This window comes from Nocardioides flavescens (assembly GCF_009823805.1).
Classification (GTDB): Bacteria; Actinomycetota; Actinomycetes; order Propionibacteriales; family Nocardioidaceae; genus Nocardioides; species Nocardioides flavescens.
Genome location: NZ_WUEK01000005.1, coordinates 170,659 through 227,709, shown reverse-complemented (window position 1 = coordinate 227,709; position 57,051 = coordinate 170,659). Strand labels below are relative to the sequence as shown.

General features: G+C 72.8%; 54 protein-coding genes and 1 tRNA gene (2 of these 55 cut by a window edge). 19 read left to right on the top strand and 36 right to left on the bottom strand.

Annotated elements, in window-relative coordinates:
• A protein-coding gene (locus GRQ65_RS09930; RefSeq protein ID WP_160877729.1) for an NUDIX hydrolase crosses the window boundary here: on the bottom strand, nt 1-176 show its 5' portion. The gene continues 724 nt to the left of window position 1, outside the view; only the first 176 of its 900 coding nucleotides appear in the window; the start codon lies at nt 174-176; its stop codon lies off the left edge, out of view.
• A gap of 10 nt (nt 177-186) precedes the next feature.
• On the opposite strand from GRQ65_RS09930, the gene GRQ65_RS09925 reads away from it, so the two are divergent.
• Nucleotides 187-1,308, top strand: a complete 1,122-nt coding sequence (locus GRQ65_RS09925; protein WP_160877727.1) for a hypothetical protein — start codon at nt 187-189, stop codon at nt 1,306-1,308.
• A gap of 179 nt (nt 1,309-1,487) precedes the next feature.
• On the opposite strand, the gene GRQ65_RS09920 is transcribed toward GRQ65_RS09925, so the two are convergent.
• The 5 genes from GRQ65_RS09920 to GRQ65_RS09905 all read right to left on the bottom strand — a co-directional run bounded on the left by GRQ65_RS09920 (nt 1,488) and on the right by GRQ65_RS09905 (nt 4,864).
• Nucleotides 1,488-3,701, bottom strand: coding sequence for a heavy metal translocating P-type ATPase (locus tag GRQ65_RS09920; protein ID WP_160877725.1), 2,214 nt, complete (start codon nt 3,699-3,701; stop codon nt 1,488-1,490).
• A 1-nt stretch (nt 3,702) separates the two neighbouring features.
• Nucleotides 3,703-3,915 carry a heavy-metal-associated domain-containing protein gene (locus GRQ65_RS09915; RefSeq protein WP_337191609.1) on the bottom strand — a complete coding sequence of 71 codons (213 nt, stop codon included), beginning with the start codon at nt 3,913-3,915 and terminating at the stop codon, nt 3,703-3,705.
• Nucleotides 3,912-4,205: a metal-sensitive transcriptional regulator gene (locus GRQ65_RS09910; protein ID WP_160877723.1), complete on the bottom strand. Its 294-nt coding sequence runs from the start codon at nt 4,203-4,205 to the stop codon at nt 3,912-3,914. The genes GRQ65_RS09915 and GRQ65_RS09910 overlap by 4 nt, the downstream gene beginning before the upstream one ends.
• 75 nt (nt 4,206-4,280) lie before the next feature.
• On the bottom strand, nt 4,281-4,433 hold the full coding sequence (locus GRQ65_RS22145) for a hypothetical protein (RefSeq protein ID WP_202387953.1): 153 nt from the start codon (nt 4,431-4,433) through the stop codon (nt 4,281-4,283).
• Nucleotides 4,434-4,660: 227 nt separating this feature from the next.
• Complete coding sequence (locus GRQ65_RS09905; RefSeq protein WP_056863399.1) at nt 4,661-4,864, bottom strand: cold-shock protein; 204 nt, start codon at nt 4,862-4,864, stop codon at nt 4,661-4,663.
• Nucleotides 4,865-5,478: 614 nt separating this feature from the next.
• On the opposite strand from GRQ65_RS09905, the gene GRQ65_RS09900 reads away from it, so the two are divergent.
• Complete coding sequence (locus GRQ65_RS09900; RefSeq protein ID WP_160877721.1) at nt 5,479-6,909, top strand: right-handed parallel beta-helix repeat-containing protein; 1,431 nt, start codon at nt 5,479-5,481, stop codon at nt 6,907-6,909.
• A 351-nt stretch (nt 6,910-7,260) separates the two neighbouring features.
• A tRNA-Lys gene (locus tag GRQ65_RS09895) sits at nt 7,261-7,333 on the top strand.
• A 4-nt stretch (nt 7,334-7,337) separates the two neighbouring features.
• Here the strand turns inward: GRQ65_RS09895 and GRQ65_RS09890 are convergent.
• The 4 genes from GRQ65_RS09890 to GRQ65_RS23965 form a co-directional block, all read right to left on the bottom strand.
• On the bottom strand, nt 7,338-8,396 hold the full coding sequence (locus GRQ65_RS09890; protein WP_160877719.1) for a pyridoxal-phosphate dependent enzyme: 1,059 nt from the start codon (nt 8,394-8,396) through the stop codon (nt 7,338-7,340).
• Nucleotides 8,397-8,440: 44 nt separating this feature from the next.
• The gene (locus GRQ65_RS09885) at nt 8,441-8,854 is read right to left on the bottom strand and encodes a hypothetical protein (RefSeq protein WP_160877717.1); all 414 of its coding nucleotides are present in this window, start codon (nt 8,852-8,854) and stop codon (nt 8,441-8,443) included.
• Between the two features lie 105 nt (nt 8,855-8,959).
• Nucleotides 8,960-9,364, bottom strand: a complete 405-nt coding sequence (locus tag GRQ65_RS09880) for a hypothetical protein (protein ID WP_160877715.1) — start codon at nt 9,362-9,364, stop codon at nt 8,960-8,962.
• A 131-nt stretch (nt 9,365-9,495) separates the two neighbouring features.
• The gene (locus GRQ65_RS23965; RefSeq protein WP_160877713.1) at nt 9,496-11,742 is read right to left on the bottom strand and encodes a SpoIIE family protein phosphatase; all 2,247 of its coding nucleotides are present in this window, start codon (nt 11,740-11,742) and stop codon (nt 9,496-9,498) included.
• Nucleotides 11,743-11,859: 117 nt separating this feature from the next.
• Here GRQ65_RS23965 and GRQ65_RS09870 point away from each other — a divergent pair, with 117 nt between their 5' ends.
• Nucleotides 11,860-13,413, top strand: coding sequence for a DHA2 family efflux MFS transporter permease subunit (locus tag GRQ65_RS09870; RefSeq protein ID WP_337191608.1), 1,554 nt, complete (start codon nt 11,860-11,862; stop codon nt 13,411-13,413).
• Between the two features lie 70 nt (nt 13,414-13,483).
• Nucleotides 13,484-14,365, top strand: coding sequence for an alpha/beta hydrolase (locus GRQ65_RS09865; RefSeq protein ID WP_160877711.1), 882 nt, complete (start codon nt 13,484-13,486; stop codon nt 14,363-14,365).
• A 171-nt stretch (nt 14,366-14,536) separates the two neighbouring features.
• Here GRQ65_RS09865 and GRQ65_RS09860 read toward each other — a convergent pair whose 3' ends face one another.
• The 3 genes from GRQ65_RS09860 to GRQ65_RS09850 form a co-directional block, all read right to left on the bottom strand.
• Nucleotides 14,537-15,709, bottom strand: a complete 1,173-nt coding sequence (locus GRQ65_RS09860) for a PQQ-dependent sugar dehydrogenase (protein WP_160877709.1) — start codon at nt 15,707-15,709, stop codon at nt 14,537-14,539.
• 191 nt (nt 15,710-15,900) lie between these two features.
• A complete protein-coding gene (locus tag GRQ65_RS09855) occupies nt 15,901-17,712 on the bottom strand; it encodes an acyl-CoA dehydrogenase family protein (RefSeq protein WP_160877707.1) in 1,812 nt (603 codons plus the stop codon).
• 35 nt (nt 17,713-17,747) lie between these two features.
• Nucleotides 17,748-18,542, bottom strand: coding sequence for an IclR family transcriptional regulator (locus GRQ65_RS09850; RefSeq protein WP_160877705.1), 795 nt, complete (start codon nt 18,540-18,542; stop codon nt 17,748-17,750).
• A gap of 102 nt (nt 18,543-18,644) precedes the next feature.
• On the opposite strand from GRQ65_RS09850, the gene GRQ65_RS09845 reads away from it, so the two are divergent.
• The 8 genes from GRQ65_RS09845 to GRQ65_RS09810 all read left to right on the top strand — a co-directional run bounded on the left by GRQ65_RS09845 (nt 18,645) and on the right by GRQ65_RS09810 (nt 27,349).
• The gene (locus GRQ65_RS09845; RefSeq protein WP_202387871.1) at nt 18,645-20,243 is read left to right on the top strand and encodes an ABC transporter substrate-binding protein; all 1,599 of its coding nucleotides are present in this window, start codon (nt 18,645-18,647) and stop codon (nt 20,241-20,243) included.
• A gap of 34 nt (nt 20,244-20,277) precedes the next feature.
• Entirely contained in the window at nt 20,278-21,279 is a 1,002-nt protein-coding gene (locus GRQ65_RS23960; protein WP_202387870.1) for an ABC transporter permease subunit, read from the top strand.
• Complete coding sequence (locus GRQ65_RS09835) at nt 21,276-22,151, top strand: ABC transporter permease (protein ID WP_160877701.1); 876 nt, start codon at nt 21,276-21,278, stop codon at nt 22,149-22,151. The genes GRQ65_RS23960 and GRQ65_RS09835 overlap by 4 nt, the downstream gene beginning before the upstream one ends.
• A gap of 1 nt (nt 22,152) precedes the next feature.
• Nucleotides 22,153-23,958 (top strand): ABC transporter ATP-binding protein, encoded by a 1,806-nt coding sequence (locus GRQ65_RS09830; RefSeq protein WP_160877699.1) that lies wholly within the window; start codon nt 22,153-22,155, stop codon nt 23,956-23,958.
• Between the two features lie 7 nt (nt 23,959-23,965).
• Complete coding sequence (locus GRQ65_RS09825) at nt 23,966-25,003, top strand: serine hydrolase domain-containing protein (RefSeq protein WP_160877697.1); 1,038 nt, start codon at nt 23,966-23,968, stop codon at nt 25,001-25,003.
• Between the two features lie 64 nt (nt 25,004-25,067).
• Nucleotides 25,068-25,952 (top strand): 3-keto-5-aminohexanoate cleavage protein, encoded by an 885-nt coding sequence (locus tag GRQ65_RS09820; protein WP_160877695.1) that lies wholly within the window; start codon nt 25,068-25,070, stop codon nt 25,950-25,952.
• On the top strand, nt 25,949-26,890 hold the full coding sequence (locus tag GRQ65_RS09815; protein ID WP_160877693.1) for a 3-hydroxyacyl-CoA dehydrogenase NAD-binding domain-containing protein: 942 nt from the start codon (nt 25,949-25,951) through the stop codon (nt 26,888-26,890). Before GRQ65_RS09820 ends, GRQ65_RS09815 begins: the two co-directional genes overlap by 4 nt.
• Nucleotides 26,891-27,349 (top strand): thioesterase family protein, encoded by a 459-nt coding sequence (locus GRQ65_RS09810; RefSeq protein ID WP_160877691.1) that lies wholly within the window; start codon nt 26,891-26,893, stop codon nt 27,347-27,349. It begins immediately after the preceding gene.
• Between the two features lie 155 nt (nt 27,350-27,504).
• Here GRQ65_RS09810 and ccsB read toward each other — a convergent pair whose 3' ends face one another.
• Genes ccsB through hemL form a run of 6 tightly spaced genes read right to left on the bottom strand, consistent with a single transcriptional unit; the run spans nt 27,505 to nt 33,468 of the window.
• On the bottom strand, nt 27,505-28,527 hold the full coding sequence (gene ccsB / locus GRQ65_RS09805; RefSeq protein ID WP_160877689.1) for a c-type cytochrome biogenesis protein CcsB: 1,023 nt from the start codon (nt 28,525-28,527) through the stop codon (nt 27,505-27,507).
• Nucleotides 28,524-30,119, bottom strand: a complete 1,596-nt coding sequence (gene resB / locus GRQ65_RS09800; RefSeq protein WP_337191607.1) for a cytochrome c biogenesis protein ResB — start codon at nt 30,117-30,119, stop codon at nt 28,524-28,526. The genes ccsB and resB overlap by 4 nt, the downstream gene beginning before the upstream one ends.
• Before the next feature lie 16 nt (nt 30,120-30,135).
• On the bottom strand, nt 30,136-30,894 hold the full coding sequence (locus GRQ65_RS09795; protein ID WP_160877687.1) for a cytochrome c biogenesis CcdA family protein: 759 nt from the start codon (nt 30,892-30,894) through the stop codon (nt 30,136-30,138).
• Nucleotides 30,895-30,896: 2 nt separating this feature from the next.
• Nucleotides 30,897-31,475: a TlpA family protein disulfide reductase gene (locus GRQ65_RS09790; protein ID WP_160877685.1), complete on the bottom strand. Its 579-nt coding sequence runs from the start codon at nt 31,473-31,475 to the stop codon at nt 30,897-30,899.
• A gap of 2 nt (nt 31,476-31,477) precedes the next feature.
• Nucleotides 31,478-32,161 (bottom strand): histidine phosphatase family protein, encoded by a 684-nt coding sequence (locus tag GRQ65_RS09785; RefSeq protein WP_160877683.1) that lies wholly within the window; start codon nt 32,159-32,161, stop codon nt 31,478-31,480.
• The gene (hemL, locus tag GRQ65_RS09780) at nt 32,158-33,468 is read right to left on the bottom strand and encodes a glutamate-1-semialdehyde 2,1-aminomutase (RefSeq protein WP_337191606.1); all 1,311 of its coding nucleotides are present in this window, start codon (nt 33,466-33,468) and stop codon (nt 32,158-32,160) included. Before hemL ends, GRQ65_RS09785 begins: the two co-directional genes overlap by 4 nt.
• A 266-nt stretch (nt 33,469-33,734) precedes the next feature.
• Between hemL and GRQ65_RS09775 the strand changes: the two genes are divergently transcribed.
• Nucleotides 33,735-34,961, top strand: coding sequence for a lytic transglycosylase domain-containing protein (locus tag GRQ65_RS09775; RefSeq protein ID WP_160877679.1), 1,227 nt, complete (start codon nt 33,735-33,737; stop codon nt 34,959-34,961).
• A gap of 131 nt (nt 34,962-35,092) precedes the next feature.
• Here GRQ65_RS09775 and hemB read toward each other — a convergent pair whose 3' ends face one another.
• From hemB to GRQ65_RS09740, 7 genes are all read right to left on the bottom strand, one after another.
• The gene (gene hemB, locus GRQ65_RS09770; RefSeq protein WP_160877951.1) at nt 35,093-36,094 is read right to left on the bottom strand and encodes a porphobilinogen synthase; all 1,002 of its coding nucleotides are present in this window, start codon (nt 36,092-36,094) and stop codon (nt 35,093-35,095) included.
• Nucleotides 36,094-37,764 carry a bifunctional uroporphyrinogen-III C-methyltransferase/uroporphyrinogen-III synthase gene (locus GRQ65_RS09765; protein WP_160877677.1) on the bottom strand — a complete coding sequence of 557 codons (1,671 nt, stop codon included), beginning with the start codon at nt 37,762-37,764 and terminating at the stop codon, nt 36,094-36,096. Before GRQ65_RS09765 ends, hemB begins: the two co-directional genes overlap by 1 nt.
• Nucleotides 37,761-38,813 (bottom strand): hydroxymethylbilane synthase, encoded by a 1,053-nt coding sequence (gene hemC / locus GRQ65_RS09760; RefSeq protein ID WP_160877675.1) that lies wholly within the window; start codon nt 38,811-38,813, stop codon nt 37,761-37,763. Before hemC ends, GRQ65_RS09765 begins: the two co-directional genes overlap by 4 nt.
• On the bottom strand, nt 38,810-40,102 hold the full coding sequence (locus tag GRQ65_RS09755; RefSeq protein WP_160877673.1) for a glutamyl-tRNA reductase: 1,293 nt from the start codon (nt 40,100-40,102) through the stop codon (nt 38,810-38,812). The genes hemC and GRQ65_RS09755 overlap by 4 nt, the downstream gene beginning before the upstream one ends.
• The gene (locus GRQ65_RS09750) at nt 40,099-40,809 is read right to left on the bottom strand and encodes a redox-sensing transcriptional repressor Rex (RefSeq protein WP_160877671.1); all 711 of its coding nucleotides are present in this window, start codon (nt 40,807-40,809) and stop codon (nt 40,099-40,101) included. Before GRQ65_RS09750 ends, GRQ65_RS09755 begins: the two co-directional genes overlap by 4 nt.
• 229 nt (nt 40,810-41,038) lie before the next feature.
• Nucleotides 41,039-41,347: a glutaredoxin family protein gene (locus GRQ65_RS09745; RefSeq protein ID WP_160877669.1), complete on the bottom strand. Its 309-nt coding sequence runs from the start codon at nt 41,345-41,347 to the stop codon at nt 41,039-41,041.
• The gene (locus GRQ65_RS09740) at nt 41,344-42,999 is read right to left on the bottom strand and encodes a class I adenylate-forming enzyme family protein (RefSeq protein ID WP_160877667.1); all 1,656 of its coding nucleotides are present in this window, start codon (nt 42,997-42,999) and stop codon (nt 41,344-41,346) included. The genes GRQ65_RS09745 and GRQ65_RS09740 overlap by 4 nt, the downstream gene beginning before the upstream one ends.
• A 339-nt stretch (nt 43,000-43,338) precedes the next feature.
• Here GRQ65_RS09740 and GRQ65_RS09735 point away from each other — a divergent pair, with 339 nt between their 5' ends.
• The 3 genes from GRQ65_RS09735 (at nt 43,339) to GRQ65_RS09725 (ending at nt 46,598) form a co-directional block, all read left to right on the top strand.
• Nucleotides 43,339-44,226, top strand: coding sequence for an HAD-IB family hydrolase (locus GRQ65_RS09735; protein WP_160877665.1), 888 nt, complete (start codon nt 43,339-43,341; stop codon nt 44,224-44,226).
• A gap of 115 nt (nt 44,227-44,341) precedes the next feature.
• Nucleotides 44,342-45,154, top strand: coding sequence for a sigma-70 family RNA polymerase sigma factor (locus GRQ65_RS09730; RefSeq protein ID WP_337191605.1), 813 nt, complete (start codon nt 44,342-44,344; stop codon nt 45,152-45,154).
• A 175-nt stretch (nt 45,155-45,329) separates the two neighbouring features.
• Nucleotides 45,330-46,598, top strand: coding sequence for a DUF5667 domain-containing protein (locus GRQ65_RS09725; RefSeq protein WP_160877663.1), 1,269 nt, complete (start codon nt 45,330-45,332; stop codon nt 46,596-46,598).
• A gap of 24 nt (nt 46,599-46,622) precedes the next feature.
• Here GRQ65_RS09725 and GRQ65_RS09720 read toward each other — a convergent pair whose 3' ends face one another.
• From GRQ65_RS09720 to GRQ65_RS09700, 5 genes are all read right to left on the bottom strand, one after another.
• A complete protein-coding gene (locus GRQ65_RS09720; RefSeq protein WP_160877661.1) occupies nt 46,623-47,822 on the bottom strand; it encodes a 1-acyl-sn-glycerol-3-phosphate acyltransferase in 1,200 nt (399 codons plus the stop codon).
• Nucleotides 47,815-48,918: an NAD-dependent epimerase/dehydratase family protein gene (locus tag GRQ65_RS09715; RefSeq protein ID WP_160877659.1), complete on the bottom strand. Its 1,104-nt coding sequence runs from the start codon at nt 48,916-48,918 to the stop codon at nt 47,815-47,817. Before GRQ65_RS09715 ends, GRQ65_RS09720 begins: the two co-directional genes overlap by 8 nt.
• Before the next feature lie 38 nt (nt 48,919-48,956).
• Nucleotides 48,957-49,058 carry a 30S ribosomal protein bS22 gene (locus GRQ65_RS09710; protein WP_008356322.1) on the bottom strand — a complete coding sequence of 34 codons (102 nt, stop codon included), beginning with the start codon at nt 49,056-49,058 and terminating at the stop codon, nt 48,957-48,959.
• A gap of 173 nt (nt 49,059-49,231) precedes the next feature.
• Complete coding sequence (locus tag GRQ65_RS09705; protein WP_202387869.1) at nt 49,232-49,414, bottom strand: helix-turn-helix domain-containing protein; 183 nt, start codon at nt 49,412-49,414, stop codon at nt 49,232-49,234.
• Nucleotides 49,415-49,617: 203 nt separating this feature from the next.
• On the bottom strand, nt 49,618-50,820 hold the full coding sequence (locus tag GRQ65_RS09700; protein ID WP_160877655.1) for an acetoin utilization protein AcuC: 1,203 nt from the start codon (nt 50,818-50,820) through the stop codon (nt 49,618-49,620).
• A gap of 154 nt (nt 50,821-50,974) precedes the next feature.
• On the opposite strand from GRQ65_RS09700, the gene trpS reads away from it, so the two are divergent.
• Nucleotides 50,975-51,916 (top strand): tryptophan--tRNA ligase, encoded by a 942-nt coding sequence (trpS, locus tag GRQ65_RS09695; RefSeq protein WP_160877653.1) that lies wholly within the window; start codon nt 50,975-50,977, stop codon nt 51,914-51,916.
• Nucleotides 51,917-52,029: 113 nt separating this feature from the next.
• Here the strand turns inward: trpS and proC are convergent, their stop codons facing one another.
• From proC to GRQ65_RS09670, 5 genes are all read right to left on the bottom strand, one after another.
• Nucleotides 52,030-52,833: a pyrroline-5-carboxylate reductase gene (proC, locus tag GRQ65_RS09690; protein ID WP_160877651.1), complete on the bottom strand. Its 804-nt coding sequence runs from the start codon at nt 52,831-52,833 to the stop codon at nt 52,030-52,032.
• 28 nt (nt 52,834-52,861) lie between these two features.
• Nucleotides 52,862-53,797, bottom strand: a complete 936-nt coding sequence (locus GRQ65_RS09685) for a proline dehydrogenase family protein (RefSeq protein WP_237448028.1) — start codon at nt 53,795-53,797, stop codon at nt 52,862-52,864.
• A gap of 10 nt (nt 53,798-53,807) precedes the next feature.
• Complete coding sequence (locus tag GRQ65_RS09680; RefSeq protein ID WP_160877649.1) at nt 53,808-54,857, bottom strand: acyltransferase family protein; 1,050 nt, start codon at nt 54,855-54,857, stop codon at nt 53,808-53,810.
• Between the two features lie 76 nt (nt 54,858-54,933).
• Nucleotides 54,934-55,707, bottom strand: a complete 774-nt coding sequence (locus GRQ65_RS09675; RefSeq protein ID WP_160877647.1) for a TIM barrel protein — start codon at nt 55,705-55,707, stop codon at nt 54,934-54,936.
• The gene (locus GRQ65_RS09670) at nt 55,704-56,648 is read right to left on the bottom strand and encodes a Ppx/GppA family phosphatase (protein WP_160877645.1); all 945 of its coding nucleotides are present in this window, start codon (nt 56,646-56,648) and stop codon (nt 55,704-55,706) included. Before GRQ65_RS09670 ends, GRQ65_RS09675 begins: the two co-directional genes overlap by 4 nt.
• A gap of 45 nt (nt 56,649-56,693) precedes the next feature.
• On the opposite strand from GRQ65_RS09670, the gene GRQ65_RS09665 reads away from it, so the two are divergent.
• Nucleotides 56,694-57,051, top strand: partial view of a DUF3109 family protein gene (locus GRQ65_RS09665; protein ID WP_160877643.1) — the 5' portion only. 422 nt of this gene lie beyond the right edge of the window; the window shows 358 of its 780 coding nt (coding positions 1-358); it begins with the start codon at nt 56,694-56,696; its stop codon lies beyond the right edge, outside the window.

The window sequence follows — 57,051 nt, the reverse complement described above, 5'->3', positions numbered from 1 at the left end:
GTCTCCTCCTCGACCTCGCGCACGGCGGTCGCGGTGACGTGCTCGCCGCGCTCCTGCTTGCCCTTGGGGAACGACCAGTCGTCGTACTTGGGTCGGTGCACGAGCAGGACGGTGCGGCCGGGTCCGAGGACCACGGCGCCGGCGGCGACGATCTCGCGCTGGTGGCCCGACGGCATGATGACGAGTGTGGCAGTCGAGGCAGCCGAGGAGGAGACCCGGTCCGCGGGCCGTCGCGGGCCCTCGCGGACGACCGTGATCGGGGTCGGCGCGCTCGCGGTGCTCCTCGTCGCCGCGGCCGCGGTGGTCGGGGTGCGGTGGTGGCGCGAGACGCACCGCTCCGAGCTCGACCGGGCGGTCGCCCTCGCACCGGCGTCGACGCAGCGCTTCTCCTGGACCGACTGGGCGGCGGTGCGCGAGGAGCTCGGCGCGCGGGTCGCCGCGGACTCCTCGGCCGACGACGTCGAGGAGTTCCTCTCCGACGCCTACGACGCCGACCTGTCCTCGGCGAGCGCGATGGGCGAGTCGGCCGCGACCCTGCAGAGCGAGTTCGGCTTCTCCCCCGCCGACGTCGAGTGGGAGCTGCTGGCCCAGAGCGAGACCGGGTCGGTGCTCGTCCTGCGCCTGCCCGACAGCGCCGACCTCGACGCGCTCGGCGACACCCTCGAGGCGCTGGGCTACCCCAGGCCGAGCGAGGCCGACGGCGTGTGGGACGGCGGCGTCGACGTCGTGCCGCGGATCGCCGAGCGCGCCGGCACCTCGCTGTCGCCGCAGTTCAACGCGATCGCGATCGACGCCGACGAGCACCTCGTGCTGGCGAGCGACAGCGCGCCGTACGTCCGGGACGCGGCGCGCGACCTGCCCTCGCGGATCGACGACGAGGGCGTGCGCGACGTCGTCGACGCGGTCGGCGACCCGCTCTCGGCCTCGATCTACACCGGTGACTTCGCGTGCCGCTCGTTGGCCATGGCGCAGGCCGACGACGTCGACCAGGCCGACGCCGACCAGCTGCTGGCCGCGGCGGGACGGGTCGACCCGCTCACCGGCTTCGCCATCGCGACCGAGGCCGGTGGTGGCGTACGGGTCGCGATGGCCTTCGAGGACGACGGCAAGGCGCGTCGCAACGCCGACAGCCGCAGTGCGCTCGCCTCCGGTCCTGCCCCGGGCCAGGGCGGCGACTTCGGCGACCGGTTCGACCTCGGCCAGGTGCGGGCGGAGGGTCGTGTCGTGACCCTGGACCTGGACCCGGTCGACGACAGCCCGGTGCTCTCGGACCTGGCGACGGGGCCGGTGCTGTTCGCGACCTGCTGAGCGGCGCGAGAAAGCGTCAGACGGCCGGCGTACGCCGGGCGAGAAGCGCACGGCCGAGCCCGAGGCGCACGCGCTGGACCCACCTCATCTTGTGCATGAGGAATTGGTAGCCGCCTCTCCAGACCCGGACACTCGTCCCTAGGGGTGAATGTCCGGGACCGGGAGTAACCCGTCCGCGGTCAGCGGAAGGACCGCAGGCGCAGGCTGTTGGCGACCACGAACACCGACGACAGCGCCATCGCCCCGCCGGCGATCATCGGGGTGAGCAGCCCGGCGGCCGCGACGGGCAGGGCCGCGACGTTGTAGGCGAACGCCCAGAACAGGTTGCCCCGGATCGTGCCGAGGGTGCGCCGCGACAGCCGTACGGCGTCGGCCGCGACCCGCAGGTCGCCGCGCACCAGCGTCAGGTTGGCCGCGGCGATCGCGGCATCGGTGCCGGTGCCCATCGCGATGCCGAGGTCGGCGGTGGCCAGCGCCGCGGCGTCGTTGACCCCGTCGCCGACCATCGCGACCACGCGGCCCTGCGCCTGCAGGTCGCGGACGACCTCGACCTTGCCCTCCGGCAGCACGCCGGCGACGACGCGGTCGATGCCCACCTCGCGCGCGACCGACTCGGCGACGCGCTCGTGGTCGCCGGTCAGCAGCACCGGCTCGAGCCCGAGGTCGCGCAGGCGGCGCACCGCCTCGGCGGAGGTCGGCTTGACGGTGTCGGCGACGGCGAGCACGCCGCGGGCGCGCCCGTCCCAGCCGACGACCACGGCGGTGCGTCCGCGGCCGCGTGCGGCGTCGAGGGCGTCGGCGACGGCGGTCGGCACCTCGAGCCCCTCGTCGGTGAGCAGCTCCGGGCGGCCCACGACGACGTCGTGACCCTCGACCCGGCCGCGCACGCCGAGCCCCTCGCGGTTGCGGAAGCCCTCGACCTCGGGGTGGGGTCCGGGACCTGCGACCGCTCGGGCGATCGGGTGCTCCGATCCGGCCTCGAGCGCCGCCGCGAGCCGGCGCACGTCGGCCGGGGACTCGCCCTCGACCACCACGACGTCGACGAGCGCGAGCTCGCCGGTGGTGACGGTGCCGGTCTTGTCGAGCACCACCGTGTCGACGCGACGGGTGGACTCGAGCACCTCGGGACCCCGGATGAGGACGCCGAGCTGGGCCCCGCGACCCGTGCCGACCATGAGCGCCGTCGGCGTGGCCAGACCGAGCGCGCAGGGGCAGGCGATGATCAGCACCGCGACGGCCGCGGTGAACGCCGTGGCGGCGCCGGCGCCCGCGAGCAGCCAGCCGACCAGGGTCAGCGCGGCGAGCGCGATGACGGTGGGCACGAAGACACCGGAGACCCGGTCGGCGAGGCGCTGGGCGCGGGTCTTGCCCTGCTGTGCCTCCTCGACGAGCCGGGCCATCCGCGACAGCTGGGTGTCGGCGCCGACCCGGTCGGCGCGCACGACGAGCCGTCCCGAGGTGTTGACCGTGCCGCCGACGACCGCGGCGCCGGGACCGACCTCGACCGGCACGGTCTCGCCCGAGACCAGCGATGCGTCCAGCGCCGACGCCCCCGACTCGACGGTCCCGTCGGTCGCGACCGTCTCGCCCGGTCGCACCACGAAGCGGTCGTCGACACCGAGCGACCCGACGGGCACCCGGGTCTCGACCCCGTCGCGCAGGACGGCGACGTCCTTGGCGCCGAGGGTCATCAGCGCGCGCAGCGCCTCACCCGCGCGGCGCTTCGAGCGCCGCTCGAACCACCGCCCGGCCAGCAGGAACGTCGTCACCGCGGTCGCGGCCTCGAAGTAGACCTGGTCGAGCCCGTCCGAGCGCTCGAGGCTCAGCTCGAGGCGGTGGGTCATGCCGATGGTCCCGGCGTCGCCCACGAGCAGCGCGACCAACGACCACAGGTAGGCCGCCAGCACGCCGAGCGAGACCAGGGTGTCCATGGTCGTCGCGCCGTGGCGCAGGTTGACCGCAGCCGCCCGGTGGAAGGGCCAGGCCCCCCAGGCGACGACCGGCGTCGCCAGGGCCAGGGAGATCCACTGCCAGCCGTCGACCTGCCAGGCCGGCACCATCGCGAGCGCGACGACCGGGAGCGTGAGCACCGCCGAGACGACGAGCCGGCGACGGAGCGCGTCGAGCCCGGCGTCGCGGTCGGGCTCGCCCTCGGCGGACTCGGGTCGCGGCATCGTGGCGGCGTACCCCGCGGCGGAGACGGTGGCGAGCAGGTCGTCGGCGGTGACCGGCTCGGCGAAGGTGACGTGGGCCTTCTCCGTGGCGTAGTTGACGCTCGCGCTGACGCCGTCGAGCTTGTTGAGCTTGCGCTCGATCCGGTTGGCGCACGACGCGCAGGTCATCCCGGTGATGTCGAGGTCGACCTCGGCGAGCGCGTCGGTCGTCGAGGCCATGTCAGTCCACCTCGTAGCCGGCTTCCTCGACGGCGGCCGCGACGGCGGCGGGGTCGAGGGGTGCGGTCGAGGTCACGACGACCTCGCCGCTGACGTGGTCGGCGCTCACCTCAGTGACGCCGTCGAGCTCGCCGATCTCCTCGCGCACCGAGGCCTCGCAGTGGCCGCAGGTCATCCCGCGGACGGCGTACGTCGTGCGGACGGGGGCGCTCACGAGCGCACCAGCCGGGCGATCGCGCCGAGGGCCTCGTCGACCTTCTCCTGCCCCTCGCGCTCCCCTGCGCGGGCGGCGTCGACGACGCAGTGGTGCAGGTGGTCCTCGAGGAGACCGAGGGAGACCGCGTGCAGCGCCTTGGTCACCGCAGCGACCTGGGTGAGCACGTCGATGCAGTACTGGTCCTCCTCGACCATGCGCTGCAGCCCGCGGGTCTGCCCCTCGATGCGACGCAGCCTCTTGAGCACGTCGTCCTTGCGGTGGGTGTAGCCGTGCACCGTCTCGTCCATGCCTCCTACCCTACCCCCCCAGGGTATGAAGACAAGGACGAGCAGTAAGGGGCTGAGCCAGCGGCCGAGCCGGGGTCAGAGCTCGCGGTCGACGCCGAGGATCCGGTCGATCTCGTCGGACGTCAGGTGCTCGTCGGCCTCGCTGGCCGCGATGATCAGGTTGGTGGTCAGCTCGACCTCGCCGAGCAGGTCAGCGTCCTCGAGCGTCACGTCGAACTGGTCGTGCACCCTGATGCCCCCTCTGCGCACTGGTCAGGCTCCGATCCGGTAGGCCGGCACGGTCGTCCTGCGACGTCCACTGCCGGTACCCAAGAGTATCTCCGGCGACCCGCCCGGACAGTGATCCGATCGGGTGGTGGGGGCACCACCCGGACAGCACACGAGGCCCCACCCGGGCGGGTAGGGCCTCGTGCGTCAGTCGATCAGCAGTCGACGTCGAGTCGACCAGTCAGTCCTCAGACAGGACGGACGTTCTCCGCCTGGGGGCCCTTGGGACCCTGGGTGACGTCGAACTCGACCTTCTGGTTCTCGTCCAGGGACTTGTAGCCCTGGGTCTGGATCGCCGAGTAGTGCACGAAGACGTCGTCGCCGCCGTCCTCCTGTGCGATGAAGCCGAAACCCTTCTCGGCGTTGAACCACTTCACGGTGCCTTGAGCCATTGCTCGGTTACTCCTCAAACGGGGTTGTGGGACCGCCACTTCGACGGCCCGACAATCGATGCGGGAAACTCGTCGCTCGACCCGCGGGGCAACCCACAAGCAGAACGCCGTTGGATCACGAACTCCACCGGCGTGTTGTACCAGCTGGAAGTCGCACCTCTTGCTGCGACGACCATACCCCGCCGGGCCGCCGAGAGCACCCGTGCGCAGCGCCCTTCCCACGCGCCGGACGGCCGGGCCGCTCGCCGTCCGTCCCGCGGACTGCGCTCCAGCGTCAGGCGCACCACTCACGAGCCCGCCGTCTGTCACCGTTCTGTGGATCTCAGATGGCTCATTCGTGGAGATTGTCCAGACCGCTGGGCGCCACGATCGTCACATCAGCCCCAGAAACCTCATCCAGACACGATTTTGTCGTGCGAACGGACTAGCCCCACGTGACTACTGCTCCGGCGGGAGCATGAGCAGTAACAGAACGTCCTCACCAGGCGTTACCAAGACGCCAATCTTGTGGACGTGGCCGAACCCCAGGCCACGAGATCCCCGGTCCACCGTCGTGAAACCCCAGCCGCACGCGGCTCACGACCCGGACCACGAGACCCCACTGGATGGCCCCGATGTCCACGAAGCTCCGCTCCTCCGCCCGCCTGGCTCTCGTCGCCTTCGCCGTGGCGGCCTCCTCCGTCGCCCTTCCCCAGACGGCCCAGGCCGCCGGCGCCACGACCTACTACGTCTCGCCCAGCGGCAACGACTCCAACGCCGGCACCTCCCCCGGCTCGCCGATCCGCACCCTCGGCCGCGCGTCGGGCCTGGGCCTCAACCCCGGCGACTCCGTGCTCCTGCAGGGCGGCGCGACGTTCTCCGGCAAGCTCGCGGTCTGGCGCAACGGCGCGGCCGGCAACCCGATCACGGTCGGCTCGTACGGCACCGGCCGCGCGATCGTCACCGGCGACTGCCTCGAGGTCGGCGGCTCCTACGTCACGATGCGGGACCTGACGATCACGGGCTGCACCAGCAACGGCATCTGGACCAACGGCACCGGCAACGTCGTCACCGGCGTCGAGGCCACCCACAACATCCACGGCATCGACGTGGGCCCCCAGTCCAAGAACACCCAGATCGTCTCGAACTACCTGCACCACAACGACCGCATGGCGCCCAACACCCCCGGCGCCTTCGACGACTACGGCGCGGTCGGCGTCGTGGTGGAGGGCGACGGCACCGAGGTCGCCTACAACACCATCACGGACAACTGGGCGCCCTCGGCCGACTTCGGCACCGACGGCTCCGCGGTCGAGATCTACGGCGGCATCGGCACCTCGGTGCACCACAACCTCGCGAGCAACAACCGCACCTTCACCGAGCTCGGCAACAAGCGCTCCGCCAACACCGTCTACGCCTACAACCAGGTCACCTCGAGCCTGACCGAGAGCGAGTTCCTCATCACCCGCGGCGACCGCGACTACTTCGGTCCCGTCGCCGGCACCCGGGCCGAGAACAACTCCGTCCAGCTCACCGGCGCCAAGAGCCTCGGCTTCTCCTGCTACGCCGGCTGCACCCCGACGTACTTCTCCCTCTCCAACAACGTGCTCGACGTCGCCGGTCGCATCGGCTACCTCGAGGGCTCGATGACCGGCGGCAACAACGTCTACTGGCGCGGCAGCATGGGCGGTCTCAAGCTCATGCCCGGCGACCGCTACGTCGACCCCGGGTTCAAGCCCGGCACGCTCGTCCCCACCTCGACCAGCCCCCTCGTCGACGTCGCCACCCAGCCGCTGATGGACAGCGACCTCAAGGGCACCCAGACCGGCGTCGACGGCAACGGCGACGGCAAGTCGGGCGCCGACATCGGTGCCTACGAGGTCAAGAGCAAGGACGGCAAGCAGGGCAAGTCGGGCAAGTCCGGCAAGGGCAAGAAGGGCAAGGGCGGCAAGAAGGACGGCAAGAAGGCCGGCAAGGGCTCGAAGGACGGCAAGAAGGCCGGCCACGGCAAGTCCGGCAAGTCCGGCAAGAGCGGCAAGTCCGGCAAGGGCAAGCACCGCCACTGAGACCTGGTCCGCGGGACCCCAGGGGTCGGGGTCCCGCGGATCGGCAGCACCGCGCTGACGCGGCCGTCACAGCCACAACTCCACAGACCTGGTGTGCGGGACCCCCAGGGGTCGGGGTCCCGCACACCGGAACCGAGGGCTCGGAGCCTCCACTCCGCTCCTCGACCGGGAGCCTCCACTCCCGACGGTCCCCGCCTCCCGCGACCGCCCGGGGGTGGCGGGAGGTGGGGACCGACCACACAGACGATGTCCCGGCTCAGGGGTGGGCCGGGACATCGTCACGTCTGCGCCCGGATCGCAGGCGGGTACGCCGCGTGGCCGCCGGCCGCCTTCGGCTCGTAGGCTGGGCCCGGGCCCTTAGCTCAGTTGGTAGAGCGTCGGACTTTTAATCCGCTGGTCGTCGGTTCGAGCCCGACAGGGCCTACTCGTCACCCGCTCCCGCCGAGCCGTCCCCGCAACTGTGCCGCGACCGGCTCGGGGTCGACACCGAGGGAGGCGACCCACGCCGGGTCGTAGTAGGTGTCGCGGTAGCGCTCGCCGCGGTCGCACATCAGGGTCACCACGCTGCCGCGCTCGCCGCGGGCGACCATCTCCTCGATCAGCTCGAGGGCGACGACGAGGTTGGTGCCGGTGGAGGGACCGGGCGCGGTGCCGAGGCGTTCGTGGACCACGTGCATGGCCGCGATGGAGGCGGCGTCGGGCACGGTGCGGACCAGGTCGACGATCTCGGGGAGGAACGACGCCTCGACGCGCGGGCGGCCGATGCCCTCGATGCGCGAGCCCGGTCCAGTGACCGTGCGGTCACCGGTGCGCCAGGCCTGCTCGTAGACCGAGCCCTCGGGGTCGCCGACGGCGATCCGGGTGCGCGTGCCGTGGTAGCGGGCGTAGCGCGCGATGGTCGCGCCGGTCCCGCCCGTGCCGGCGCCCACGACGATCCAGCTCGGCTCCGGGTGGGGCTCGTCGGCCATCTGCTCGTAGATCGAGCAGGCGATGTTGTTGTTGCCGCGCCAGTCGGTGGCGGTGGCGGCGTTGCCGAACTGGTCGAGGTAGTAGCCACCGGCCTCCTCCGCGATCCGCTCGGCCTCGGCGTAGACCTCACCGGCCGTGGCGACCGTCGCGCACGTGCCGCCGTACTCCTCGATGAGCTCGATCTTGCGGCGGCTGGTCGACTCCGGGACGACCGCGACGAAGGGCAGTCCCAGCAGGCGCGCGAAGTAGGCCTCCGAGACGGCGGTGGACCCGCTCGAGGCCTCGGTGACGGTCGTGCCCTCGGTGATGCGGCCGCCGACCAGGCCGTAGAGGAACAGCGAGCGGGCCAGCCGGTGCTTGAGCGAGCCGGTGGGGTGCGACGACTCGTCCTTGACGTAGAGCTCGACACCCCAGTGCGCGGGCAGCGGGAAGCGGAGCAGGTGGGTGTCGGCGCTGCGGGTCGCGTCGGCGTTGATCTGCCGGATCGCGTGCGTGACCCAGGCTCGGCTCGAGCTCACGGTGTGCCTCCTCGGGGCTGGTCGGACCCGCCCGAGGTTAGGCCTCAGAGCCGCACGAAGGTGAAGTAGCCGCCGTCGACGGCGTCGAGGAGCAGGGGGAGCGTGGTGCGCGAGCCGTCGGGGCGGCGCTCCTGCGACAGCGACGGCCAGTGGCGGGCCCGGACGCGCGAGTAGGCGACCACGTCGGCGTGGTCGTAGGGCTCGAGCGCGAGCCAGGCCGGGCGGACCTCGCCGGCGAGGGCGGCGTCGACCCAGGGGGCGCCGGTCGCCGCGGTGAGGTAGAAGCTCACTGATTCCGACGTGGGGCCGGTCTGCACCCCCAGCTCGCGGCGCAGCTCGCGCCACAGCCGCTTCTCCTTGAAGGCGTCGAGCTCACCGGCCGGCTCCCAGTCGGGCGCCGCCACCGGGCAGCTGCGGGCCGGCCCCTCGTGCTCGCTCACCCAGATCCGTCGTGCCACAGCCGTGCCCCCTCGAGACCCGTTCCCACGACAGGTCGCGGTCCCAGCATGCCGCGTCCAGGCCGCGCTGACACCACCCGCCCGGCCGGTCCCGGGACTGCGGGCTCAGCGCTCCGGAGTCTCCTGGTGGTCGCTCTCGCGGCGCCCGGGACGGTGACCGGGTAGGTGGTCCGCGCCCACCAGGTACGCCGCCGGTCCGGCCGGCTCGCCGCGGCCGCCGCGGGCGAGCCAGGCCCCCATCGGGTCCGGGTCGCGGCGTTCGAGCTCGGCGAGCAACGCGCCGCGCGCCTCGACGACGGCGAGGTGCTGCTCGACGTCCGAGGCGGCCGTGAGGCCGGCCGCGCTCTTGCGCCACAGGCCGCACAGCTGAGCGGAGTCGAGGCCGGCGAGGGCGCTCGACGCCGGGCGGGCCCGCTCGAGAGGAGCCGCGCCGAGGGCGGCCCAGGACGGCGGCGCGGCTGTCGCGTGGCGCCGCAGGAGGGTGCGCAACCGCTCGCGCCACCTGCTCACGACGACCTCACCATCCCTGCTCCCGAGACGTCGCGGCGGGCACGTCGCGACCGGTCCAGGGTAGGCAGCCGAGCGGCCCGAGCCGAATCGTGCGGGACTGGTGCGGGGCCGGTGCGGGGCCGGTGCAAGGGTCAGTGCAGGGTCAGTGCCAGCACGGTCGTGTCGTCGTCACCGGCGCCCGGCACCGAGGTGATGAGGTGGGCGGCCCAGTCCTCGAGCGGCTGCCCGCCGGGGCCGGTCACGCCGAGCTCCCGCAGCTTGCTGGAGGCGTCGACGGCGTCGTCGCCACGACGCTCGACCAGACCGTCGGTGTAGAGCACGAGGGTCTCGCCCGGGCGCAGCTCGACCTGGGCGGCGCGCCCGTGTCCCGCGCCGACACCGAGCAGCGGCCGCGACGGGACGTCGACCTCCCGCACCCCGTCGGGGCCGAAGACCAGCGGGGCGGTGTGGCCCGCGCTGCTGAGCTCGACGAGACCGGTCCGCGGGTCGAGCACGGCCACGACGGCGGTCGCCACCTGGTCGGGCAGCAGGTCGACGACCATCTCGTCGAGCTGGTCGAGCGCGTGGCCGGCGTCGGCACCGCCGTGCAGGTGGGCCCGCAGGGCGGCGCGCATCTGGGTCATCGCACCGACCGCCTCGACGCCGTGACCGGCGACGTCACCCACGACGAAGGCGATGCGACCGTCGCCGAAGCGCACGGCGTCCCACCAGTCGCCACCGAGCTGGTAGGAGCTGGCCGACTCGTAGCGGACCGCGAGCTCGAGCCCCGGGAACTGCGGCACGGTCTGCGGCAGCACGGTGCGCTGCAGCGACTCGGCCACGGCGATCTGCTCGCGCGAGCGCTGGAGGATGAGGCCGTTCATGAACGTGCGCAGCGCGCGGGCCGCGTCGAGCTCCCACGGCTCCCAGGGGGCGGTGCGACCGCGCACGACCTCGCGCCACAGGTCGAAGGACTTGCGGGGTGAGAGCCGCACCTCCTCGCCCTCGGCCTGCGAGATCTCCTTGTTGTGCGGGTCGCCGCCCCAGTCGACGATCTCCGGCAGCTCGGCGCGCAGCCACAGGACCCAGCTGTCGGGGTTGGAACCGATCCCGAGGGCACCCGCGGCCACGTCGCTCACCAGGCCCAGCGCCGGGTCGAGCTCGCTGAGCGACTCGCTGCCCGCCGGCTCGCCGTACGGCGCACGGAGGATCCGCTCGGCGATGCGGCGCAGCGCAGGCTCGTCGGGGACCTGCCCGCGGGTCGTGATCTCGTCGTTGAAGCACATCGCGACACCGGTCGCCCGGCACAGGTCGAGCAGCTCGGGGTCGCCGATCAGCCGCTCCACCGGGGACTGCTCGGAGGCGGAGACGCGGGCGGTGATCCGGTTGACGCGCGCCTGGCTGGTCAGCGCGTCCTCGCGGGCCTCGGCCCGCTCGAGCTCGGCGATCTGCGAGGAGGCGACCTGGCCGAGGAACTCCGCCGCCGAGCGGGCGTCCTGGCTGGGCCGGTGCGGGCCGGCGTAGTGGTGGCAGGCCACCAGGCCCCAGAGCTTGCCGTCGATCACGATCGAGATCGACATCGAGGAGGTGACGCCCATGTTGCCGAGGTACTCGAGGTGGATCGGCGAGACGCTGCGCAGGGTGGAGTGGGTGAGGTCGAGCGGCTCCCCCGTGCCCGGGACCAGCACCGGGTGCAGGTGGACCGGCTCGTAGTCGACGTCGGCGATCAGCCGCGTCCAGTTGATCGTGTAGAGCCGGCGGGCCTGGGCCGGGATGTCGGTGGCGGGGTAGTGCAGACCGAGGTAGGCGTTGAGGTCATCGCGCCTCTCCTCGGCGACGACCTCGCCGTTCCAGTTGCGGTCGAAGCGGTAGACCATCACCCGGTCGAAGCCGGTCAGCGAGCGGATCTCGATCGCGAGCTGGGCGAGGAGGCCGTCGACACGGTGCCACGCGGCGAGCCGCGCCATCGCGGCGCGGGCGGACTGGTACGACAGCAGGGTGGAGCGGGGCCGGCCGAGGGTCTCGACCTCCAGGACGACGAGGCCGCCCGAGCGGTGCAGCGAGAGGTCCACCTCGGCGCCGCCGAGGCTCCCCCCGAGCTCGGCGGGCAGGGTCAGGATGAGCGGCTCACGCGGCGCCCACTCCTCCACGCGGATCCGGACCTGGCGCGCGGCGTGCTCGCCGAGCAGCTGCTCGAGGTCGGCACCCAGTGCCTGCTCCCGGCTCGTGCCGAGCATCGGCCCGATGTTGGACGAGACGACGACGGGCCGCAGGGCCTCGTCGAGGGCCATCAGGACGCCGTGGGGCTGGATCGCGCCCGGCACGTGGATCGGCTCCCGGTCACAGGTCGAGAGGTCGACCGCCCCGTACGCGGGGGTGTGGGAGACGGCGGAGGACACGCATCACCCTAACCCCGGACCCCCGGTCCCGCGGGCCAGCGGCTCACTCCGGCCCCGGCCCGAAGGGGTGGAGTCCACGACTCCCCGACTGTCGGTGCCCGACGTTAGCGTGCTCGTGTGAGCACCGAGACCACCCCGACACCGCCCTCGACCGGACCGGCCGGCGCCTCCTCCGGGGACCAGGGCCTGGACCGCGGCGTCCTGCTCGTCGCCGGCGTCGTGGTGCTGGGCGCGATCATGTCGATCCTCGACATCACCGTCGTGTCCGTCGCGCAGCCGACCTTCCAGCGCGACTTCGACGCGACCCCGGCCGAGACCGCCTGGACCATGACGGGCTACACCCTGGCCCTGGCCACCGTCATCCCGCTCAGCGGCTGGGCGGCCGACCGGTTCGGCACCAAGCGGCTCTACATGCTGGCGCTGCTGCTGTTCGCGGCCGGCTCCGCGCTGTGCGCGGCGGCCACCAGCATCGAGATGCTCACGGCGTTCCGGGTGCTGCAGGGGCTGGGCGGCGGCATGCTGATGCCGGTCGGCATGACGATCATGACCCGCGCCGCCGGCCCCGACCGGGTGGGACGGGTGATGGCCGTGCTCGGCGTCCCGATGCTGCTCGGCCCGATCTTCGGTCCGATCCTCGGCGGCTGGCTCATCGACGTGGCCTCGTGGCACTGGATCTTCCTCATCAACATCCCCATCGGGATCGCCGCGCTGGTCTACGCGGCGCGCATCCTGCCGCGCGACGAGGTGGTCCCCTCCGAGCGCTTCGACTTCGTCGGCATGCTGCTGCTCTCCCCCGGGCTCGCGCTGTTCCTCTTCGGGGTCTCCTCGATCCCGGAGGAGGGCACCGTGATGAGCGCCCGGGTGCTGGGCACGGCGATCGTCGGCCTCGCCCTGGTCGCGGCGTTCGTGGTGCGCTTCTTCGCCCGCGACCTCGAGCACCCGCTCATCGACCTGCGCCTGTTCGCCAACCCGCGGCTGACCGTCGCCGTGGTCGCGATGAGCCTGTTCGCGATCGCCTTCTTCGGCGCGAGCCTGCTCTTCCCGCAGTACTTCCTCCTGATCCGCGGCGAGTCGACGCTCAGCGCCGGCCTGCTGCTCGCCCCTCAGGGCATCGGCGCGATGGTGACGATGCCGGTCGCGGGTGTGCTCACCGACCGGATCGGCCCCGGCAAGATCGTGATCGCCGGCATCGCCCTGATCGTGGCCGGCATGGCCGTCTTCACCCAGGTCGGCCCCGACACCTCCTACCTGCTGCTGCTCGGCGCCCTGTTCGTGATGGGGCTCGGCATGGGCGGCACGATGATGCCGATCATGACCTCGGCGCTGCAGACGCTGCGCGACCACGAGATCGCCCGCGGCTCGACGATGATGAACATCACCCAGCAGGTCGCCGCCTCGATCGGCACCGCGATCTTCTCGGTGCTGCTGACCAACAGCTTCGCCGACGACCCGAGCATCTACCCGGCGATCTCGTCGTGGGCCGACCCGTCGATCGCCCAGCAGGTGCCGGGCGCGGCGATCGCCGCAGGGCTGCAGGCCGGGGCCGACGCGTTCGGCAGCGCCTTCGTCGTCGGGACGATCCTGGTCGCCGTCTGCCTGGTGCCGGCGTTCTTCCTGCCGCGCCGGCGTCCCACGCGCGAGATCGACCCCGCCGCGATGATGGGGCACTGACGGCTCACCGAGGTCGGCCCGACCTCGAGGGGTGGGGTCCGGGTCGGAGGGCTGGCGGCATGATGGCGTCATGACCCAGGCGCCGACGGTGAGCACCTTCGAGGGGGTGGGCGGCACGCCCATCACCTACGACACCTACGAGCCGGGCCCACACTCCAGCAGCGAGGTGCGCGGCATCGCCCTCATCACCCACGGGGTCGCCGAGCACGCCGGCCGCTACGCCCACGTCGCCGAGCGCCTGCGTGCCCTGGGCCTGCGCGTCGTGGTCCCCGACCATCGCGGACACGGTCGCTCGGGCGGCAAGCGCCTCGTCGTGCGCGACCTCTCGGAGTTCACCGACGACCTCGAGACGCTGCGCCGCCGCGTCGCCGAGCCCGGCCTGCCGACGTACCTCATCGGCCACAGCATGGGCGGCTGCATCGCGCTCGACTACGCCCTCGACCACCAGGACGACCTCGACGGTCTCGTCCTCTCGGCGCCCGCCGTGCTGCCCGGCGACGACATCAACCCGCTGATGGTGCGCCTGGCCAAGGTGGTCGGTCGCTTGGTGCCGGGGCTGCCCGGCCAGAAGCTCAGCTCCTCGGCTGTCTCGCGCGACCCCGCCGTCGTCGCGGCCTACGACGCCGACCCGCTCGTCCACCACGGCCCACTGACCGCCGGCATCGGCGGGGCGATGCTGCGCGCGATGGACTCCTTCCCCGGGCGGCTGCCCGCCCTGCAGGTGCCGCTGCTCGTGCTCACCGGCACCGCCGACACCCTCGTGAAGCCCGAGGGCGCCGCCCTCGTCGAACGCCTCGCGGGCTCGCGCGACAAGACCCTGAAGACCTACACCGGGCTCTTCCACGAGGTCTTCAACGAGCCCGAGAAGGAGCAGGTCCTCGGCGACCTCGTCGCCTGGCTGCGGGCGCGGCTGGAGGACCGGCCCGTGCCAGATTCACCGGGTACCCGGTGAAACTCACGCTTCCCGCACGAAACTTCAACCGGGAAGCGTGAGTTCCATCTGGTCAGTCCAGGCGATCCGCCAGTTTCCCCGGGTACCCGGTGAAACTCACGCTTCCCGCACGAAACTCCGGCCAGGAAGCGTGAGTTCCGTCTGGTCAGTTCCGGCGAGCCGCGGCCCGGCTCAGGCCGCGGGGGTCACCCGGAGCAGCTGGTCGTCACCCTCGCCGTTGTCGGTGGTGACGTAGAGCGCGCCGTCGGTGCCGAGCTGCGGGGTGCGGATGCGGCCGTAGTCCTCGAGCTCCGGGAGCCGGAACTGCTCGACCAGCGCGCCCTGGTCGTCGAGGCGCAGGGCGAGGACGCCGGTGTCCTTCTGGACGCCGAGCAGGAGCAGGCCGTCGTAGGCGCCCCACTGCTCGCCGTCGAGGAAGGTGATGCCGCAGACCGCGATGGTGGGGTCGCCGGAGGACCACACCGCCTCGATCGCGCCGGGGATGTCGGTGTCGGTCATCGGCACGCTCTCGTCGTAGACCCCGTCGCCGACCGGGTCCCAGCCGTAGTTGCCGCCGTCGACGGCGAGGTTGACCTCGTCGTCGACGCGGCTGCCCTGCTCGGCGGTGAAGACCCGGCCCGTGCCCGGCTGCACGGCCACGCCCTGGACGTTGCGGTGGCCGTAGCCGATGACGGTGGGGGTGCCGGTGGCCATGTCGACGCGCAGCAGCTTGCCGGCCAGGGTGTCGAGGTCCTGCGGGTTGGTGCCGATGGCGTTGTCACCGGTGCCGACCAGCATCGAGCCGTCGGTGTCGAAGCGCAGACGACAGCCGCCGTGGCGCCCGGAGTCGCGGTTGACCGGGATCTCGCCCACCAGCGGGTCGGCGAAGCGGGTGGCCTCGGTCCAGCCCGCGTCGACGGTCCAGCCGACGACCTCGATGGCCGGTCCGCCGTCGGCACCGCCGTCGACCGAGCCCTGGCAGGTGTAGAAGCGGCGGTTGTCGGCGAACGCCGGGTCGAGGACCAGCCCCATCTGGCCGGTCTCGCCCGTCGCGAAGAGGTCGTCGAGGTCGGCCGCCACCTGCTGCGACGTGCCGTCCGGCAGCACGGCGGTGAACCCGCCGGCGCGCTCGTCGAGCAGCAGGGTGCCGTCGGGGGCCTGGGCGACGTCCCAGGGGTGGTCGAGGCCGTCGAGCACCGTCTCGACCTGCAGCGTCGGCGCGTCGTTCGGCGCGCTGGTCGGCGCCGGTCCGATCCCGTCGGCGGTCGCGCTGCCGCTGTCGCCGGTGTCGTCGCCCCCGCAGCCGGCGAGGAGGGCGCTCGCGGAGAGCAGGGCGGTCGTCGCGGCCAGCAGGCGTGCTCTCACCCCACCATCATCCGGGGCCGGTCCAACCGCTGGGGCGTGACTCTTCAACCCCCGTGGGAGCAGGCGTGGGGTCGCGCGGAGCTGGCAAGGCGGAGGAGCCCGCCGTGGCAGCGCCACGGCGGGCGACGACAACGCCGTCCAGGTCCGATGCGACGCCGCGCGGGCGACCGCGTGGGTTGGAGAGCCACGCCCTAGAGCAGGCTGGCGTCCAGGTCGCGGCACAGCGGCTCACGGTCGGCCACGACCGTGAACCACGCCGTGGTCTTGGGGAGCTCGTAGCGCACGACGTAGCGCAAGGCAGCCAGGTCGCCGGGCGAGCCGGCGCGGGCGGCGACGTCGAGCCAGACCCAGGCGACGACGACGTGGCCGAACCCCTGGAGGAAGAGGGTGGCGTTGGGAAGGGCGTCGGCGGGGTCGCCGGTCGCCCACCCTGACCGCGCCGTGGCGACCGCCTCGGCCCAGGCGTCGTCCACCGCGGCGGCCTCCTCGCCGAGACCGGCCTCGCGGGCGAGGGCGACCGTGGCCTCGACGCGGCGGCCGAGGGCGGCGAGGAGGGCCCCGCCCTCCTGGGTGACCTTGCGGCCGAGCAGGTCGAGCGCCTGGATGCCGTGGGTGCCCTCGTGGATCATGTTGAGCCGGTTGTCGCGCCAGTACTGCTCGACCGGGAAGTCGCGGGTGTAGCCCGAGCCGCCCATGACCTGGATGGCCAGGCTGTTGGCCTCCAGGCACCACTCGCTGGGCCAGCTCTTCACCACCGGGGTCAGCACCTCCAGCACCTGCGTCGCCTCGGCGGCCTCATCAGGCGTGCCGGTGGCCTGCTCGTCGAGCAGGCGCGCGGCGTACAGCCCGAGGGCGATGCCGCCCTCGGCGTAGGCCTTCTGGGCCAGCAGCATCCGGCGCACGTCGGCGTGGTCGACGAGCGCGACCTGCGGTGCGGTGGCGTCCTTGCCGGTGCGGGTGACCGGCCGACCCTGCCGGCGCTCGCGCGCGTAGTCGAGGGACGCCGAGAACCCGGCATAGCCCAGGGCGGAGGCGGCCAGGCCGATCTCGATGCGAGCGGCGTTCATCATGTGGAACATCTGCCGCAGGCCCTGCCCGGGCTCACCGATGCGGTAGCCGATGGCGCCCGCGGAGCCGCGCGGAGTGTGCCCACCGTCGCCGAACGCAAGCGCGGTGTTGGGGGTGCCACGCCAGCCGAGCTTGTGGTTGAGCCCGATCAGCGTCACGTCGTTGCGCTCGCCCAGGGCGCCGTCGGGCTCGACGAGGACCTTGGGCACGACGAACAGCGAGATGCCGCGCGTGCTCGGGTCGACCACGCCGTCGGGTCCGGGGACCTTGGCCAGCACCAGGTGGACGATGTTGTCCGTCAGGTCGTGCTCCGCGGCGCTGATCCACATCTTGTTGCCGGTGATCCGGTAGCGCGGGCCGAGCGGGTCGTCCTCGGAGCCCTCCCCGTCGGGGACGGCGCGGGTGGTGATGTCGGAGAGCGACGAGCCGGCCTGCGACTCCGAGAGGCACATCGTGCCGCTCCACTCCCCCGACAGCTCGCGCAGCGCGAAGACCTCGCGCTGGGTGGGCGAGCCGTGGGCGAGCAGCAGCGAGGCGTTGGCCTCGGTGAGCATCCCGGGCACCAGGCCCACCGAGGCCGAGCCGAGCACGACCTTGGTCGCGAAGTCGACCGTGCGGGGCAGCTGCAGCCCGCCGTCGGCCTCGTCGTGGGCGGCGGAGAGGAACCCCGTCTCGACGTACGCCGCCCACGCGTCGTGGGTCTCGCGCGGCAGCACGACCCGGCCGTCCTCGAAGGCCGGCTCCTGGTCGTCGATGACCCGGTTGGCCGGCTCGAAGTGCTGGGCGGCGATCGCCCCGGCGGCGCCCAGCAGGTCCTCGAGGCCCGCCCGGTCGTGGTCGGCGTAGCGCGGCCGGCTGAGCAGGTCGTCGACCTCGAGCCAGTCGAAGAGCAGGTGGGTCAGGGTCGGCAGCAGGCGGTCCTGCAGGGCGCTCACCCGGCCAGTGTGCCGCGTGGGCCGCGCGGTCGGGATCAGCCGGCCCCGCCCGCTCGCCGGGCGGCGATCTCGGTGGCGCCCCAGACCGCGACGGGGCCGAGGTCGTCGAAGCGGTCCTCGGTCAGCCGGGTGCTCGGGCCCCAGAGGCTGACGACCGCGACGAGGCGGCCGGACGCGTCGAGGACCGGCGCCGAGACGCCCCAGGCGGAGGCCTCGAACTCGCCCCGGCACACCGCCCACCCGCGCTCGCGGGTGGCGGCGAGCTCGACGGAGAGCTCCTCGACGGAGGTGATCGTGGTGTCGGTGTGGCGCGGCAGCAGCCCGTCGGGGGCGTCGAGGAGCAACCGGGCGTCGGCGGGGTCGGACCAGGCCAGCAGCACCTTGCCCGTCGACGTCGCGTGCACGGAGACCTCGCGCCCGCGCCAGCCGGCGGAGACCACGGCGGCCGGGCTCGCCTCGGCGACGTAGGTGAGGGCGCCCGCGCGCATCACGGCGAGTGCCGCGGTCTCGCCGCTGCGGGTGGCGAGTCGCTCGAGCACGACCTGCGCGGCCCGGGCGAGCGGCGCGTCGCCGACCTGGGAGGCGAGGTCGAGGAGGCCGAAGCCGAGCGACCACCAGCCCGTCACCCGGTCCAGGGTGACCAGGCGGTGCCGGGCGAGGGTGTTGAGCAGCCGCCAGGTGGTGGTGCGGTTGAGTCCCACGGCCTCGGCCAGGGCGGTCGCCGACGCGGCCGGACCCCGGGCCGCCGCGACGGCCTCGAGCAGCACGGCGGCGCGATCCACCGACTGCACCCGCGTGGCCGGCGTACGACGCCCGACGGTCTGGGTCATGGCTTTCCTGTCCTGCGCGGGTCATTGACCCCCGCACCACCTCGCTCTATGTTCCCTAGATCACCACACGCCGTTCGCATCGTGCAACAGGGGAGTCGCTCAGTGAACAGAAACCAGCGCATCAACCTCGGGCCGGGCTTCTCCCGGCGCCAGCTGCTGAAGTACTCCGGCCTCGGTGCGGCGGCAGTCGCCGGCGGCAGCCTGCTCAGCGCGTGCGGCGGTGACGGCGGCGGCAGCGGCGGGGGCAACGGAGGCGGCGGGCCCCAGGGCTCCGGCGGCCAGCTCATCCACGGCGGCACCGGTGGTGGCGCCAAGGACACCCTCGACCCGCACCAGCCGGTGACCGCGGTCGACATCGCCCGGGTCAGCAACCTCTACGAGCCGCTGCTGTTCTGGAACAACAACTACGAGCTCGAGCCCGCGCTGGCCGAGTCGGTGGAGCCGTCCGCGGACGCCCTCACCTGGACCATCACGATGCGTCAGGGCGTCACCTTCCACAACGGACAGCCGGTCACCGCCGACGACGCCTGGAAGTCGATCCAGCGGGTCGCCGACCCCGACGCGCCGCTGTCCGCGGGCGGTCAGCTGAGCCAGATCATCGACTTCTCCTCGACCAAGGTCGTCGACGAGACGACGCTCCAGCTGGTCCTGAACACGCCCTACGCGATCCTCGACTCGCTGCTCGCGGAGTACACCCTGGGCATCATCCCCGGCGGCGAGTTCGACCCGACGAACCCGATCGGCACCGGCGCCTTCAAGTACGAGTCGTTCCAGGCCGGCACCACCAGCACGTTCGGCAAGTACGCCGACTACTGGGGCGACGCGGCGTTCGTCGACAGCCTGGTCATCCAGGACTTCTCCGACGACAACGCCAAGGTCAACGCGCTGCAGGCCGGCCAGGTCCAGACGATCGACAACCTGCCCTACAACCTCATCGACACGATCAAGGGCACCGGCGGCGTGCTGACCGCCGAGGGCGGCCAGTGGGTGCCGTTCACGATGCGGGTCGACCAGGCGCCGTTCGACGACGTCCGGGTCCGCCAGGCGATGCGCCTGATCGTCGACCGCCAGGCGATGATCGACCAGACCCTGAGCGGCTACGGCTCGCTCGGCAACGACATGTACGCCCCGCTCGACCCGGCGTACGCCTCCGACCTCCCGCAGCGCGAGCAGGACATCGACCAGGCCAAGTCCCTGCTGCAGCAGGCGGGCGTCGACGGGCTGCAGGTCGAGCTGTTCACCGGCGACGACATCGGGTCGGTCGCCGTGCCGGCCGCGAACCTGTTCGCCGAGCAGGCGAAGGCCGCCGGCGTCGACGTCAAGGTCACGAAGAAGAACCCGTTCTACGACGACGACTACCTGTCCTACACCTTCGCGCAGGACTTCTGGAACACCCGCAACTACATCCCCCAGGCCGTCGTCGGCACCTACCCGCCGAAGCTCGGCGGCACCTACAACGAGACCCACTGGGACAACGCGGACCACCGGGGCCTGGTGGACGCGGCGGCCCAGGAGCTCGACGAGGCGAAGCGGACCGACCTCCTGCAGCAGGCGCAGGAGATCGAGTACAACGAGGGCGGCTACATCATCTGGGGCTTCCGCCAGCAGGTCGACGGCTTCGGCCAGAACGTCCAGGGCCTCGAGCCGAGCAAGTACCTCCCGCTCGGCAACTACAAGTTCAACAAGGTCTCGGTCGCCTGACATGACCCAGGAAGCGACACTCCCGGATCCGCTCGTGGAGGTCGCACCTCCGAAGGGACGCTCCGGCGGGGCGGCGTGGGGCCTCTGGCTCGCACGCCGCCTCGGCCTGGCGGTCCTGACCCTGTGGCTCGTCTCGGTCGTCGTCTTCCTCGCCACGGCCGCCCTCGGCGACCCGGTCCGCGCCATCCTCGGCCGTGACTACGACTCCAACGTCGCCCGTCGCCAGCAGCTCGAGGCCCAGCTGGGTGTGGGCGACTCGATCGTGAGCCGGTACGTCGACTGGCTCGGCGGGCTGGTGCGAGGAGACTTCGGCACCTCGCTGGCCAACCAGCTCCCGGTCGGCACCCAGATCTCCAGCACCGTGGCCAACACGCTGGTGCTGGTGCTCCTCTCGGCGCTGGTGATGATCCCCCTGGCCTTCGGCATCGCGATGGTCTCGGCGCACTACCGGCGCAAGCGGCCCGACACCGTCATCCAGACGATCCTGCTGGCGCTGGCCGGCGTGCCCGAGTTCGTCACCGGGATCCTGCTCGTCGCGGTGTTCTCGACCTCGGTGTTCAACGTCCTCCCGGCCGTCACGCTCGTCGCCCCCGGGGCCAGCCCTTGGGACGAGCCCAAGGGCATGGTGCTGCCGGTCGCGACGCTGGTGGTCGCCGTGACGCCGTACGTCTCACGGATCGTGCGGGCCACGCTGCTCGAGGTCCTCGACAGCGACTACGTCGAGCTGGCCCGGCTCAAGGGCATCCCCGAGCCGGTCGTGATGCGCAAGCACGCACTGCTGAACGCGATCGTCCCGGGCATCCAGGTCATCGCGCTGCAGCTGGCCTGGCTGGCCGGCGGCGTGGTGCTCGTGGAGACCCTGTTCTCCTACCCCGGCGTCGGCAAGCAGCTCGTCGACGCGGTCCGCAACCACGACGTCCCGGTGGTGCAGGCGCTCAGCATGATCATCGCCGGCGTCTACATCGTGGTGAACCTGGTCGCCGACCTGCTCTCCATCCTGCTGACCCCCCGAGCGAGGACGGCGATCTCCTCATGAGTGCTGCGACCACTCCAGGCACCGCATCGGCCGGGGCCGGCGCGACCGGCCCGGCGCCCGAGAGCTTCTTCCGCAAGGCGCTGAGGCAGAAGCGGTTCGCCTTCGGCTTCTCCCTGACGCTGGCGATCGTGGTCTTCGCGGTCGTCGCGCCGTTCCTCTCGCCGTTCGGCGAGAAGGAGACCGCGGGCCCGCCGTACTCCCCGGACGGGATCTTCGGCACCGACTACCTCGGCCAGGACGTGCTCAGCCGCCTCATGCACGGGGGTCAGTCGATCCTGGTGATCTCGGTGCTCGCCACCCTGCTGGGCATGGTGGTCGGGGTCCTCGTCGGCGTCATCGCGGCGTACGCCGGCGGCTGGTGGGACGAGGTGATCATGCGGCTCAACGACGTCGTGCTCGCCTTCCCGCAGATCCTGCTCGCCCTGGTCGTGCTCACCGCCCTGCAGGACCCGGGTGCGTGGGTGATCGTGGTGCTCATCGGCATCTCCCACGCCCCGCGCGTGGCCCGGGTCTCCCGCGGCGTGGCGCTCGGCATCGTCTCGCGCGACTTCGTGGTCGCGGCCGAGGCGCTGGGCGAACGGCGCTCGCGGGTCATCGTGGCCGAGGTGCTCCCGAACATGACCGGGCCGCTGCTGGCCGAGGCAGGCCTGCGGCTGACGTACTCCATCGGCGTCGTAGCCTCCCTCGGCTTCCTCGGCTTCGCGGCCGACCCGGGTGCGGCCAACTGGGGCCAGATGATCTTCGAGAACCGCCTCGGACTGCAGACCCAGCCCTGGGCGGTCGTGGCGCCGGTGCTGGTCATCGGCATCTTCACCGTCGCGACGAACCTCATGGCCGACGGGCTCGCGCAGGCCAGCCAGAAGGGCGACTGACATGACCACGACCACCTCCGAGTCCGAGCACCAGGTCCGCAGGACCGCCGGGCTGGTCATCGAGGGCCTCGGCGTCAGCCTGACCGGCAGCCACGTCGACGTCGTCGACGACATCGACCTGGTGCTCAAGCCCGGCGAGGTCGTCGGCCTGGTCGGCGAGTCCGGCTCCGGCAAGACCACCGTCGGCACCTCGCTGCTGGCCTACTCCCGCGCCGGCGCGGAGATCTCCTCGGGCAAGGTGGTGCTGGAGGACCGCGACGTCCTCTCGCTGCCGTGGAAGGAGGTCCGCAAGCTGCGCGGCGAGGAGATCGCCTACGTCCCGCAGGACCCGGCCTCCGCGCTCAACCCGAGCATCCGCATCGGCAAGCAGCTCGTCGAGCTGCAGCAGCTGCGCGGCATCGGCACCAGCGAGTCGCGGCTGCAGGCGGCCCGCGACGGCCTCACCGAGGTGGGGCTGCCCAGCGACGACGAGTTCCTGCGCCGCTACGCCCACCAGCTCTCCGGCGGGCAGGTGCAGCGCGTCGCGCTGGCGATGGCGTTCCTGCCCAAGCCCAAGGTGCTCGTCCTCGACGAGCCCACCACCGGCCTCGACGTCACCACGCAGAAGATGGTGCTCGACACGATGGCCGAGCTCTGCCGGACCTACGGCGTCAGCGCGCTCTACGTCACCCACGACCTCGCGGTCGTCGCCAACATCGCCGACCGGGTCGCGGTGATGTACGCCGGCCAGATCGCCGAGCTCGGGCCTCGCGACACCATCTTCGCCAACCCGTCGCACCCCTACACGAGGGCGCTGCTCGACTCGATCCCGCACCTCAGCCAGGCCCGCGCCCTCAAGGGCATCCCGGGCCGCACGCCGTCCCCGGGCCGCCGCCCGGACGGCTGTCGGTTCAACGACCGCTGCGCGTTCGTGGTCGACCGGTGCCGCACCGAGGTGCCGGCACTGCGCACGGTGGCGCCGGAGCACGAGGTGCGCTGCCACCGCGTCGGGGAGATCGGCACCTGGGACATCAACATCGGCACCGTCCCCGACGCCGACCCCGACCGCCCGCGCGAGGTGATCCTCTCGGTCGAGGGCCTCAACGTCTTCTACGGCCGCAAGCAGGTCGTCCACGACGTCACCTTCGACCTGGCCAAGGGCGAGGTCGTCGCGCTGGTCGGCGAGTCCGGCAGCGGCAAGACGACCATCTCCCGCTCGGTCGGCGGACTGCACAAGGAGTGGACCGGCTCGCTGACCTTCGAGGGTCGCGAGCTGGCCAGGAGCGCCCGTCAGCGCAGCGCCGAGGACCGCCGCCGGATGCAGTACATCTTCCAGAACCCCTACCTCTCGCTGAACCCGCGCCTGACGATCGAGCAGATCATCAAGCGGCCCATGGAGCTGTTCGGTCTGGCCAAGGGCAAGGAGGCCACCGACCGCGTGGTCGAGCTGATGGGCCAGGTCGCCCTGGGCCCGCAGATGCTGCACTACCAGGCCAGCCGGCTCTCCGGCGGTGAGCGGCAGCGCGTGGCGATCGCCCGGGCGCTGGCCGCCGAGCCCGACGTGATGATCTGCGACGAGATCACCTCGGCGCTCGACGTGTCGGTGCAGGGCTCGATCGTGGAGCTGCTCGAGGGCCTGCGCCTGGAGCGCGGCATCAGCATGCTGTTCGTGACCCACAACCTCGCGCTGGTCCGCTCGATCGCGGCGCGCGTGGAGATCCTGCAGGCCGGCTCGGTCGTCGAGTCCGGCCCGGTCGCCACCGTCATGGACACCCCGCGGGAGGAGTACACCCGCACCCTGCTCTCCAACAGCCCACGGATCGACTGACGTCCCCTTGCTCACCGAGCTGGTCTTCGCCGACCCGCACCTGGTGGCGGGCGGGTCGCCGCACGCGGTCGTGCCGGCCGCCGGTGGCGTCGAGCTGCCGGCTGCCGCGCGGCCGCTCGACGTACGCCGGGTCGAGGTGGTCGGGGCCGGCACCGTGCGCGGGCTCGAGGACTGGCTCGCCGAGACCTGGGCGACCTCCCTCGTGGTGGTGCACGACGGGGAGGTCGTCCACGAGTGGTACGCCGAGGGCCACGGTCCGCAGACGCTCTTCCTGGGTGCCTCGATGACCAAGTCGGTGCTCGGGGTGCTCGTCGAGCGGGCGCTCGACCTCGACGCCGCCGTCGTCGACCTGGTGCCCGAGCTCGGCGGCAGCGGGTACGCCGGCACACGGGTCCGCGACCTGCTCACCATGACCAGCGGCGTGGGGTGGGTCGAGGACCACCGCGACCCCGACAGCCTCGCCTCCCGCCTGGTCGGCTGCTTCCACGGCGGCGGCGACTCGCGCGCACTGCTGCGCGAGGTGCCGGCGGGGGTCGCGCCCGGCACCCGCTGGACCTACTGCACCGCCGACTCGCAGGTGCTCGACTGGGCGCGCGAGCGGGCGACCGGGCGGACCTTCGTCGAGGACCTCACCGCGCAGTGGCGCGAGGCCGGCTGCACCCGCGACGCGGTCGTCGCGCTCGACGGCGCCGGCGTCGCGATGGCCGGCGGCGGTCTCGCGTCGACCGCCCGCGACTGGGCGCGGCTCGCCGCGCTGGTGGGCCCCGAGGCCGCGCGGCCGGCGTACGACATCACGCGGGTCAGCCGGCTGCCCAGCACGATCACGTCGTTCGCCGGCTTCGGGCGGCACTGGTGGCCCATGGACGACCACGGTCACCGCGTCACGGCCGACGGCAGCCGTGGCCAGTTCGCCTGCACCGACCTGCGCACCGGGACGGTCGTCGTGAAGACCTCGCTGTGGCCCTACGCCGACCCGTGGGTCGACCGCCAGGCGCGCGACCTCAGCTACCTCGGCCTGCACGCCCTGCTCGACGCCGTGACCTGACGCTCCTCCCCCACTCCTGCACCACACCAGCGCCACACCCAGCAGCACCCAGAGAGGAACGCCCGTGAACCGCACCGTCATGATCACCTGCGCACTCACCGGAGCCGGCGACACCGTCGGCCGCTCCGAGCACGTGCCCGTGACCCCCGAGCAGATCGCGGAGGCGGGCATCGAGGCCGCCCGCGCCGGCGCCACGATCGTGCACGTCCACGTGCGCGACCCCGAGACCGGTGTCGGCTCGCGCGACGTCGCCCTCTACCGCGAGGTCGTCGAGCGCATCCGCGCCTCCGACGTCGACGTCATCATCAACACCACCGCCGGCATGGGCGGCGACCTCGTCCTCGACCCCCAGGAGCCGACGCGCTTCCTCGAGGGCACCGACCTGGTCAGCGGTGCCGACCGGCTCCCTCACGTCGAGGAGCTGCTGCCCGACATCTGCACCCTCGACTGCGGCTCGCTCAACTTCGGCGAGGGCTCGCTCGTCTACGTCTCGACCCCCGACATGCTCCGCGAGGGCGCGAAGAAGATCCAGGAGCTCGGCGTGCGCGTCGAGATGGAGATCTTCGACACCGGTCACCTGTGGTTCGCCAAGGAGCTGGTGGCCGAGGGGCTCATCGACGCCCCGCCGATGTTTCAGCTCTGCATGGGCATCCCCTACGGCGCCCCCGCCGACCCGGCGCTGCTCCAGACGATGGTCAACCAGCTGCCCGAGGGCGCGGTGTGGGCGTCGTTCGCGCTCGGCCCGATGCAGATGCCGTGGGTCGCCCAGTCGGTGCTGCTCGGTGGTCACGTGCGGGTCGGCCTGGAGGACAACCTCTACCTCTCGCGGGGGGTCAAGGCCACCAACGCCCAGCTCGTCGAGCGCGCCAAGGGGATCATCGAGGGCATGGGCGCCCAGGTCGCCACCCCCGACCAGGGCCGCGAGATCCTGGGGCTGAAGCCCCGATGACGCGCGTCGCTCCGGACGAGGTCCGCACCGTCACCTGCATCGGCGCCGGCGTGATCGGCGGCGGCTGGGTGGCCTACTTCCTGGCCCGCGGCTACGACGTCGTCGCGTGGGACCCGGCCGAGGACGCCGAGCCGCGGCTGCGCCACCTCGTCGAGCTGGCCTGGCCCGCGCTCACCGAGCTCGGCCTGGCCGCGGGCGCCTCGACCGACCGTCTCACCGTCGAGCACGACCTCGCCGCTGCGTGCGCCCGCGCCGATTTCGTGCAGGAGAGCGCCCCGGAGGACCTCGAGCTCAAGCGGTCCCTGCTGGCCGACATCGACGCCGCGACCCCGCCGGGCGTCGTGATCTCCTCGTCGACCTCGGGCTACGGCATGAGCGAGATGCAGGTGCGCTGCGCCGGGGCCGACCGCACGGTCGTCGGCCACCCCTTCAACCCGCCGTACCTCATCCCGCTCGTCGAGGTCGTCGGCGGCGAGGCGACCTCGCCCGACGCCGTCGCCTGGGCCTCGGCGTTCTTCACCCACGTGGGCAAGTCCGTCATCACGATGGACCGCGAGGTGCCGGGGTTCATCGCCAACCGGCTGCAGGAGGCGCTGTGGCGCGAGGCCCTGCACATGGTCGCCAACGGCGAGGCGACGGTCGAGCAGATCGACCGCTCCATCACCGACGGTCCCGGGCTGCGCTGGCCGATCCACGGCCCGCTGCTGACCTTCCACCTCGCCGGCGGCCAGGGCGGGATGGCCCACATGCTCGACCACTTCGGGCCCTCCCTGCTCTCCCCGTGGACCCGGCTCGACTCCCCCGAGCTCACGCCGCAGCTGCGCGACGCCGTCGTCGACGGCTGCCTGGAGGAGGCCGACGGACGCAGCATCGACGACCTGGTCGCCGAGCGCGACCGGGGCGTCATCGCGGTGCTGCGGGCGCTGGGCAAGGTCTGAGTGGACGCGGCGCCGTACCTCGTCCACCGCGAGCCGGTCCAGGACGCCTGGATCGACTACAACGGCCACCTCTCCGAGCCCTACTACGTGCTGGTGCTCGGCAACGCCACCACCGCCGTGATGGACGCGGTCGGCCTCGACCCGGCGTACCGCCAGGCGACGGACTCCTCGCTCTACACGGTCGAGGCACACGTGAGGTACCTCGACGAGGTGCCCGGCGGGGTGGAGCTCGAGGTGCGCTCGTGGATCGTCGGCGCCACTGGCAAGCTGCTGTGGCTCTGGCACGAGCTGTACGCCGAGGGGCGGCTCCGGGCCACCGAGGAGGTGCTCGGGGTGCACGTCACCTCGGGTGCCTCCTCGCCCCTGCCCGACGCGGTCGCGGCCGCCGCCCGTGCCGCGCTCGTCGACCCGCCCGCGGAGGCCAGCGGCCAGATCCGCCTGCGCCGATCAGGTACCTGACGACCCCGGTGGTTGAGGAAGGACGAAGTCCTGCCTCGAAACCACCCAACCGTTGGACAGTGGTTTCGAGACGGGCCTAGCGGCCCTCCTCAACCACCGGAGCACGCACCCAGCCATCGGTCAGTGGTTTCGAGACGGTCGCCAGCGCGACCTCCTCAACCACCGATGGTCGTTGCCGCCGGTGCGACCGTCGAGATCGCGGGCACGGCACCGGCGTAGGAGTGCTGGCTGGTGGTCGAGAAGTAGTTGATGCCGATGAAGTTGAACCACAGGGTCGCGGTGCCGACGAGCGCGAGGATCGCGGCGTTGCGGCCCTTCCAGCCGGCGGTGGTGCGGGCGTGGAGGTAGGCCGCGTAGACGACCCAGGTGATGAACGCCCAGACCTCCTTGGGGTCCCAGCTCCAGTACGACGACCACGCCTGGTGCGCCCAGATCGGCCCGGTGATCAGCACCGCGAAGGTCCAGATCGGGAACGCGAAGGAGTGGATGCGGTAGGAGACGAGGTCGAGGCGGTCGAGGGAGGGGACGCGCGCCCAGATGCCCGTCTCGGGCTTGCCCGCGCGGCGGCGCTTGAGCAGGTAGACCGCCGAGGTCATGCCGCCGATCGTGAAGGCGCCGGTGGCGAGCACCGCGGAGACGACGTGGATCACGAGCCACGGCGAGTTGAGCGCCTCGGGCAGCGGACCGGTCGAGTCGTAGAGCCAGATGACCGAGACCATCAGCAAGGTGAGCACGAAGCCGACGACGATCGGGCCGAGCCACGACAGGCCCCAGCGGCGCTGCACGAGCAGGAAGATCAGGGCCACCACGAAGGTGCCCGAGATCGTGAACTCGTACATGTTGCTCCACGGCACCCGGTTGGGGTCCGCGCTCATGCCGCGCGAGACGAGGCCGACGAAGTGCACGGCGTTGGCGATGCCCAGCAGCAGCAGCGCCAGCCGGCCGAACATCGCGACCCGGTCGGTGCGCGGCTCGTCGACGGCCGGGCGCTCGGGCCCGGTGGCGACGGCCACCGACCCGGCGCCGGCGTACGACGACGAGCGGGCGGCCTCCCGGGCCCGGTCGACCTGGCGCAGCGACGACCACTCCGCGAAGTAGGCGATGAGGGCCAGGAAGTAGACGACGCCGGCCGCGGCGATCGCCTGGTTGCTGAGGTCGGCCCACTGCAGATCGGTCACGTGTCCTCCGGTCGATCGTCGGGTGACGGTTGCAGCCGCGCCACCAGCTTCGAGACTACGTCGTCGGTGTCGGCTCCGCCGGACCGGTCGAGCCCCGCGACCTCGACGAGCGAGCCGTGGTCGGTCGGGGTCACGCGCACCCACAGGCGGCGCGAGCGGATGAAGAGCGAGCCCATCAGGCCCAGCAGGGCCAGGATGACGCCGGCCAGGGCGATCCACTTGCCGGGGGTCTGGCTGATCTGGATGCGCTGCCACGACTCGATGCCGTCGAAGCTGACGCTGCCGAGCCCGTTGGGCAGCTCGACGGTCTGGCCGGGAGAGAGGTCGATGCGCAGGGTGTCGAGCCCGGGCTGGCCCGGAACGGTGTCGGCCTTCGACTTGTCGAGCACGTAGACCGACTGCGCGGTGTCCATGTTGAGGTCGCCGGTGTAGACCTTCATCGAGATGACCGGGTTGAGGTCGTCGCCGTTGAGGTTGACCGGGTTGCCGTCGACGTTGGCGTAGGTCGGGTAGAGGAAGCCCTCCAGGCCGATCCCCGCGGGCTGGGCGTCCTGCGCCTTGACCACGCCGAAGGAGAAGAAGTCCGGACCCTGGGGCAGGAAGACCGTGGGCTTGGAGTAGACCTTGTTGCCCGCGCCGTCGCGCACCGTGATGACCGGGGCGTAGCCGTGACCGATGAGGAACAGGTCGGTGTCGCCGATGCTCAGCGGGTGGTTGACCCGCAGGTCGTAGTCCTTCTCGGGGCCCTGGTCGGCGCCCGCGCCCTCGGCGTACTCCAGCTTGGCGTTGAAGCCGCGGGCCTGGCCGGCGCGCGGCCCGCTCTGCAGCCACTGGATGTCGAAGTCGTCGACGGTGAAGCTGAACGGGTTGAGCCGCGTCGGGCTGAACAGGCTGCCCGGCACGAAGTCGTCGTACTGCGTGAGGGTGTTGCTCCACGGTGTGCCCGTCACGAGGATGACGCCGCCCTTGTAGCCGAACAGCGAGCCGAGGGCGAAGCCGAGCAGCACCACCAGCACCGCGAGGTGGAAGAGCAGGTTGCCGACCTCACGCAGGTAGCCGCGCTCCGCGCTGACCGTGCCGTCGCCGGCGTCGGCACGCAGCCGGTGGCGACGACCGAGCACCGCGCGCGCCCGGGCGAGGACGACGTCGGGCGCCTCGCTGGAGACGTACGCCGTGTGGGCGGGCAGGCGGGTCAGGTGGCGCGGGGCGCGGGGCGGCTGGGCCCGCATCCCGCGTGCGTAGACCAGCGTGCGGGGCACGATGCACCCGACCAGCGAGACCACCAGCAGGATGTAGATCGCGGCGAACCACGGCGAGCCGTAGACGTTGAACAGCCCGAGCTTCTCGTAGATCGGGGTCAGCGTCTCGTGCGCCTCCTTCCACTGCCCCGCCTTGAGCGAGTCGACCCGCTCCTGAGGGATGAGCGAGCCGGGGACGGCGGCGAGCGCCAGGAGCAGCAGCAGGACGAGCGCGGTGCGCATCGAGGTGAGCTGGCGCCAAGCGAAGCGCAGCGCCTCGAGGGCGTTGAGCTCGCCGGCGCGGCGCCCGGGGTCGGGCGCGGGTGTGGTGGGACGGGTCTCGGTCGCGGTCACGGTTCAGTCACGGTCCTCACACGGACACCTCGAAGCCACCGACGAGGTGGATCTGCAGCCACTGGACGGCCTCGGACCACCAGCCGGTGAGCAGCAGCACGCCGATCCCGATCAGCATGACGCCGCCGATGCGGACGACCCACGCCTGGTGGCGGCGGACGAACGCCACGGCACCGAGGGCGCGGTGCCAGGCCAGCCCGGCCAGCACGAACGGCACCCCGAGGCCGAGAGAGTAGAAGGCCAGCAGCACACCGGCGCGCACCTGGTCGAGGTTGATCGCCAGGGTGAGGATCGCCGCCAGCGTCGGGCCCAGGCACGGCGTCCAGCCGACGGCGAACAGCACGCCGAGCAGCGGCGCGGCGGCGAGCCCGACGGCCGGGACCCTGTGGATGCGCCACTCGCGCTGCAGCGCGGGGACGAGGCCGAGGAAGGCCAGGCCGAGCAGCACCGTCAGTGCGCCGAGGACGACGTTGAGGACCCGCTCGTTGGTGTTGAACCAGAGGTTGATGGTGGCCGAGCCGACCCCGAGCGCCACGAAGACGACCGAGAAGCCGAGGACGAACAGACCGGTGCCGAGGAGCATCCGGCCGCGGCGTCCGCGCGAGCCGCCCTCGGCGAGCTCGGCGCCGGAGAGACCGGTCGCGTAGGAGAGGTAGCCGGGCAGCAGCGGGATGACGCACGGGGAGAAGAACGAGACCAGTCCGGCGAGCACGGCCAGCGGGATCGCCAGCGCGAGCGAGCCGGAGCCCACGATCTCGCGGAAGGTGTCGTCCATGCTCAGGCTCCCTCGGCCACCACGTCGTCGATGACCTCCTGCATGGTGCGCGCACCCGGGATCTCCCCGAGCACCAGGGCCGCGAGGCGGCCCTCGCGGTCGAGCACCACGGTGCTGGGCAGGGAGTAGGGGCCGAGGCGGCCGCTCACGGCGAGCGGGACGGCACTGCTCGGGTCGTCGAAGGAGGGGAACGTGACGCCGTACTCGCGACCGAAGGCCTGCGCCGACGACACGTCGTCGCGGATGTTGACCCCGACGAAGGCCACCTGGGCCGGGTCGGCCGCGTCGGCGAGCTGGACGACGGTCGGCATCTCGGTGCGGCACGGGCCGCACCAGCTGGCGTAGACGTTGAGCACGACGACCTTGCCGCGGTAGTCGGCGAGGTCGATCGGGTCGCCCTGGAGGTCCTCGCCGCTGACGTCGACCGGGGAGCCGCGGTCGACGGCCTTCACCGTCTCGATGCTGCCCTTGCCGTCGATCCAGCTCTTGCCGTCGGTGCCCTCGACCTCGTTGCACGCACCGGTGACCAGCGCGACCAGCAGGACGGTCGCGACCACGAGGGTGCGTCGCAGGGTGGGCATCGTCAGCCTCTCTCCTCGGCGGGTGTGGCGCCGGTGCCGGACGAGAACGTCGCGTTGCGGTCGGCGACGGGGATCAGGTCGCCGGCGGGCTCGCTGTAGGAGATCCGGGTGATCGTGTCTCCCACGAAGTGCAGCGAGGTGATCGAGCAGAGCGTGCAGTGCCGCTTGCGCGGGTCGTGCAGGAACGAGCGGCCCTCGGCGGCGAGCCGGGTCGTCCAGATCGGGAGCTGGTGGGAGACCACGAGCGCCTCGTGCCCCTGGGCGGCGATCCGCGCGTCGTGCACCGCCGACATCATCCGGGCGACGATCTCGCGGTAGGGCTCGCCCCACGACGGCTTGAACGGGTTGCGCAGGTGCCACCAGACCGACGGTTCGCGCACGATGCTGCGCGACGCGGAGAACCGCTGGCCTTCGAAGATGTTGCTCGACTCGATGACCCGGGGGTCGATGACCACGTCGAGGCCGAGCGACTGCGCGGTGGGCGCCGCCGTCTCCTGGGCCCGCTCGAGCGGCGAGGAGCGCACGTGGACGATGTCGCGCTTGTCCAACGTCTCGCTCACCCGCTGGGCCATCCGGTGGCCGAGGACGGAGAGGTGGAAGCCGTCGCGGCGGCCGTAGAGCACGCCGTCGGGGTTGTGGACCTCGCCGTGGCGCAGCAGGTGGACGATCGTGTCGGGGGTGCTCACGCTGCACTCCCCTGTTGGGCAGCGGCGGCCGCGCGAGCAGCGTCGGGCAGCGCGTCGAGGACGGCCTGCACGGCGCGCTCGTCGTGGGCGGCGGAGACGAACCAGGCCTCGTACGCCGACGGTGGGAGGTAGACGCCCTGGTCGAGCATCGAGTGGAAGAAGGCGGCGTAGGCCGCCGTGTCGGTGCGCGAAGCGTCGTCGAAGTCGCGGACCGGACCCTCGGTCAGGAAGACCGAGAACATCGTGCCGGTCGACTGCGCGACGTGGGCGACCCCGGCGCCGGTCAGTGCGGCGCAGGCCGCCTCGCGGATGGTGGTCGCGACCCGGTCGAGGTGGGCGTAGACGTCGTCGGTCGCGAGGCGCAGCGTGGTGAGGCCCGCGGTGGTGGCGATCGGGTTCCCGGACAGGGTGCCGGCCTGGTAGACGGGGCCCTCGGGGGCGAGGTGGTGCATGACCTCGGCCCGCCCGCCGAACGCCGCCGCGGGGAAGCCGCCACCCATGACCTTGCCGAAGGTCACGAGGTCGGGCGCCCAGCCCTCGACGGCGCCGTCGAGGCCCCACTGGCCCTGGCGCGTGACCCGGAAGCCGGTCATCACCTCGTCGCTGACGAACAGCGCACCGTGACGGCGGCAGATCTCGGAGAGGAAGGCGTTGAACCCGGGCTCGGGCGGGACCACGCCCATGTTGCCGGGCGAGGCCTCGGTGACCAGGCAGGCGATCCGCTCGCCGTGCTCGGCGAAGACCTGCTCGACGGCGGCACGGTCGTTGTAGGGCAGCACCAGCGTCAGCTCGGTCGACGACGCCGGCACGCCCGGGGTGCCGGGCAGCGCGAACGTCATCAGCCCCGAGCCGGCCGAGGCCAGCAGCGCGTCGACGTGACCGTGGTAGCACCCGGCGAACTTCACGACCACGTCGCGGCCGGTGAAGCCGCGCGCGAGCCGGATCGCGGACATCGTCGCCTCGGTGCCGGAGGAGACGAAGCGGACCCGCTCGACGGAGGTGCGCGCGACGATCTCCTCGGCCAGCTCGACCTCAGGGACCGTCGGGGTGCCGTACGACGTGCCCCGGGCGACCGCGGCCTGCACGGCCTCCTGCACCTCGGGGTGCGCGTGGCCGAGCAGCATCGGGCCCCAGGAGCCGATCAGGTCGACGTAGTCGCGACCGTCGGCGTCGGTGAGCCACGCGCCCCGGGCGGAGGTGATGAAGCGCGGGGTGCCGCCGACGGCGTTGAACGCGCGCACGGGCGAGTTGACCCCGCCGGGCGTCACGGCCTGCGCACGCTCGAAGAGCGCAGCGGATGCGGGCACGTCGGTGGGCACACCTCATTGTCGCTCCGGCCCGGTGGACGGGCCGAATCCCGAGGGCCCTCCGGAGCGGTTTCACAGGTCTGTGTGGCGGGCAACACAGGAGGGCGGCGCGCACGCGTCGCCGGCGACTGGTCCACCGGGGGTCCACTGATCTGGTCTCCGGGGTGTCACGCAGGCGTACTCCCGCGTAACTTGGTGGACACGTCGTCGTTGGGTGCAGGAGCTGGCATGAGGGGCCGGCTCACACGTCCCTGGGGAGAGAGCACATGAGCGAGCGTTTCGGACGCCTTCAGAAGGCGACCGCACTGGTGCCGATGGCCGTGCTGTCGGCCGCGGTCACCGCCGGCCTGGTCGGCGGGCAGGTGCCGACCCCCGTGGCCGCTCCGCAGTCCGACACCTCGCTCCCCGACGGCACGAGCATCCCGGCCCAGGCCATCGAGGCCCCGGCCAGCGTCACCGGCGACACCGCCGGCACCGGCACCGGCGTCGGTGACCTCGACGCCCAGCAGGTGGTGGCCACGGCGTCGACCTCCGGCATCCCGTCCGCCGCGCTGGCGGCGTACCAGCGGGCCGAGACGGTCATCAACGCCGCCGACCCGTCGTGCAACCTGCCGTGGCAGCTCGTCGCCGCGATCGGTCGCGTCGAGTCCAACCACGGCCGCGCCAACGGCAACACGCTCTCCGACGACGGCGTCGCGACGCCCGGCATCTTCGGTGTCGCCCTCGACGGCACCAACCGCACCCAGGAGATCGTCGACACCGACGCCGGTCAGTACGACGACGACACGACCTACGACCGCGCGGTCGGGCCGATGCAGTTCATCCCCTCGACCTGGGCGGTCGTGGGTGTCGACGCCGACGGCGACGGGGTCCGCAACCCGCAGGACATCGACGACGCGGCGCTCGGCACCGCCGTCTACCTCTGCTCCGGCGACGACGACCTCGGCACCGACGCCGGCCGCCAGGCCGCGGTCTACCGCTACAACCACTCGCAGTCCTACGTCGACCTGGTCCTCGCGATCATGGAGGCCTACATGGACGGCGACTTCTCCTCGGTCCCCAACAGCACGGTGACCGCCGGCGAGCCGATCCTGCCGGTGCCGGGCTACGACCCCTCGCCGATCAAGCAGCCGCAGCAGTACCAGGGCAACCAGCAGTCGCAGCAGCCGACCCAGCAGCCCACCGAGGCGCCGTCCGAGCAGCCCACCCAGCAGCAGCAGCCGACGCAGCAGCCCACCCAGCAGCAGCAGCCGACCCAGCAGCCGACCCAGAACCAGAACAACCAGAACAACAACCAGAACCAGAACAACAACCAGAACCAGCCGCAGGTCCCGATCGCGACGCCCACCCTGCCGACGCTGCCCTCGACCCAGGTGGCCCCGGTCGACGACGTCCTCACCGCCGCCCAGGCGATCACCCAGTGCACCCTCGACGGCGTGCCGATCCTCAACACCCAGGCCTGGCAGGCCTGCCTCGACAACTACACCAAGTAGTCGTCGCCGGGCATGCTACGGCGTGGCTGGGGACAATTCCCCGGTCAGGCGGCAGAGGGTGCACCTGGGGGCCAGAATTCCGCGCCCCAGGTGCACCTTTCCCCGGCCAGCCGGGGAAACGTCCCAGGGCCTCAGCGCAACAGGCGGGCGGCCTCGGCGGCCCAGTAGGTCAGGACGACGTCGGAGCCGGCGCGACGGATCGCGGTGAGGGTCTCGAGGATGGCGGCCTCGCGGTCGATCCAGCCGCGGGCGGCGGCCGCCTCGACCATGGCGTACTCGCCGGAGATGTTGTACGCCGCGACCGGGACGTCGACCGCGTCGCGGACGCGGCGGATGACGTCGAGGTAGGCCAGCGCCGGCTTCACCATGACGATGTCGGCGCCCTCGGCGACGTCGAGCAGGGCCTCGCGGACGCCCTCGACGGCGTTGGGCGCGTCCTGCTGGTAGGTGCGCCGGTCGCCCTGGAGCGAGGAGTCGACGGCCTCGCGGAAAGGACCGTAGAACGCCGAGGCGTACTTCGCGGAGTAGGCGAGGATCGAGACGTCGGTGTGGTCGTCGCGGTCGAGCGCGTCGCGGATGACGCGGACCTGGCCGTCCATCATCCCGCTGGGGCCCACCATGTCGACGCCGGCGTCGGCGTGCGCACGCGCCATGTCGGCGTAGATCGCCAGGGTCGCGTCGTTGTCGACGGCACCGTCGGGCGTGAGCACACCGCAGTGGCCGTGGTCGGTGAACTCGTCGAGGCACAGGTCGCTCATGACCGTGAGCGCGTCGCCGACCTCGGCGACGACGTCGGTGATGGCGAGGTTGAGCACGCCGTGCGGGTCGAGCGCACCGGAGCCGGTGGCGTCCTTGTGCTCGGGTACGCCGAACAGCATCACCCCGCCGAGGCCGAGCTCGGCGGCCTCGGTGACCGCGGCGAGCAGCGAGTCGCGGCTGTGCTGGACCACGCCCGGCATCGAGCTGATCGGCACGGGCTCGGTGATGCCCTCGCGCACGAACACCGGCAGCACGAGGTGCTGGGCGGCGACGCTGGTCTCCTGCACCAGCCGGCGCAGGGTGGGGGTGCGCCGCAGCCGGCGGGGCCGGACCCGGGGTCCGGTCGCGCCGGCTGCGTCGGCCTGCTCAGCGATCAGCGCGATCCCGTCTTGCGACGACCGGCGGGCTTGCGCTCCGAGGGCCGGGTGACGGGCTCGCCGGCCTCGACCATCGCGGCGCGACGAGCGGAGCCGAAGTCGGCCAGGGCCTCGACCAGCTCGTCGACGTCGGGCTTCGGGGCGAGGACGTCCACGCGCAGGCCGTGCTCCTCGGCCGTCTTGGCCGTCGCCGGGCCGATGACCGCGATGATCGTCGACGGGTGCGGCTTGCCGGCGATGCCGACGAGGTTGCGCACCGTCGAGGACGACGTGAAGACGACCGCGTCGAACTTGCCGGTCTTGATCGCGTCGCGCGTCGGCGCCGGCGGCGGCGCGGCGCGCACGGTGCGGTAGGCCGTGACGTCGTCGACCTCCCAGCCGAGGTCGATCAGGCCGGCCACCAGGGTCTCGGTGGCGATGTCGGCGCGCGGCAGGAAGACCCGGTTGATCGGGTCGAGCACGTCGTCGTACTCCGGCCAGTCGGCCAGCAGGCCGGCAGCGGACTGCTCGCCGGAGGGCACCAGGTCGGCGCGCAGGCCCCAGGCGGCGATCGCGGCGGCCGTCTTGTCGCCGACCGCGGCGATCTTGAGGCCCGAGAAGGCGCGGGCGTCGAGGCCGTACTCCTCGAACTTCTCGCGCACGGCCTTGACGGCGTTGACCGAGGTGAAGGCGATCCACTCGTAGCGGCCCTCGACCAGCCCGCGCACGGCCTTGTCCATCTGCAGCGGGTTGCGCGGCGGCTCGACCGAGATGGTCGGCACCTCGTCGGGCACCGCGCCGAAGCCGCGCAGGCGCGCGACGAGCGGACCGGCCTGGTCCTTGGTGCGGGGCACGAGCACGCGCCAGCCGAACAGCGGCTTGGTCTCGAACCACGACAGCGTCTGGCGCAGGTCGACGACCTTGCCGATGACCAGGACCGCGGGCGGAGCCATCCGCGCCGCGCGCAGGTCGGCGGCGAGGTCCTCGAGCGTGCTGGTGAGCGTGGTCTGCTCGGTCGTGGTGCCGACGCGGGTGAGCGCGGCGGGCGTCTGCGGCGAGCGGCCGGCCGCGATCAGCGCCTTGGCGATGTCACCGGCCATGTTGACGCCGGAGAGCACGACCAGCGTGCGGTCGTCGGCGTACTGGCTCCAGTCGACCTTGTCGTGGGCCGTGACGACGGTGAGCTCGCGGTGGTCCTTGGTGGTCAGCGGGATGCCGGCGTACGCCGGGACCGCGGCGACCGAGGACACGCCCGGCACGACCTCGAAGCCGACCTCGGCCTTGGCGCACGCGAGCGCCTCCTCGGGGCCGGAGGCGTAGAGGAACGGGTCACCGACCATGAGGCGGACGACGCGGGCTTTCTTGCCGTGCTTGACGACGACCTTGGCGCGAGCGGCGTGGGTCAGCGGCTGACCGTCCTCGCCGAAGCCGCCGTCGACGAAGACGGGGCCGACGGGCTCGGTCTCGGCGTCGGCCTCGGGGGCCGGGGCGGGCAGGCCGAGCACGCCGCGCACGAGCGGCTCGTGGTCGGGCGACTCGGTGACGACGACGTCGGCCTGGCGCAGCAGGTCGACCGCGCGCACGGTCAGCAGGTCGGGGTCACCGGGGCCGGTGCCGACGAAGGAGACCCACCCGCGGGCGGGGGCCTTGTCGGTGGTGGCTGGGGAGGTGGTCTTGCCTCGCGTCATGCGTCGTGCACCCTGTCCGTTCGTGCCTGGTCGTGCGGCGTGTGTGTCGCTGGGGGTCCTGCTGTGTCCGTGGGGTGGAGCGGGGGTTCGGGCGGGTCGGGCTCGTCGAGCTCGGCGGCACCGTCGGCCAGCATCTCCGCGGCGAGCCGGGCACCGAGCCCGGCGGGGTCGTCGGTGGGGCCGTTGATCGAACGCCGCACCGACAGCGCACCGTCGGTGGACAGCGCCACGGCGCGCACCCAGAGCTCCTCGCCGTCCTCGCCCTCGACGACCTCGGCGAGCGTGCCGATAGGGGCGGCGCAGCCACCCTCGAGGGTGGCGAGCACGGCGCGCTCGGCCTCGACGGCGGCGCGCGTGGCGGGGTCGTCGAGCGCGCTCAGCGCGGCGGCGAGCTCGTCGTCGGCGCGGCACTCGAGGGCGAGGGCTCCCTGACCGGGGGCCGGAAGCATCTGCAGCGGGTCGAGCACCTCGGTCACCTCCTCGAGCCGACCGATCCGCGCCAGGCCCGCCCGCGCGAGCAGCACGGCATCGTAGTCACCGGACCGGACCTTGCCGATCCGGGTGTCGACGTTGCCACGAACGCCGACCACGTCCAAACCGAGACCGAGGGCGTGCAGCTGCGCGGCGCGACGCGGCGAGCCGGTGCCGACGCGCGAGCCGACCGGCAGCTCCCCGAGCGTGAGGCCGTCGCGGGCGACGACGACGTCGCGCGGGTCCTCGCGCGGAGGCACGGCGACCAGCGCGATCGCCTCGGCGGGCGCGGTCGGGAGGTCCTTGAGCGAGTGCACGGCGACGTCGACGCGCCCGTCGAGCAGTGCGTCGCGCAGGGCGCCCACGAAGACCCCGGTCCCGCCGGCCTGCTCGAGCGGCACGCCCTGGGCCTGCGTGCGGTCGCCCTCGGTGCGGATCTCGACGAGCTCGGTCTCGACGCCGAGCCGCTCGCGGATCAGACCCGCGACCATCTCGGACTGGGTGGTGGCCAGCAGCGAGGCACGGGTGCCGATGCGGACCGTGGTGGCGCGACCGTCGCTCGTGGGTGCCGTGCTCACGTGAGCCCCTCGGGCCGGGTGACGGCCTCGACGGCGTCGGGGTCGAGCGCGAACAGCTCGGCCAGCGCGGCGGCGTAGGACACCGCGCCGGTCTCGTTGGCCAGCTCGCGCACCCGCACCGTCGGCTCGTGGAGCAGCTTGTCGGCGACGCGGCGCACGGTGCGCAGCACCTCGGCGCGGTCGGCCTCGCTCAGCCCGGGCAGGCGGTGGTCGAGGCGCTCCATCTCGGCGTCGACGACCGAGGTCGCCATCGAGCGCAGGGCGACGACGGTCGGCGTGACGATCGAGGAACGACGGGCCGCGAGGAACGCCGCGACCTCCTCGCTCACGATCCGGCGCACCTGGGCGACCTCGCGCCCGGCGGCCGAGGCGTGCAGCTCGTCGGCGAGGTCGGCCAAGTCGATGCGGACCACGCCGTCGACCTCGCCCACGGCGGGGTCGATGTCGTGGGGCAGGGCCAGGTCGACCAGGGCCATCGGGCGCCCGTCGGGGCGGGCGTCCTCCACCATCGCGCGCGTCACGAGCACGCCGGTGGCCCCGGCGCAGGCAAGCACGACGTCGACGTCGGCGAGCACCTGCGGCAGGTCGGCGAGCGCGGCCGGCGTGGCGGCGTACTCGGCGGCGAGGCGCTCCGCGCGGGCGGGGGTGCGGTTGACGACGGTGACCGACGCGGCGCCGAGGCGGCTCACGGTGGCGGTGGCGAGCCCGGCCATCGAGCCGGCGCCGACGACGGCGACGCGACGACCCGCGATCTCGCCCTGGGCGCGGGCGACCCGGGCGAGCGCCGCGGTGACGAGCGTCGGGGCGGCGCTGTCGATGTCGGTCTCGGCGCGCGAGCGCTTGCCGACGCGCAGCGCCTGCTGGAACAGCACGTTGAGGGCCGGGCCGACAGTGCCGAGCTCCTGGCCGAGCCGGAGCGCGTCGCGGGTCTGACCGAGGATCTGCCCCTCACCGACCGCCATCGAGTCGAGCCCGGCGGCGACCTGGAACAGGTGCGAGACCGCCCCGTCGTCGTAGTGGACGTAGAGGTGGGAGAGCAGCGCCTCCGTGGCCTCGCCGGCCGGCTCGAGCAGGAGCCGTGACAGCTCCTCGACGGAGCCGTGGAAGCGGTCGACGACCGCGTAGACCTCGACCCGGTTGCAGGTCGCGATGACGGTGGCCTCGGTGACGTGCTCGCAGGCGGTCACCGCCTGCACGAGCTTGGGCACGGCGTGGCGCTCGGGCGCGACCTGCTCGAGCAGCGAGACCGGGGCGGAGTTGTGGCTGACGCCGACGACCAGGACGCTCACGCGAGCACCTCCGCGGCCGCCTCGCCCGCCGGGTCCGCGACGGGGCCCGTCGCCTCGCCCGCCTGCTTGCGCTGCTCGTGGTAGGCCAGGATCTGCAGCTCGATGGAGAGGTCGACCTTGCGCACGTCTACTCCCTGCGGCACCGAGATCACGCCCGGCGCGAAGTTGAGGATGCTGGTGATGCCGGCCGAGACCATCCGGTCGGAGACGGCCTGCGCGGCACCCGCGGGGGTCGCGATGACACCGATGGACACGCCGTGCTCGCGCACGATCTCCTCGAGGTCCTCGAAGTCGCGCACCTCGATGCCGGCGACGCGCTCGCCGCGGCGACGCTCGTCGGCGTCGAGGAGAGCGACCACGCGGAAACCGCGGCTGCGGAAGCCGGAGAAGTTGGCGAGGGCGTGCCCGAGGTTGCCGATGCCGACGATGACGACCGGCCAGTCCTGGGTCACCCCGATCTCACGGGCGATCTCGTAGCGCAGGTGGTCGACGTCGTAGCCGACCCCGCGGGTGCCGTAGGAGCCGAGGTAGGAGAGGTCCTTGCGCAGCTTGGCGCTGTTGACGCCGGCGGACGTGGCGAGCTCCTCGCTCGAGCAGGTCTCGGTCCCGGCCTCGGCGAGAGCGGTGAGGGCCCGCAGGTAGACGGGGAGTCGCGCGACGGTGGCCTCGGGGATGTCCCGGGCGCTGTCGTGCGGCCGTGCGCTCACCAGACCTTCTCTCCAGCCGCTTCGGGAGCGAGGCCGATGGGCCTGTCGGGCTCCGCGCGACGTCGTTCACTCTAGGAGTTCGTGAACGGGCGCACAAAACCGACGACCGTGGCCTACACCACGCTCACGCCGGCGTGACAACCGGGGGTCCGGTGTGCCCCGGCGCTGTGGCGGGCCACGCAGGGCACCCTCCGTGACGGCGTACGCCGGCAGGAGGCGTCGTCGCTGGTCAGCGCGCCGTGGGGTGGGGAGGGTCGGCCGTCAGCGCGGCCCGCAACCGCTGGGCGTCGACCCGCCAGAAGTCGTGCTGGCGGCCGTCCACGAGGGTCACCGGGATCTCCTCGCGGTAGCGCTCGAGCAGCTCCGGGTCGTCGAGGATCGAGTGCTCCTCGAACCTCTCCCCCAGCTCCGCGCAGACGCGCTCGACGACCGCCCGGGCGTCGTCGCACAGGTGGCAGCCGGGCTTGGAGTAGAGGGTGACCCTGGCTGACTGACCGACTGGCCGGCCGGCCGGCCGTCCGTCCCGATGGTCGCTCACTCGAGCAGCCCCAGAGCCCGGCGCCGCTCCATGCCGCGCAGCCGGCCCTTCTGCACCTTGCCGGTCACCCCGACCGGCAGGGCGTCAACGACCTCGATGCGGCTGGGCTGCTTGAACCGGGCCAGCCGGGCCGCGCTGTGGGCGCGCACCGCGCCGGCGAGCGCGTCGCGGTCGGCGCCCGGCTCCCGCGCGACGACATAGGCCACGACCGCCTCCCCGGTCTCGTCGTCGGCCACGCCGATGACCGCCGCCTCGGCGACGCCCGCCACCTCGCGGATCGCGTCCTCGACCTCGACGGGGTAGACGTTGAAGCCCGACACGATGACCAGCTCCTTGAGCCGGTCGACCAGGAACAGGTCGCCGTCGGCGTCGAGGAAGCCGACGTCACCGGTCGACCACCAGCCCTCGGGACCGGGTCCCTCGGCGGCGTCGGGCCAGTAGCCGCTGAACAGGTTGGGTCCGCGCAGCTGGATCTGGCCGGGATCCTCGCCCTCAAGGGCGCGACCGGTCTCGTCGACCAGACGGAGCTCGATCCCGGGCAGGGCGGCGCCCACGGAGCCGGGCTGCAGCCGGTCTCCGCCGTCGTCGCCGTCGCCGTCGCTGCACAGCGTGCTGGTCACGACCGGTGCGGCCTCGGTGAGGCCGTAGCCCTGGTGGACGGTCAGGCCGGTGCGCTCCTCGAACTCCGCGGCGACCTCCGGCGCGAGGGGGGCGGAGCCCGAGAGCAGCAGGCGCACCGACGCGAGGCGCTCGCGGAGCCGGTCGGCGCCGCGCCAGTAGGCGATGACCGGCGGCGCGATCGGCACGACCGTGCAGCGCTCGGCCTCGATCAGGTCGAGGGTGCCCTCGGGGTCGAAGCGCGGGACGAGCACGAGGGTCGCGTGGTCGCGCATGACGCCGCCGAGCACGGCGTTGAGGCCGTAGACGTGGAACAGCGGCAGCACGCCCAGCACGACGTCGTCGGGACCGAGGCGGGCCGCCTCGACGCCTCCGAGCTGCTCGACGTTGGCGAGCAGCGCGCGGTGGGTGAGCATCGCGCCACGCGGGCGGCCCGACGTACCACTGGTGTAGAGGAGGGCGGCGAGCTTCTCGGGGTCGAGCAGCGGCGGCACACCGCGGGCACGGTCGGCGCGCAGGTGGTCCCACGAGCGCTCGCCGGGCTGGAGCGTGCCGCCGACGACCACGATCCGCGGCACCACCAGCCGCGCGACCAGGTCGGCCGCGATCGAGCCCGGCGGGTGCTCGACGGCCTGCGCCTCGTCGAGGAGCCGCACCGCCTCGCGCACCGCGACGACGGTCTCGGCGTCCGCGACGACCAGGCGCGAGCCGGAGTCGGCGATCATCCGGGCCAGCTCGCCCGCGGCCGAGGTCGGGTTGACCGGCACGGCCACGGCCTGGGCCCGCAGGACGGCGAGGTAGCCGACGACGAACTCGAGCCGGTTGCCGAGCACGAGCATCACGCGGTGGCCGGCGACGATGCCCGAGCCGCCCATCCCGGTCGCGACGCGACCGACCTCGTCCTCCAGCTCGGCCCAGGTGACCCGCCGGGTCTCGGCGTGGACCCCCGTCTCGACCAGCGCGACCCGCTCGGGCGACTCCCGGGCCGCCCGGTCCAGCAGGTCGGCCACGTCTCTCACGGACGGTGCTCCCATGCCGGGATCCTTCCACACGCCCGGGCGCCGCGAGGCGGCCTCGGGAGGTGTCGGAACCCCAGCAGATGGTGGTGTCGCCAACGTTCTGGGGCGTTGCAACACCCCAGAACGTCGGCAATCCCAGCAGATGCTGGGATTCCGCCGGGGCCACCCCAAGGGCTAGGAGGCTGCTGATCAATGGGGGTGGATGGCAGCGTCGTCCCGGTGCGTGCACGAGTGGTGCCGACGAGGGAGCCGTGCCGGAGGCACGGCGACCGAGGAGAAGCCGCTCGGGTGCGTGCTGGGGCGGGGCTGACGCCGCCCCTTGGCCATTGATCAGCAGTCTCCTAGGGTCGGGGCGTGCCCCAGGAGCGACCCAGGACGCCGCTCAACCTGCAGCAGCGCTCGGTGCTGGCGGGCGAGGCGGCCGCGGCCTCGGCCGAGGTGGAGCGCGAGCTGCACCACCCGGTCGACGCGACCTCGGCGGCGTTCTTCGACGTCGACAACACGATCATGCAGGGCGCGAGCATCTTCCACCTCGCCAAGGGCCTGCACCGGCGCGAGTTCTTCACGACCCGCGACATGCTCGCCGCGGCGTGGAAGCAGGCGAAGTTCCGCGTGGTCGGCGTCGAGGACCCCGACCACGTGGCCGAGGCCCGGGCCTCGGCGCTCGGCTTCATCGCCGGCCACACGGTCGCCGAGCTGCAGTCGCTGACGGAGGAGATCTTCGAGGAGGCGATGGCCCACCGGATCTGGCCCGGCACCCGGGCGCTGGCCCAGCTCCACCTCGACCAGGGCCAGCGGGTGTGGCTCGTCACCGCCGCCCCGGTCGAGATCGCGCAGGTCATCGCGCGGCGGCTCGGGCTCACCGGCGCGATGGGCACGGTCGCCGAGCACGTCGACGGCGTCTACACCGGCCGGCTGGTCGGCGACATGCTGCACGGACCCGCGAAGGCCGAGGCGATCAAGGCGCTCGCCGCGCGCGAGTCGCTCGACCTGTCGCGCTGCTCGGCGTACTCCGACTCCGCCAACGACCTGCCGATGCTCGGCCTGGTCGGCGACCCCTGCGCCATCAACCCCGACGCGCGTCTGCGCGCGCACGCGCGCGAGCACGGCTGGCGCGTGCGCGACTACCGCACCGGTCGCAAGGCCGCCCGGGCCGGGCTGCTCGTCGGCGCCGCCGCCGGGGCCGTCACCGGTGCCGTCGCCGCCGGCGTCTCGCTGCGCGCCAAGCGCCCCCTCCTCTGACGTCAGCGCCGCAACCCCCGCCGCGGGTCGCCCGAACTCACCCGATCGGGCGTCCGGACGTGACTTATCCCTCTAGCGTGGGGTATCAGTTCAGAGGGAGCTGAGGGAGGGACTCGTGGTCTCCACGCCGGGGCACGACGTGTCGCGGGGGCTGGACAGCCTGCGCGCGGCGGTGCTGCGCGCGCTCCACGACCTCGCGCCGGCCCCCGTCACGGCGCCCGCGGGCGCCCCCGGGTGGCTGCTCCAGGAGACCGCGACCGACGCCCCCTCGCACGACGGCGGCCGGGCCGGCGACGACTCCGGCCTCGACTCCGGCCTCGACTCCGGCCCGTCGTACGACGACCGCGAGCTGGCCGCGTCGTCGGAGGAGTCTCCCGAGGAGCGCCAGCGGCTGATCGCGCTGGTCGAGCTGGCCCGCGGGGGCGATGCCGACGCCTTCGGGATGCTCTTCGACCACTACCACGGCCCGGTCTACCGCTTCCTCTTCTACCGGACCCGCTCGGCGGCCCTGGCCGAGGACCTCACGTCCGAGACCTTCCTGCGCGCGCTGCGCAACATGCCGCGGTTCCGCTGGCAGGGCAAGGACTTCGGCGCGTGGCTGATGACCATCGCGCGCAACCTCGCCACGGACCACTTCAAGGCCGGCCGCACCCGTCTCGAGTCGACCACCGAGGACATGGGCGTGCACGACGACGCCACCGAGGGCCCCGAGGAGGCCGTGCTCGCCAGCCTCACCCACGAGGTGCTGCTCAAGGCGCTGGCCGAGCTGCCCACCGAGCAGCGCGACTGCCTGGTGATGAGGTTCCTGCAGGGCATGAGCATCGCCGAGACGGCCGAGGTGCTCGGCCGCAGCGAGGGCGCGGTCAAGCAGCTGCAGCTGCGCGGAGTGCGCAACCTCGCCAAGCTGATGCCGGAGGGGATCCGGTGAGCGCCGTGGTGAGCACTGTGTCGAGCGCCGTGCGGGAGATCCGTCCGACCCGGGACGAACTCGTGCGCTCCGGACGCCCTGCGCGCGTAACTCCGCGCCGCGGGCGGTCGTTGGACGCTGCGTCACTGCCGCGACACGGGGTCGACAGCGACACCCAGCAGACAGGAACGCACCGATGACCGCCCTCCACCCGGCGCGCCGGAGAGCCGAGCGCTTCGACGCCCTGCTCGACGACCGCGCGGCCGGAGACGCGCCGGTCGACGCCCGGACCGCCGAGCTGCTCGAGCTCGTCGGTGCCCTGCGGTCGGTGCCGCGTCCCGAGCCGCGCCCGGAGTTCGTCGCCGACCTGCGCGCGCAGCTCATGGAGGCCGCCCGCACCGAGCTCGTCGCCGAGCCCGGTCTCGAGCACGGCGCCGACCGGCGTACGCCGGACGCGCTCGCGGCACGCCTGACCGTGCCGGCCCGCACCCGGCGCGACCGCCGGGTCGGCATCGCCCTCGGCGCCGTGGCGATCGTGGGAGCGACCTCGTCGATGGCCGTCGCCTCGCAGGGCGCTCTGCCCGGCGACGCCCTCTACCCCGTCAAGCGCGTGATCGAGCGCACCGAGGCCGGGCTGTCCACCAGTGACGCCGCCAAGGGCCGCACGCTGCTCGACGACGCGACCGACCGCCTCGGCGAGGTCGGCGAGATGACCCGCGACGGCGACGCCGACGCCGCCCTGGTCAGCAGCACGCTGGCGACGTTCACCGAGCAGGCCCGGCAGGGCTCCGACCTGCTGATGTCGGACTACGCCGAGCGCGGCAGCGAGGCCTCGGTCGAGCGCATCCGCTCCTTCGCCGCGGTCAGCATGGGCACCCTCGGCCGGCTCGACGCCGACGTGCCCGAGGCCTCGCAGCCGGCGCTGCTCGACGCCGCCCAGGCGCTGTTCGAGATCGACGCCGCCGCCGAGCTCGCCTGCCCGGGTTGCGCCGGCGACGGCATCACCGAGATCCCGGGTCAGCTGCTGGCCAGTGCCGAGACCGGCACCGACGAGGAGCTGCCCGAGGCGTCCGGCCCGGTCGCGACGCCGACGCCCTCGGACACCCCGAGCCCGGACGCCCTCAGCGGGCAGGACGTGCCGCAGTCGCCGGTGCAGGTGCCGACCCTGGTCGTCACCACCCCGACCACGCCGACCCAGACGCCCACCCAGGCGCCCACGCAGGGACAGACCCAGGGTCAGCAGGGCCAGCCGCAGACCGCGCTGCCGAGCGTCAAGCCGCCGAAGCCGCCGACGGCGGTGCCGACCGTCGACGTCGGCCAGCTCACCCAGCAGCTCAACGACACGCTCAACGACACCGTGACCGGCACGGTCGACGGGGCTGGCGAGGTCGTCGACGGCGTGGTGCAGGGCGTGACCGGCCTGCTCGGCGGACTCACCGGCCAGACGCCGACCCCGCGACCCTGAGCCGCGCCCGAGCCAGGCTCCCGCTCAGCGGAAGACGGACTCGCGCTGCATGAGCAGCGAGTAGAGCGTCGACTGGATGGTCTCGCGCACCTGGTCGGTGACGTTGAAGACCAGCATCGGGTCGTCGGCGGCACCCGCCTCGAACTCGTCGGTGCGGATCGGCTCGCCGAACTCCATCAACCACTTCGACGGCAGCGGCACCAGGCCGAGCGGGCCGAGCCACGGGAAGAGCGGGGTGACCGGCACGTAGGGCAGGCCGAGGAGGCGCGCCAGCGACGGCAGGTTGGCGATGAGGGGGTAGATCTCCTCGGCGCCGACGACCGACAGCGGCACGATCGGCACCTGGGTGCGCAGCGCCGCCGAGACGAAGCCGCCGCGACCGAAGCGCTGCAGCTTGTAGCGCTCGGCGTAGGGCTTGCCGATGCCCTTGAACCCCTCGGGCCACACGCCCACGAGCTCGCCTCCGCGCAGCATCCGCTCGGCGTCCTCGTTGCAGGCCAGGGTGGTGCCGCCCTTGCGGGCCAGGCTGCTCACGACCGGCATCTTGAAGACGAGGTCGGCCCCGAGCGGGCGCAGGTGGCGCCCGGTGTGGTCGTGGACGGTCACCATCGTCATCAGACCGTCGACGGGGATCGTGCCGGAGTGGTTGGAGACCACCAGCGCGCCGCCTGCGGCGGGGATGTTGTCGGCGCCGCGCACCTCGACGCGGAACCACTTCTGCGCGATCGGGCGCAGCGCGGCGAGGAAGAACCGCTCGGTGACCTCCTGGTCGAAGCCGTACTCGTCGACGACGTAGTCACCGGTGATGCGGCGCCGCACGAAGGCCAGGAGCCGGGCGAGCTGGGGCTCCCACTGGTCGCCGAACAGCTCGCGCGCGGCCAGCTGGAACGCCGAGAGCAGGTCGGCGACGGGCACACCGCCGTGCGGCACCGGCTCGTCCGTGCGCACGGGCGGTCGCGGGGCGGGCGGCTGCGCCGCTGACGTCTCGGTCGGGGCTGCGGGCTCGGCGGGCTGCTCGCTCTCGACCCCGAGCGCCACCACCTCGGCGTCGGTGGGGAGGCCCTGATCGGGCTCGGCTCCCGCTCCGGCCGGCGTACGACGGGAGGCGGGCGGCTTGCGCGACCCGGAGGCGAGCGAGCGGGAGGCCGACGACGGCTTGGCGCCGCCCTGACCGCGCCCGGGACGACCGCGGGTGCCGATCGGGATGATCTCGGCGTCACCCACGGGGGACCTCCAGGGGCTGCGGGCGGCGGGGGGACCCGACGGACCCAGCGGGCTCGGCGGGCTCGACGGGCTCGGCCGGGGGCAGGTGGTCGGCGACGCCGGCCAGCACGCGCTCGACGCGCCCGCCGGTCGGCATCAGGCCGGCGCCGAAGTCGGCGAACGCCTCGGCGGTGGTGAAGCGCGGTTCGAAGCCCAGGTCGCGCCGCATCCGCGTGGTGTCGACCCCGCGACCGTAGGTGAGGAAGCCGATCTGCTCGGGCGAGAACTCGGCCAGCCGCGCGCGGCGCAGGGCCTGGCCGACGTTGCCGACCATGAAGCCGGGCATCGGCACGGACGGGCGCTGCAGCCGGCGGATGGCCTGCGACAGCATCAGGACGTCATCGCCGGCGACGTTGAAGGTGCCGGGCCGCTCGTGCGCGACGGTGTGCCCGAGCACCGCCATCAGGTCCTCCTCGTGGAGGAACTGCAGCCGGGCGTCGTAGCCGAGCACGGTCGGCAGGACCGGGAGGCGGAAGTAGGAGGTCATCGGACTGACGACGTGAGGACCGATGACGTTGGCGCAGCGCAGCGTCGTGACGCGGACGTCGGGGCGTCGGCGAGCGAAGCCGCGGACGTAGCTCTCGATCTCGGCGACGTCCTTGGCGTAGCCCGAGCGCGGGGCGCGCCGCGGCTCCATGTCCTCGGTGAACATCGCCGGGTCGCGGTTGCTCGCGCCGTAGACCGTGGTCGACGACTTCACGACGAGTCGGCGCACGCCCGGCGCCTTCTGGCACGCAGCGAGCAGCTGCATGGTGCCGATGACGTTGAGCTCCTTCATCGTGCCGCGGCCACCGGCCGAGCCGGGCGTCGAGATGACGCTCATGTGCACGACGGTGTCGACGTCCTCCTTGGCGATCACCTTGGCGATCACCGGGTTGCGGATGTCGGCACGGACGAAGGAGACGTCGCCGACGTCACCGCGCGGTGGGGTGACGTCGACGCCGATGACCCTGGCGACCCCGGGGCTGGCGGCGAGGCGGCGCGCGAAGCGACGCCCGAGGTCACGTGAGACCCCGGTGACGAGGACGACGCGGTCGTCCGCGGACGTGTTCGCCATCGCTGTCAGCCGGCCAGCTGCCCGAGGTGCAGCGCGGGCTACTTGCCGAGCTTGCGACGCTGCACGCGCGTCTTCTTCAGCAGCTTGCGGTGCTTCTTCTTAGCCATGCGCTTGCGCCGCTTCTTGATGACCGAACCCACGAACGAACTCCTCGCGTGCCACAGCCGGTCTCCTGACCGGCCCCCGCGGTTGGTCCGCAGGACCGGCTCAGCCTACGTGGCCGCGCCTGAGGCAGACGAACCGGCGCAGCATCGTGGACCTGACGGCCGCCGGACGACCTCCTGCCGGGGGCCGGTCCGGTGTGCGGGGGAGGTCAGCCGGCGCTGTAGAAGCTCTTGCGCAGGTACTCGTTGACGTCGTCCTCGGTGACCCGGAACGAACGCCCCACGCGCACGGCGGGCAGCTCCTCATTGTGCACGAGTCGGTAGACGGTCATCTTGGAGACGCGCATCATCGCTGCGACCTCGGCGACGGTCAGGAACTTCGCCTCGGACATGTCAGATCCAGCCATCGCTGCACCGCACTTTCTGAGAGCGCGCGTCGCCGGCTTCCCCACCGGCGATCACCGCACTGCCCCCTGGTGGTGACAATAGAGCCTACTGTGACTCGTGGGGAACAGGATCCGAGAAGTGATCTGCCCGGTCTGGCGTGTCGGCTTGCGTCAGGGCCCGATCGGGGGCGTGAGGTTTGCCGACGCCGTCACCAGGGCAGCGGGTCGAGGCCGTGCAGCGGGAACACCGCGGTGCGGGTCGCGTTGACCTCGCGGTCGAGCCAGGTGCCCGGGTCGTAGCCCTCGCTCCACGGCTGCCAGCGCGGCTGGCGGCCGTCGGTCATCCGACGCGGCGCCTCGAGGCCGATGCGCTCCTCGACGTGGGCCCGCCACGCCTCCGGGGTCGGGGTCGACGGGTCGAGGGGCGAGCCGGCGACGATCCCGAGCAGGTGGCTCCAGGCCCGCGGCACCACGTCGACGATGGCGTAGCCGCCGCCCCCCAGGGCCACCCAGCGGCCGTCGGCGACCTCGTGGGCCAGCTCGTGCAGGGCGAGGTACGCCGCGCGCTGGCCGTCGACGCTCAGCATGAGGTGCGCGAGCGGGTCCTCGGCGTGCGAGTCGCAGCCGTGCTGGGTGACCAGCACCTGCGGGGCGAACTCGCGCAGCAGGTCGGGCACGACCGCGTGGAAGGCGCGCAGCCAGCCGGCGTCCGCCGTCCCGGGCGGGAGGGGGACGTTGACCACCGAGCCCTCGGCGCCCTCGCCACCGACGTCGCTCGGGAAGCCGGTGCCGGGGAAGAGGAACTGGCCGGTCTCGTGCAGGGAGATCGTGAGGACGCGCGGGTCGTCCCAGAAGACCTTCTCCACGCCGTCGCCGTGGTGCACGTCGACGTCGACGTAGGCGACGCGCTCGACGCCCTGGTCGAGCAGCCAGCGGATGCCGACGGCGACGTCGTTGTAGACGCAGAAGCCGCTCGCCCGCTCGGGCATGGCGTGGTGCAGCCCGCCGGTGACGTTGGCCGCGTGGAGCGACTCGCCGCTGTGGACCTGGCGGAACGCCTCGATCGTCGCGCCCACGACGTGGGAGGTGGCCTCGTGCATTCCGAGGAAGACCGGGTTGTCCTCCGAGCCGAGACCCAGCGCCGTCCCGGCCTCGTCGGCCTCGCCGCTGTGCCCGGCGCGCTGCACGGCCTCGATCAGGGCCGGCTCGTGCACCGTGGCCAGCTGCTCGAGGCTCGCGTGCGGCGCCGGCACCACCCGCAGACCGCCGTCGGTCACGCCGAGCTCGGTCACCAGGCGCATCGTCAGGTCGACCCGCAGCGGCGACATCGGGTGGTGACCGCCGAAGTCGTAGGCCGAGAGCGTCGGGTCGAACACCACCGACGCCGGGCCCGAGCACTGGCCGTCCCACATGGCTCGGACGCTACAGTGCACCCGTGCTGACGCCGACGTTCGTCTCGTGGTGGCCCGCCTCCTAGGCGGCCACCTGCCTCAGCACCCCACCCACCGGCCGCCCACGTGGCGGCCGTTCGTGTGCGCACCCGTGGGCCCTTCTCTGGAGCTCCTCATGACCCGCACCCTCTCCCTGCTCACCCCGTCCGGCCGGCTCACGCTCGGCAACCTCGTCGGCGCGCTGCAGCCGATGGCACAGCGCCAGGAGGACGCGTTCTACGGCGTCTCCGACCTGCACGCGATGACGACCGAGCACTCCCCCGCCGAGCTCGCCGAGCGCACCCGCGAGATCGCCACCCTGCTGCTGGCGGTGGGCCTCGACCGGGCCACGCTCTTCCGGCAGTCACGGGTGCCGACACACACGGGGCTCGCCTACCTGCTCGAGTGCACCGCGACGACCGGCGAGCTCGGGCGGATGGTGCAGTTCAAGGAGAAGTCGACCCCCTCCACCCGGGCGTCGCTGTTCACCTACCCGGTGCTGATGGCCGCCGACATCCTGCTCTACCGCCCCGCCGTCGTCCCGGTCGGTGACGACCAGCGTCAGCACGTCGAGCTGACCCGCGACCTCGCGCTGCGCTTCAACCGCCGCTACGGCGAGGTGTTCACCGTGCCGGAGATCGCGACGCCCGCCGTCGGTGCTCGGGTCATGGACCTCGCGGAGCCCACCCGCAAGATGTCGAAGTCGCGCCCCGGATCCGGCGTCATCGGCCTGCTCGACCCCCCGGACGTCGTACGCCGGGCCGTCAGCCGCGCAGTGACCGACTCCGACGTCGGGCCGGACGCCGTGCGCCGCTCACCCGACAAGCCGGGCGTCACCAACCTGCTCGACGTGCTCGAGTCGTGCGGTGGCTCGGCGGCCGGCGTGACGACGTACGGCGCCCTCAAGCGGGCCGTCACCGACGCCGTCGTGGCCACGCTCGAGCCACTGCAGGACCGCTACCGCGAGCTGGCCGCCGACCCGTCGTACGTCGAGACGGTGCTGGCCGCCGGCGAGGAGCGCTGCCGCCAGGTCACCGAGCCCGTCCTCGCCGCCGCCTCCCGCGCCATGGGCCTCTGACGCCCGCCCCATCCCTTGTAACGCTGAGTTGGAGGCCCTCCCGACCCGTTGCAACGGGTCGGGAGCAGCGCCAACTCCGCGTTGCAGCTGGGCGGGCGGGACAAGGAGAGGCGTCAGGAGCCCTCGGCGAGCTGGCGGGATCGGTCGCGGGCGGCCTCCATGGCGGCGAGGAACGCCGCGCGCACCCGGTGGATCTCGAGCTCGCGCAGCGCGGAGGCGGTGGTGCCGCCGGGGCTGGTGACCTGCTCGCGCAGCACGGTCGGGTGGGTGCCGGTCTCGCGCAGCATCTTGCCGGATCCGACGAGGGTCTGGATGACCAGCTCGCTGGCGGTGGCGCGCGGCAGACCGAGGTGCACGCCCGCCTCGATCATCGACTCGACGACGAAGAAGATGTACGCCGGACCGGAGCCACTGATCGCCGTGACGGCGTCCTGCTGGCGCTCGGGGATGCGCACGACCCTGCCGACCGAGGCCATCAGCTCCTCGGCCTCGGCGAGCTGCGCCTCCGAGCACGCCGAGCCCGGCGAGACCGCGGCCATGCCCTCGTCGACCAGGGCGGGGGTGTTGGGCATGACCCGGACGACGGCTACACCCTCGGGCACGCGCGACTCGATGAAGGCCGTCGTGATGCCGGCCGCGAGCGAGACGAGCAGCTGGCCCGCGCGCAGCGACGGGGCGATCTCGTCGAGCAGGTCGCCCATGTCCTGCGGCTTGACGACGACCGCGACGGTGTCGGCCCGGGCGGCGGCCTCGGCGTTGCCGACCACCGCGACGCCGTACCGCTCCTCGAGCTCGACCGCGCGCTCGCGGCGCTTCTCGCCGACGAGGAGGTGGTCGACGCGGCGACCGGCGCGCACGAGGCCGGAGAGCAGCGTCTCGCCCATCACGCCGGCGCCGAGGATGGCGGTGGAGCTCATCGCACCCACTTCCGCGACGGCAGCGCCGTCAGCTCTTGGAGACCAGGGACCGCAGGAAGAATGTCAGGTTCTGCGGGCGCTCGGCGAGGCGGCGCATGAGGTAGCCGTACCACTCGGTGCCGTAGGGGATGTAGACGCGCACGCGCTCGCCGATCTCGACCAGGCGGCGCTGCTCCTCGGGCCGGATGCCGTAGAGCATCTGGAACTCGTACGACCCGCGCTCGCGGCCGTAGCGCGAGGCCAGCGAGGAGGCGATCTCGATCAGCCGCGGGTCGTGGGTGGCGATCATCGGGTAGCCCTGACCGCCCAGCAGCACCTTGAGGCAGCGCACGTAGGACCGGTCGACGTCGAGGTCGGACTGGAACGCCACCGACTCCGGCTCGTCGTAGGCGCCCTTGCACAGTCGCACCCGCGAGCCCTCGTAGGCGAGCGTGCGGCAGTCGGACTCGGTGCGGTGAAGGTAGGCCTGCAGCACCGCGCCGGTCTCGGGGAAGTCCTTGCGCAGCTCGCGCAGGATGCCGAGCGTCGAGTCGGTGGTGGTGTGGTCCTCCATGTCGAGGGTGACCGTCGTGCCGGCGTTGCGGGCCGCACGGCAGATGGTGCGCGCGTGCTCGAGGGCGATCTCCTCGCCGCGCTCGGGCAGCGCCTGGCCGATCGCGGAGAGCTTGACCGACACCTCCGCCATCCGGGTCAGGCCGTGGTCGGAGAGCCGCTTCAGCACGTCGAGGTACGCCGCGACAGTGGCATCGGCCTGCGCCTCGTCGAGGGTGTCCTCGCCGAGGAAGTCGAGGGTCACCCGCACCCCGGCCTCGATCTCGGCGGCCGAGGCCTCGACCACCGAGTCGGTGGTCTCGCCGGGGACGTGGCGGCGCACGATGCCGGCTCCGACGGGCATCGTGCTGACCAGCCTCTTCACCGCGTCGCTGCGCGACAGCACCAGCAGGGGACGGCTCAGCAACGACATGCCAGCCAGGCTACGACGCCGCGCCGACAGCCTCCGGGGCAGGACGGCGGCCAGGCCGCAGCCACGGGGCCTCGAAGAGCCAGCGCCCACCGAGCCGCACGGCGAGGCGGTGCAGCGCCAGGCTCGCGGCGAGCACCAGGGCGGTGACGAGGAGGGGGTAGACGACCGCCACGACCGTCGAGCCGGTCGGCACCAGCCGCGCCGAGGCGAGGTGCACGAACGCCACCAGCGGCAGGTGCACGACGTAGACCGGCAGCGTCCGCCGCCCCAGCGTGGCCAGCGCGGCGCCGACCGCCGGCACCCGGCTCAGCGTCACGGCCAGCACCGCCCCGGCTCCCGCGCCGAGCAACCCGAGCCCCGGCCGCACCCCGAGCCACGTGTCCGCGTCGAGCAGGATCCACAGCCCCGCGCCGACGACGTACGCCGCGACCAGCGCGGCACCGCGCGCGGGCGTCGCGTGCCGGCGTACGACATCGGGGTGGCGAGCGAGCTGCACCCCGAGGAGGAAGAACGGGAGGTTGGTCAGCAGCCCGTAGCGGTTGCCCGGGGTCGGCACCCAGCCGGCCGCGGCGACGGCGCTCAGGGCCAGGGCCGCCGCGAGGGCCAGCACCGGGCGGCGTCGGGTCGCCCGGGCGACGGCGACGTAGGCGGCGAGGGCGAGGAGGTACCACAGGTTGCCGGGCGTCACGGTGAGCTGCTCCGCGAGCTCGGCGGGGGTCCGGGCGATGGCGGTGTCGAAGCCCGGCACGGCCTGCAGCACGGCGGTCTGCAGCAGGGTCCACAGCACGAACACCCAGAGCAGCGGCGCCACCCGTCGCGCCAGCACCGACCGCCAGGGCCGCTCGAGCCGACGGGCCGCGAAGAAGCCGGAGATCGCGAAGAACAGCGGCATCCGCACCGGCAGCAGCGCCTGCGACAGCGTCCCCCACGCCCCCGTCACCGGCAGGTCGAGGCGCCAGTCGAGCTGGAGGTAGTCCTTGCGCGTCACGTGCCACAGCACGACCAGCACGATGCACGCACCCTTGGCCACGTCGGGCCACACCAGCCGTCGAGACTCCACGCCCCGAGCCTCGTGCGGCGTACGGCGCCCCGCGTCGGCCTCAGGTGCCGACGGCCTGGCCCGTGGTGCCGGGGCCTCAGGCCCGGAAGTGCTCGCGCGCGAACTCCAGCGACTCGCGCAGGTCGGCCTCGCGCTCCTCGCGGGAAGCGGCCTTGCGGGTGTTGATCTCGACGACGATCTCGCCGTCGAAACCGGCGCGCGCGATGTGGCCGAGGAACTCCGCAGCCCCCATCACACCCCGCCCCGGGACGAGGTGCTCGTCCTTGAGCGAGCCGGAGCCGTCGGTCAGGTGCACGTGGCGCAGCCGCTCGCCGAGCCGGTCGGCCATCGCGATCGGGTCGTCCTTCGCCGTCGCGGCGTGCGAGAGGTCGACGGTGGTGTTGGCGTAGGGCTCCTCGGAGGGGTCCCAGCCGGGGAGGTACATCTCGACGCCGCGCCGCGAGGCGCGCCAGGGGTACATGTTCTCGACCGCGAAGGCGATGCCGGTGGACTCCTCCAGCGCGGCGATGCCGTTGACGAAGTTGGCGGCGTACTCCTTCTGCCAGCGGAACGGCGGGTGCACGACGACGACCTCGGCGCCGACGGCCTGCGCCATCTCGGCCGAGCGCTGCAGCTTGCCCCAGGGCTCGGTGCCCCAGACCCGCTGGGTGAACAGCAGGGTCGGGGCGTGGATCGAGCAGACCGGCACCGCGTGCTGCTCGGAGAGCTGCCGCACCGACTCGACGTCCTGGCTGAGCGAGTCGAGCACCATCACCTCGACGGCGTCGTAGCCGAGCTCGGCGGCGTAGGCGAACGCGTGGGCGGACGACTCCGGGTAGACCGAGGTCGTGGAGAGGCCGATGCGGGTCACGGACGTCCCAGGACGGAGATGTGGTCGAGCCGCTCGAGGATGACGCCCTCGCGCAGCGCCCACGGGCAGATCTCGAGCTCGGTGAGGTCGAAGATGTCCATGCAGGCCTCCGCGACGAGCGCGCCCGGCACGATCTGGTGGGCGCGGCTCGGCGAGACGCCCGGCAGCTGCGCCAGCTCGGCGGGCTCCATCGCGACCAGTTTGGGGACCCACTCGCAGAGCACGTCGAGCGGCAGCGTGCGCGGCACGAGCGAGCCTTCCGCCGACGGAGCGGCACCGCAGATGCGCGCCAGCGAGCGGAACGTCTTCGAGGTCGCAGCGGCGCGGTGCGGCGGCCCGCCGCGCAGCAGGTTGCCCGCGTCGCGGGCGATCGAGGCGCGGATCTCGCGCCGCAGCGCACGCACCGTGTCCTCGTCGACGACCCGGCCGCCCCCGAACCACGTGCGCGCCAGCCGCGCCGCCCCCAGCGGCAGCGACCACGCCACGTCGGGCGCCTCGTCGGAGCCGCCGGCGATCTCGAGCGAGCCGCCACCGATGTCGAAGACGGCGAGCCGGCCCGCCGACCAGCCGAACCAGCGGCGTACGGCGAGGAACGTCAGGCGCGCCTCGTCCTCGCCGCTCAGCACGTCGATCCGGACACCGGTGCGCTCGTGGACGTGGTCGAGCACCTCGTCACTGTTGCCCGCGTCGCGCACTGCCGAGGTGGCAAAGCCGAGCATGTCCTCGCAGCCGCGGTCCTCGGCGACCTGCAGCGCCTCGGCGGTGAACGCCGTCAGGGCGTCGACCCCGGTCTGCGACACGCGGCCGTCCTCGTCGAGGTGCTCGGCGAGACGCAGTGGCTGCTTGAAGGAGTACGCCGGGAGCGGGGCCGCGCCGCCGTGGGCGTCGACCACCAGCAGGTGCCCCGTGTTGGACCCGATGTCGAGCACCCCCACGCGCATGGGGCCAACCTACCGGTGGGTCACGACACCCGTAGGCTCGCGGGCGTGCCCGAGGTCGACCTGGTCTTCCCCCGTGCCTGGGTCGAGTTCGTCAACCCGGCCGACGAGACCGAGGTGATGCGCTGCGACCTCACCTGGCTGACCTCGTCCTACACCTGCATCTTCGGCACCGGCTGCGCCGGCATCTACGCCGACGCCCCCGACGTCGGCTGCTGCACCCTCGGCGCCCACTTCGCGGACTCCGACGACGAGAAGCGGGTCGCGGGCTACGTCGCGATGCTCGACGAGACGCTGTGGCAGTTCCGACCCGACCGCGCGAAGGTCAAGCGCTCGGACTGGGTCGACACCGACGACGAGGGCGAGCGCAAGACCCTCGTCGTCGAGTACGACGGCCAGCAGTCGT

Excerpts from the sequence above, each read along its gene's own strand:
- GRQ65_RS09865 (WP_160877711.1), top strand. The coding sequence starts at position 13,484 with ATGACCCAGGCGCCGACGGTGAGCACCTTCGAGGGGGTGGGCGGCACG.
- GRQ65_RS09715 (WP_160877659.1), bottom strand. The coding sequence starts at position 48,918 with ATGGCGAACACGTCCGCGGACGACCGCGTCGTCCTCGTCACCGGGGTC.
- GRQ65_RS09905 (WP_056863399.1), bottom strand. The coding sequence starts at position 4,864 with ATGGCTCAAGGCACCGTGAAGTGGTTCAACGCCGAGAAGGGTTTCGGC.
- GRQ65_RS09850 (WP_160877705.1), bottom strand. The coding sequence starts at position 18,542 with ATGACCCAGACCGTCGGGCGTCGTACGCCGGCCACGCGGGTGCAGTCG.
- GRQ65_RS09795 (WP_160877687.1), bottom strand. The coding sequence starts at position 30,894 with ATGGACGACACCTTCCGCGAGATCGTGGGCTCCGGCTCGCTCGCGCTG.
- GRQ65_RS09725 (WP_160877663.1), top strand. The coding sequence starts at position 45,330 with ATGACCGCCCTCCACCCGGCGCGCCGGAGAGCCGAGCGCTTCGACGCC.
- GRQ65_RS09705 (WP_202387869.1), bottom strand. The coding sequence starts at position 49,414 with ATGTCCGAGGCGAAGTTCCTGACCGTCGCCGAGGTCGCAGCGATGATG.
- trpS (WP_160877653.1), top strand. The coding sequence starts at position 50,975 with ATGACCCGCACCCTCTCCCTGCTCACCCCGTCCGGCCGGCTCACGCTC.
- GRQ65_RS09700 (WP_160877655.1), bottom strand. The coding sequence starts at position 50,820 with ATGTGGGACGGCCAGTGCTCGGGCCCGGCGTCGGTGGTGTTCGACCCG.
- GRQ65_RS09815 (WP_160877693.1), top strand. The coding sequence starts at position 25,949 with ATGACGCGCGTCGCTCCGGACGAGGTCCGCACCGTCACCTGCATCGGC.
- GRQ65_RS09910 (WP_160877723.1), bottom strand. The coding sequence starts at position 4,205 with ATGGACGAGACGGTGCACGGCTACACCCACCGCAAGGACGACGTGCTC.
- GRQ65_RS09900 (WP_160877721.1), top strand. The coding sequence starts at position 5,479 with ATGTCCACGAAGCTCCGCTCCTCCGCCCGCCTGGCTCTCGTCGCCTTC.
- proC (WP_160877651.1), bottom strand. The coding sequence starts at position 52,833 with ATGAGCTCCACCGCCATCCTCGGCGCCGGCGTGATGGGCGAGACGCTG.
- GRQ65_RS09830 (WP_160877699.1), top strand. The coding sequence starts at position 22,153 with ATGACCACGACCACCTCCGAGTCCGAGCACCAGGTCCGCAGGACCGCC.
- GRQ65_RS09775 (WP_160877679.1), top strand. The coding sequence starts at position 33,735 with ATGAGCGAGCGTTTCGGACGCCTTCAGAAGGCGACCGCACTGGTGCCG.
- GRQ65_RS09685 (WP_237448028.1), bottom strand. The coding sequence starts at position 53,797 with ATGTCGTTGCTGAGCCGTCCCCTGCTGGTGCTGTCGCGCAGCGACGCG.
- GRQ65_RS09920 (WP_160877725.1), bottom strand. The coding sequence starts at position 3,701 with ATGGCCTCGACGACCGACGCGCTCGCCGAGGTCGACCTCGACATCACC.
- GRQ65_RS09740 (WP_160877667.1), bottom strand. The coding sequence starts at position 42,999 with ATGGGAGCACCGTCCGTGAGAGACGTGGCCGACCTGCTGGACCGGGCG.
- GRQ65_RS09765 (WP_160877677.1), bottom strand. The coding sequence starts at position 37,764 with ATGACGCGAGGCAAGACCACCTCCCCAGCCACCACCGACAAGGCCCCC.
- GRQ65_RS09835 (WP_160877701.1), top strand. The coding sequence starts at position 21,276 with ATGAGTGCTGCGACCACTCCAGGCACCGCATCGGCCGGGGCCGGCGCG.
- GRQ65_RS09670 (WP_160877645.1), bottom strand. The coding sequence starts at position 56,648 with ATGCGCGTGGGGGTGCTCGACATCGGGTCCAACACGGGGCACCTGCTG.
- GRQ65_RS09790 (WP_160877685.1), bottom strand. The coding sequence starts at position 31,475 with ATGCCCACCCTGCGACGCACCCTCGTGGTCGCGACCGTCCTGCTGGTC.